At 65.2% G+C, this 57,671-nt stretch carries 46 protein-coding genes and 1 tRNA gene (1 of these 47 running past the window's edge); 17 read left to right on the top strand and 30 right to left on the bottom strand.

Going from position 1 to position 57,671, the window contains the following annotated elements; translation table 11 throughout:
* From BST28156_RS22845 to BST28156_RS22825, 5 genes are all read left to right on the top strand, one after another.
* Positions 1 to 8: transfer RNA gene (locus BST28156_RS22845), tRNA-Leu, on the top strand (it extends 79 nt beyond the left edge of the window).
* Positions 9 to 242: 234 nt separating this feature from the next.
* A complete protein-coding gene (locus BST28156_RS22840) occupies positions 243 to 1,493 on the top strand; it encodes an ROK family transcriptional regulator (protein WP_060243703.1) in 1,251 nt (416 codons plus the stop codon).
* Positions 1,480 to 3,033: a sugar ABC transporter ATP-binding protein gene (locus tag BST28156_RS22835; protein ID WP_060243701.1), complete on the top strand. Its 1,554-nt coding sequence runs from the start codon at positions 1,480 to 1,482 to the stop codon at positions 3,031 to 3,033. The genes BST28156_RS22840 and BST28156_RS22835 overlap by 14 nt, the downstream gene beginning before the upstream one ends.
* A 42-nt stretch (positions 3,034 to 3,075) precedes the next feature.
* Positions 3,076 to 4,113: an ABC transporter permease subunit gene (locus BST28156_RS22830; RefSeq protein WP_174903436.1), complete on the top strand. Its 1,038-nt coding sequence runs from the start codon at positions 3,076 to 3,078 to the stop codon at positions 4,111 to 4,113.
* 84 nt (positions 4,114 to 4,197) lie between these two features.
* Positions 4,198 to 5,142: an ABC transporter substrate-binding protein gene (locus BST28156_RS22825; RefSeq protein WP_060243696.1), complete on the top strand. Its 945-nt coding sequence runs from the start codon at positions 4,198 to 4,200 to the stop codon at positions 5,140 to 5,142.
* Between the two features lie 96 nt (positions 5,143 to 5,238).
* Here the strand turns inward: BST28156_RS22825 and BST28156_RS22820 are convergent, their stop codons facing one another.
* From BST28156_RS22820 to BST28156_RS22810, 3 genes are all read right to left on the bottom strand, one after another.
* Complete coding sequence (locus tag BST28156_RS22820) at positions 5,239 to 6,969, bottom strand: SulP family inorganic anion transporter (RefSeq protein WP_174903435.1); 1,731 nt, start codon at positions 6,967 to 6,969, stop codon at positions 5,239 to 5,241.
* 22 nt (positions 6,970 to 6,991) lie between these two features.
* Positions 6,992 to 7,618: a ParB-like protein gene (locus BST28156_RS22815; protein ID WP_060243691.1), complete on the bottom strand. Its 627-nt coding sequence runs from the start codon at positions 7,616 to 7,618 to the stop codon at positions 6,992 to 6,994.
* A gap of 115 nt (positions 7,619 to 7,733) precedes the next feature.
* Positions 7,734 to 8,276, bottom strand: a complete 543-nt coding sequence (locus BST28156_RS22810) for a GNAT family N-acetyltransferase (RefSeq protein ID WP_174903434.1) — start codon at positions 8,274 to 8,276, stop codon at positions 7,734 to 7,736.
* A 275-nt stretch (positions 8,277 to 8,551) separates the two neighbouring features.
* Between BST28156_RS22810 and BST28156_RS22805 the strand changes: the two genes are divergently transcribed.
* From BST28156_RS22805 to BST28156_RS22795, 3 genes are all read left to right on the top strand, one after another.
* Positions 8,552 to 9,772: an MFS transporter gene (locus BST28156_RS22805; RefSeq protein ID WP_174903433.1), complete on the top strand. Its 1,221-nt coding sequence runs from the start codon at positions 8,552 to 8,554 to the stop codon at positions 9,770 to 9,772.
* Between the two features lie 215 nt (positions 9,773 to 9,987).
* Complete coding sequence (locus BST28156_RS22800) at positions 9,988 to 10,806, top strand: TetR/AcrR family transcriptional regulator (RefSeq protein WP_060243687.1); 819 nt, start codon at positions 9,988 to 9,990, stop codon at positions 10,804 to 10,806.
* A 307-nt stretch (positions 10,807 to 11,113) separates the two neighbouring features.
* Entirely contained in the window at positions 11,114 to 12,868 is a 1,755-nt protein-coding gene (locus BST28156_RS22795; protein ID WP_174903432.1) for an AMP-binding protein, read from the top strand.
* Positions 12,869 to 12,969: 101 nt separating this feature from the next.
* Here BST28156_RS22795 and BST28156_RS22790 read toward each other — a convergent pair whose 3' ends face one another.
* Positions 12,970 to 13,254 carry a hypothetical protein gene (locus BST28156_RS22790; protein WP_174903431.1) on the bottom strand — a complete coding sequence of 95 codons (285 nt, stop codon included), beginning with the start codon at positions 13,252 to 13,254 and terminating at the stop codon, positions 12,970 to 12,972.
* Positions 13,255 to 13,648: 394 nt separating this feature from the next.
* Here BST28156_RS22790 and hfq point away from each other — a divergent pair, with 394 nt between their 5' ends.
* Complete coding sequence (gene hfq, locus BST28156_RS22785) at positions 13,649 to 14,233, top strand: RNA chaperone Hfq (protein WP_060243680.1); 585 nt, start codon at positions 13,649 to 13,651, stop codon at positions 14,231 to 14,233.
* Between the two features lie 80 nt (positions 14,234 to 14,313).
* Here hfq and BST28156_RS22780 read toward each other — a convergent pair whose 3' ends face one another.
* The 14 genes from BST28156_RS22780 to BST28156_RS22715 form a co-directional block, all read right to left on the bottom strand.
* Positions 14,314 to 15,021: a DUF2968 domain-containing protein gene (locus BST28156_RS22780; protein ID WP_060243678.1), complete on the bottom strand. Its 708-nt coding sequence runs from the start codon at positions 15,019 to 15,021 to the stop codon at positions 14,314 to 14,316.
* Positions 15,022 to 15,076: 55 nt separating this feature from the next.
* Entirely contained in the window at positions 15,077 to 16,468 is a 1,392-nt protein-coding gene (locus BST28156_RS22775) for a sigma 54-interacting transcriptional regulator (RefSeq protein WP_174903430.1), read from the bottom strand.
* A gap of 51 nt (positions 16,469 to 16,519) precedes the next feature.
* Entirely contained in the window at positions 16,520 to 18,607 is a 2,088-nt protein-coding gene (locus BST28156_RS22770; protein WP_174903429.1) for a pilus assembly protein TadG-related protein, read from the bottom strand.
* A gap of 11 nt (positions 18,608 to 18,618) precedes the next feature.
* Positions 18,619 to 18,948 carry a DUF3613 domain-containing protein gene (locus BST28156_RS22765; protein ID WP_174903428.1) on the bottom strand — a complete coding sequence of 110 codons (330 nt, stop codon included), beginning with the start codon at positions 18,946 to 18,948 and terminating at the stop codon, positions 18,619 to 18,621.
* A gap of 20 nt (positions 18,949 to 18,968) precedes the next feature.
* Positions 18,969 to 19,811: a tetratricopeptide repeat protein gene (locus BST28156_RS22760; protein WP_174903427.1), complete on the bottom strand. Its 843-nt coding sequence runs from the start codon at positions 19,809 to 19,811 to the stop codon at positions 18,969 to 18,971.
* An 18-nt stretch (positions 19,812 to 19,829) separates the two neighbouring features.
* On the bottom strand, positions 19,830 to 20,825 hold the full coding sequence (locus tag BST28156_RS22755) for a type II secretion system F family protein (RefSeq protein WP_174903426.1): 996 nt from the start codon (positions 20,823 to 20,825) through the stop codon (positions 19,830 to 19,832).
* A gap of 4 nt (positions 20,826 to 20,829) precedes the next feature.
* Positions 20,830 to 21,825 (bottom strand): type II secretion system F family protein, encoded by a 996-nt coding sequence (locus BST28156_RS22750; RefSeq protein ID WP_174903425.1) that lies wholly within the window; start codon positions 21,823 to 21,825, stop codon positions 20,830 to 20,832.
* Positions 21,818 to 23,170 (bottom strand): TadA family conjugal transfer-associated ATPase, encoded by a 1,353-nt coding sequence (locus tag BST28156_RS22745; protein WP_174903424.1) that lies wholly within the window; start codon positions 23,168 to 23,170, stop codon positions 21,818 to 21,820. The genes BST28156_RS22750 and BST28156_RS22745 overlap by 8 nt, the downstream gene beginning before the upstream one ends.
* Before the next feature lie 3 nt (positions 23,171 to 23,173).
* Complete coding sequence (locus BST28156_RS22740; protein ID WP_009695457.1) at positions 23,174 to 24,448, bottom strand: pilus assembly protein; 1,275 nt, start codon at positions 24,446 to 24,448, stop codon at positions 23,174 to 23,176.
* 60 nt (positions 24,449 to 24,508) lie between these two features.
* Positions 24,509 to 25,840 carry a type II and III secretion system protein family protein gene (locus BST28156_RS22735; RefSeq protein ID WP_174903423.1) on the bottom strand — a complete coding sequence of 444 codons (1,332 nt, stop codon included), beginning with the start codon at positions 25,838 to 25,840 and terminating at the stop codon, positions 24,509 to 24,511.
* 64 nt (positions 25,841 to 25,904) lie between these two features.
* On the bottom strand, positions 25,905 to 26,840 hold the full coding sequence (gene cpaB, locus BST28156_RS22730; RefSeq protein ID WP_174903422.1) for a Flp pilus assembly protein CpaB: 936 nt from the start codon (positions 26,838 to 26,840) through the stop codon (positions 25,905 to 25,907).
* An 81-nt stretch (positions 26,841 to 26,921) separates the two neighbouring features.
* Positions 26,922 to 27,449 (bottom strand): TadE/TadG family type IV pilus assembly protein, encoded by a 528-nt coding sequence (locus tag BST28156_RS22725; RefSeq protein ID WP_174903421.1) that lies wholly within the window; start codon positions 27,447 to 27,449, stop codon positions 26,922 to 26,924.
* Positions 27,449 to 27,946, bottom strand: a complete 498-nt coding sequence (locus BST28156_RS22720; RefSeq protein WP_174903420.1) for an A24 family peptidase — start codon at positions 27,944 to 27,946, stop codon at positions 27,449 to 27,451. The genes BST28156_RS22725 and BST28156_RS22720 overlap by 1 nt, the downstream gene beginning before the upstream one ends.
* 75 nt (positions 27,947 to 28,021) lie before the next feature.
* A complete protein-coding gene (locus BST28156_RS22715) occupies positions 28,022 to 28,213 on the bottom strand; it encodes a Flp family type IVb pilin (protein ID WP_174903419.1) in 192 nt (63 codons plus the stop codon).
* A gap of 681 nt (positions 28,214 to 28,894) precedes the next feature.
* On the opposite strand from BST28156_RS22715, the gene BST28156_RS22710 reads away from it, so the two are divergent.
* The 4 genes from BST28156_RS22710 (at position 28,895) to BST28156_RS22695 (ending at position 34,104) form a co-directional block, all read left to right on the top strand.
* Positions 28,895 to 30,256: a collagen-like triple helix repeat-containing protein gene (locus tag BST28156_RS22710; RefSeq protein ID WP_174903418.1), complete on the top strand. Its 1,362-nt coding sequence runs from the start codon at positions 28,895 to 28,897 to the stop codon at positions 30,254 to 30,256.
* Between the two features lie 40 nt (positions 30,257 to 30,296).
* A complete protein-coding gene (locus BST28156_RS22705) occupies positions 30,297 to 31,646 on the top strand; it encodes a collagen-like triple helix repeat-containing protein (RefSeq protein ID WP_174903417.1) in 1,350 nt (449 codons plus the stop codon).
* 143 nt (positions 31,647 to 31,789) lie between these two features.
* Complete coding sequence (locus BST28156_RS22700) at positions 31,790 to 33,475, top strand: ShlB/FhaC/HecB family hemolysin secretion/activation protein (RefSeq protein ID WP_174903416.1); 1,686 nt, start codon at positions 31,790 to 31,792, stop codon at positions 33,473 to 33,475.
* Positions 33,476 to 33,642: 167 nt separating this feature from the next.
* Positions 33,643 to 34,104 carry a DUF2147 domain-containing protein gene (locus BST28156_RS22695; protein WP_009689664.1) on the top strand — a complete coding sequence of 154 codons (462 nt, stop codon included), beginning with the start codon at positions 33,643 to 33,645 and terminating at the stop codon, positions 34,102 to 34,104.
* 102 nt (positions 34,105 to 34,206) lie between these two features.
* On the opposite strand, the gene BST28156_RS22690 is transcribed toward BST28156_RS22695, so the two are convergent.
* From BST28156_RS22690 to typA, 6 genes are all read right to left on the bottom strand, one after another.
* Positions 34,207 to 34,626, bottom strand: coding sequence for a transposase (locus tag BST28156_RS22690; RefSeq protein ID WP_174903415.1), 420 nt, complete (start codon positions 34,624 to 34,626; stop codon positions 34,207 to 34,209).
* 143 nt (positions 34,627 to 34,769) lie between these two features.
* Positions 34,770 to 35,867, bottom strand: coding sequence for a cell division protein ZapE (zapE, locus tag BST28156_RS22685; RefSeq protein WP_059479266.1), 1,098 nt, complete (start codon positions 35,865 to 35,867; stop codon positions 34,770 to 34,772).
* Between the two features lie 97 nt (positions 35,868 to 35,964).
* The gene (gene lpdA, locus BST28156_RS22680; protein WP_060243646.1) at positions 35,965 to 37,395 is read right to left on the bottom strand and encodes a dihydrolipoyl dehydrogenase; all 1,431 of its coding nucleotides are present in this window, start codon (positions 37,393 to 37,395) and stop codon (positions 35,965 to 35,967) included.
* 83 nt (positions 37,396 to 37,478) lie between these two features.
* Positions 37,479 to 38,756: a 2-oxoglutarate dehydrogenase complex dihydrolipoyllysine-residue succinyltransferase gene (odhB, locus tag BST28156_RS22675; RefSeq protein WP_059479264.1), complete on the bottom strand. Its 1,278-nt coding sequence runs from the start codon at positions 38,754 to 38,756 to the stop codon at positions 37,479 to 37,481.
* A gap of 135 nt (positions 38,757 to 38,891) precedes the next feature.
* Positions 38,892 to 41,756, bottom strand: a complete 2,865-nt coding sequence (locus tag BST28156_RS22670) for a 2-oxoglutarate dehydrogenase E1 component (RefSeq protein ID WP_060243642.1) — start codon at positions 41,754 to 41,756, stop codon at positions 38,892 to 38,894.
* A 316-nt stretch (positions 41,757 to 42,072) separates the two neighbouring features.
* Positions 42,073 to 43,899 carry a translational GTPase TypA gene (gene typA, locus BST28156_RS22665; RefSeq protein WP_174903414.1) on the bottom strand — a complete coding sequence of 609 codons (1,827 nt, stop codon included), beginning with the start codon at positions 43,897 to 43,899 and terminating at the stop codon, positions 42,073 to 42,075.
* A 349-nt stretch (positions 43,900 to 44,248) separates the two neighbouring features.
* Here typA and BST28156_RS22660 point away from each other — a divergent pair, with 349 nt between their 5' ends.
* The 4 genes from BST28156_RS22660 to BST28156_RS22645 all read left to right on the top strand — a co-directional run bounded on the left by BST28156_RS22660 (position 44,249) and on the right by BST28156_RS22645 (position 49,185).
* Positions 44,249 to 44,743, top strand: a complete 495-nt coding sequence (locus BST28156_RS22660; protein ID WP_060243638.1) for a MarR family winged helix-turn-helix transcriptional regulator — start codon at positions 44,249 to 44,251, stop codon at positions 44,741 to 44,743.
* 87 nt (positions 44,744 to 44,830) lie between these two features.
* The gene (locus tag BST28156_RS22655) at positions 44,831 to 46,327 is read left to right on the top strand and encodes an efflux transporter outer membrane subunit (protein ID WP_060243636.1); all 1,497 of its coding nucleotides are present in this window, start codon (positions 44,831 to 44,833) and stop codon (positions 46,325 to 46,327) included.
* A gap of 52 nt (positions 46,328 to 46,379) precedes the next feature.
* The gene (locus BST28156_RS22650; RefSeq protein ID WP_174903413.1) at positions 46,380 to 47,597 is read left to right on the top strand and encodes an EmrA/EmrK family multidrug efflux transporter periplasmic adaptor subunit; all 1,218 of its coding nucleotides are present in this window, start codon (positions 46,380 to 46,382) and stop codon (positions 47,595 to 47,597) included.
* A 28-nt stretch (positions 47,598 to 47,625) separates the two neighbouring features.
* A complete protein-coding gene (locus tag BST28156_RS22645) occupies positions 47,626 to 49,185 on the top strand; it encodes a DHA2 family efflux MFS transporter permease subunit (protein ID WP_040127249.1) in 1,560 nt (519 codons plus the stop codon).
* A 92-nt stretch (positions 49,186 to 49,277) separates the two neighbouring features.
* Here BST28156_RS22645 and truB read toward each other — a convergent pair whose 3' ends face one another.
* The 6 genes from truB to rluB all read right to left on the bottom strand — a co-directional run.
* Positions 49,278 to 50,207, bottom strand: a complete 930-nt coding sequence (gene truB, locus BST28156_RS22640; RefSeq protein ID WP_009694674.1) for a tRNA pseudouridine(55) synthase TruB — start codon at positions 50,205 to 50,207, stop codon at positions 49,278 to 49,280.
* A gap of 13 nt (positions 50,208 to 50,220) precedes the next feature.
* Positions 50,221 to 50,619 (bottom strand): 30S ribosome-binding factor RbfA, encoded by a 399-nt coding sequence (gene rbfA / locus BST28156_RS22635; RefSeq protein ID WP_040128845.1) that lies wholly within the window; start codon positions 50,617 to 50,619, stop codon positions 50,221 to 50,223.
* Positions 50,620 to 50,737: 118 nt separating this feature from the next.
* Positions 50,738 to 53,659, bottom strand: coding sequence for a translation initiation factor IF-2 (gene infB, locus BST28156_RS22630; protein WP_040127247.1), 2,922 nt, complete (start codon positions 53,657 to 53,659; stop codon positions 50,738 to 50,740).
* A gap of 91 nt (positions 53,660 to 53,750) precedes the next feature.
* Entirely contained in the window at positions 53,751 to 55,226 is a 1,476-nt protein-coding gene (gene nusA / locus BST28156_RS22625; RefSeq protein WP_009689830.1) for a transcription termination factor NusA, read from the bottom strand.
* A complete protein-coding gene (rimP, locus tag BST28156_RS22620) occupies positions 55,226 to 55,684 on the bottom strand; it encodes a ribosome maturation factor RimP (RefSeq protein WP_009689829.1) in 459 nt (152 codons plus the stop codon). The genes nusA and rimP overlap by 1 nt, the downstream gene beginning before the upstream one ends.
* A 451-nt stretch (positions 55,685 to 56,135) precedes the next feature.
* Positions 56,136 to 57,671, bottom strand: a 1,536-nt coding sequence (gene rluB, locus BST28156_RS22615) for a 23S rRNA pseudouridine(2605) synthase RluB (RefSeq protein ID WP_174903412.1), incomplete at its 5' end; no start/stop codon positions are given.

Here is a 57,671-nt window from a genome sequence, read left to right as displayed (position 1 = left end):
GGGCACCATCTGTTTTATAAAAAGGTCGGCTTTATGCCGGCCTTTTTTCATTTCCGCCCCGCAAAACCGCTTCATCCACCTGCCCGGCAAACTCCCCACTCCTTTCCGCAGCTCCCCGCCGTTCCGCTCGCCCTCACCGACCGGGATTTCCCTAGGCTGACATGTCCGTGCTCACGCGGTTAAATAAATCAACGTGATTTATTTAATTCGTCGCCGGACGACGAAGCATGGAAGGAGACGCCATGAGAAGCCCGCACATCGGCCAGGGAAGCAATTCGGCCAACGTGCGCCGTTACAACGAGCGCCTGCTGCTGAAGACGCTGCGCCGCGCGGGCAGCGCGTCGAAAGCCGACCTCGCCCGCCTCGCGAACCTGACGGGCACGGCGGTCGGCAGCATCATCGCGTCGCTCGCCGACGCGAAGCTGATCGAGTTCACCGGCCGCCGCACCGAAGGCCAGCGCGGCCAGCCGGCGTCGCTGATCCGGCTCGATCCGCGCGGCGCGTTCGGCATCGGCGTCCATCTCGACCGGATGCGCATCGAGACGGCACTCGTCAACTTCGCGGGCGACGTGCTCGGCCGCCGCTCGCACGACACGCTGCTGCCGCCGCCCGCCGAAGCCCTCGACATCGTGCGTCGCGACATCGACGCGATGCAGGCGCTGCTGCCCGAGCACGAGCGGACGCGCCTGGCCGGCATCGGCGTCGCGCAGCCGTACAACCTCGGTGCATGGATGCGCGAACTCGGCCTCGCGCCCGACACCTTCCGCGCATGGGAAGACGTTGATTTCGCGAGCGATCTCGGGCGCACGTCGTCGTTGCCGGTGTTCGGCGAGAACGACGGCAACGCGGCCGCGATCGCCGAGCTGTTCTACGGCTACGGCCGGCAGTGCGACGACTTCGTCTACCTGTTCATCGGCCCCGCGATCGGCGGCGGCATCGCAATCGACGGCGACTGCCTGCGCGGCGTGACCGGCAACGCGGGCGACATCGCCGTGATCCCGGTGCCGCCGAGCCGACTGGCGTCCGCGCCGCCGCCGCGCGGACCGTGGGACATCCTGCTTGCCCGCGCATCGCTGCATGCGCTCGTGCGCCATCTGCGCCATCGCGGCGAAACCGTCGACAACCGCGCCGACCTCGAAGCCTGCATCGCGCGCGAGCTGCCGGCCGTCGACGAATGGATCGACGACTGCGTCGACGCGCTCGCGCCGGCACTGCGCGCAGTGCTGTGCGTCGTCGATGCGCCGGTGGTCGTGCTCGACGCCGACACCGATGCCGGGCTGCTCGATGCGGTGACGAGCCGCTTGCGCGCCGCGCTGGCGGCCACGGCGCCCGAAGCACGCGGCACGCCGACGCTGGTGCGCGGCACGTTCGGCGCCGACGCCGGTGCGATCGGCGCCGCGACGCTGCCGATGTACTTCAACTTCTCTCCGCGCGCCGGCATTCTCCGCGGCGCCGGCACGGAATCACAGGAGGTCAGTCATGTCGCGATCTGAGTCGTCCCGGCCGCTGCTCGAAATGCGCCGGATCAGCAAGACGTTCCCGGCCGTGCGCGCGCTCGACAACGTCAGCCTGACCGTCTATCCGGGCGAGATTCACTCGCTGATGGGCGAGAACGGCGCAGGCAAGTCGACGCTGATGAAAATCCTGTCGGGCGCGTACCGCGCCGACGCCGGCGGCGAAATCCTGATCGACGGCGCGCGCATCGACGTCGACGGCCCGCTCGCCGCGCGCGATGCGGGCGTCGCGGTGATCTACCAGGAGCTGTGCCTCGCGCCGAACCTGACGGTCGCCGAGAACATCTACGTCGGCCGCGAACTGCGGCGCGGCAACCGGCGCTGGGGCACGATCGACCGCGCGGCGATGGCGCGCGGCTGCCAGGACGTGCTCGCGCGCCTCGGCGCATCGTTCGGCCCGGACACGCTAGTCGGCACGCTGTCGATCGCCGAACAGCAGCTCGTCGAGATCGCGCGCGCCGTGCATACGCGCGCCCGCATCCTCGTGATGGACGAGCCGACCACGCCGCTGTCGTCGCGCGAGACCGAACACCTGTTTCGCCTGATCCGGCAGTTGCGCGAGGAAGGCCTCGCGATCATCTACATCAGCCACCGGATGGCGGAGATCTACGAACTGTCCGACCGCGTGTCGGTGCTGCGCGACGGCACCTACGTCGGCACGCTCGAACGCGACGCGCTGTCGGCCGAGCGTCTGGTCGGCATGATGGTCGGGCGCGACATCTCCGGCTTCTACAAGAAGGCGCATGCGCCGTACGACCCGGGCCACCTGCTGCTGTCGGTGCGCGACGTCGCCGACGGCGGCCGCGTGCGCGGCTGCAGCCTCGACCTGCATGCGGGCGAAGTGCTCGGCGTCGCCGGGCTGGTCGGCGCGGGCCGCACCGAACTCGCACGGCTGATCTTCGGCGCGGAGCCGCGCACGCGCGGCGACATCAAGCTCGGCGAGCGCACCTTCGGCGCGCATTCGCCGCGCGACGCGATCGACGCCGGCCTCGTCTACCTGACCGAGGACCGCAAGCGCCAGGGCCTGTTCCTCGACATGAGCGTGCGCGACAACATCAACATCTCGGTCTGCAACCGCGATGCGCGGCTCGGTGCGCTCGATCTCGCGCGCGGCGCGCAACGCGCGCGCGATGCGATCGCGTCGCTGTCGATTCGCGTGCCGAACGCGAACGTCAACGTCGGCGCGCTGTCCGGCGGCAACCAGCAGAAGGTGCTGCTGTCGCGCCTGCTCGAAACCAGGCCGCGCGTGCTGATCCTCGACGAGCCGACGCGCGGCGTGGACATCGGCGCCAAGTCGGAGATCTACCGGATCATCAACGAACTGGCCCGCGCGGGCGTCGGCGTGATCGTGATCTCGAGCGAGCTGCCGGAAATCATCGGCGTGGCCGATCGCGTGGTCGTGATGCGCGAAGGCGAAATCGCCGGCGAACTCGGCGGCCATACCGGCACGCCGATCACGCAGGAAGCGATCATTGCGCTCGCGACCGGCTCGCAGGCCGAACTCGCCGACGCGCACTGAGCCCGGCCCTTTTCATTTCATTCTTACATTCAGGTTACCGAAATGATCAATCCGACCAAGCAGCGGAACCTCGCTTCCGCGACCGCCCATCCGGCGGCCGATCGTGCGCCGCAGGCGCGCATCGCCGATCATCGTGCGCGCATGCAGTCGCTGATGCGCACCGCCGGCATGCTGCCGGTCCTTCTGGTCCTGTGCATCGGCTTCGGTTTTCTGACCGACGGCTTCTTCACGCTGCAGAACCTGTCGATCGTCACGCAGCAGGCATCGATCAACATCGTGCTCGCAGCCGGGATGACGTTCGTGATCCTGACGGGCGGCATCGACCTGTCGGTCGGCTCGGTGCTCGCCGCCGCGGCCGTCGCATCGCTGCTCGCGTCGACCATTCCCGGCTGGGGTTGGCTCGGCGTCCCCGCCGCGCTCGCAGTCGGCCTCGTGTTCGGCGCGATCAACGGCGGGCTGATCTCGCTGCTGCGCCTGCCGCCGTTCATCGTGACGCTCGGCGCGATGACCGCCGTGCGCGGCGTCGCGCGGCTGCTCGGCAACGACACGACCGTGTTCAATCCGCAGCTGCCGTTCGCGTTCATCGGCAACGGCACGATCTTCGGCGTGCCGTGGCTCGTCGTGATCGCGTGCGCGGTGATCGCGATCTCGTGGTTCATCCTGCGCCGCACGGTGCTCGGCATGCGCATCTATTCGGTCGGCGGCAATCCGGAAGCCGCGCGGCTGTCGGGCATCAACGTGCGCGCGATCCAGCTGTTCGTCTATGCGGCGTCGGGCCTGCTCGCCGGGCTCGGCGCGGTGATGTCGGCCGCGCGCCTCTACGCGGCCAACGGGCTGCAGCTCGGCCAGTCGTACGAGCTCGACGCGATCGCCGCGGTGATCCTCGGCGGCACGAGCTTCGTCGGCGGCGTCGGCTCGATCGTCGGCACGCTGATCGGCGCGCTGATCATCGCGGTGCTGACCAACGGCCTCGTGCTGCTCGGCGTGTCCGACATCTGGCAGTACATCATCAAGGGCCTCGTGATCATCGGCGCCGTCGCGCTCGACCGCTACCGCCAGCGCGACTCGGCCCGCACCTGACGCCCCGCTCGCCGCTTTCCCCTCTGCGCGCAGGCAGGTCGGCCTGCGCGCATTCGCCAACAGACCTCACGGAGACACAACGACATGTTCAAGCACAAAGCCGCCCTGACCGCCCTCGCGTGCGCGTTCGCCTTCGGCGCATCGGTTGCGCATGCTGCCGACAAGCCGCTGAAGCTGATCGGCGTCACGGTCGGCTCGCTCGGCAACCCGTATTTCGTCACGATCGTGAAGGGCGCCGAGGCGCGCGCGAAACAGATCAACCCGAACGCCAAGGTCACCGCCGTCTCGGCCGACTACGACCTGAACAAGCAGTTCACGCAGATCGACAACTTCATCTCCGCCCACGTCGACATGATCCTGCTGAACGCGACCGATCCGAAGGCGATCGAGCCGGCGGTGAAGAAGGCGCAGGCGGCCGGCATCACGGTCGTCGCGGTGGATGTCGCCGCGGCCGGCGCGAACGCGACCGTGCAGACCAACAACGTGAAGGCCGGCGAGCTTGCGTGCGACTACCTCGCGAAGAAAATCAACGGCAAGGGCAACGTGATCATCGAGAACGGCCCGCAGGTGTCGGCCGTGATCGATCGCGTGAACGGCTGCAAGTCGGTGCTCGCGAAGAACCCGAACATCAAGCTGCTGTCGAGCGACCAGGACGGCAAGGGCTCGCGCGAAGGCGGGATGAACGCGATGCAGGGCTACCTGACGCGCTTTCCGAAACTCGACGGCGTGTTCACGATCAACGACCCGCAAGCCGTCGGCAGCGACCTCGCCGCGAAGCAGCTGAACCGCCCGGGCATCGTGATCACGTCGGTCGACGGTGCGCCCGACATCGAAGTCGCGCTGAAGACGAACACGCTCGTGCAGGCGTCGGCGAGCCAGGACCCGTGGGCGATGGCGCAGCAGGCCGTCAACGTCGGCTACGGCATCATGAACGGCCAGAAGCCGGCCAACCCGATGATCCTGATCGAGCCGACGCTGGTCACGCGCGACAACGTGAAGAGCTACAAGGGCTGGAGTTCGCCGCGCTGATCGCACCGCCCGCGAACGGATGCGGACCATGCCGGGCGGCGCCGCCGCGCATCGCACGGCCCACGGCCGGCGTTGCCCGGCCTGCTGCGGGCGGCGTTACCCTGCAATGACGCCCGCCCTGCCGTCCACCTCGCCGCCCGCCTGCAGCTTCTGCAGGCTTTCGTCGACGCTCAGCTCCGACATCGCGTCGTCGCGCAACGTGCCGTCGGCCGCGCGGCGCAGTGCATGCAGCGCGTGCAGCTTGAGCCGCACGATCGCGAGCCGCTGGCCGTGCGCCGCGCATTCGGCGGCGAACGTGCGCAACGATTCGATCGTCGTGCCGTCGACATCCGGCGTTTCCTCTAGGCTCAGCATCACCGTATGCGTGTCCGGCGCGGCCTTCATCAGCGCACGCACGCGATTGAGCATGCGGTCGGCGTTCGCGAAGAACAGCTGGGCCTCGGGCCGCACGATCAGCACGCCCGCTACCGGCTTCGCGTCCTCGTGGCTCGCGACGTCGACGAAATCGTGACTGTCGCGCAACCGTCCCAGCACGCTGACGTTCGGTTCGGACAGCTTGCGCAGCGTCAGCAGCAGGCTCACGCCGATCGCCGCGAGCAGCCCGTGCAGCACGCCGAGCACGAGCACCGCGAGCAGCGCGGCGATCACCACGAGCCGATCGCGATGCCACGCCCAGTACGGCCGGAACACCGACGGATGCAGCGAGTGACTGACCGCGAAGATCACGATCGCCGCGAGCACGGGCTCCGGCGTGCGCGCGAGCTGCGGCAGCAGCAGCCACACGATCAGCGCGACCACGCCGGCCGCCCACAGGCCCGCAAAGCGCGACTGCGCGCCGGCCGCCTCGTTCGCCGAGGTCGCCGAATAGCCGGCGCCGACCGGCATCCCGTGCAGCAGTCCCGACACGAGGTTCGCGCAGCCGAGCGCGACCAGGTCGCGATTCGGCGACACGCTGTCGCCGTGCTTCAGCGCGAAGTTGCGAATCGAGCCGTACGACTCCGCATACAGGATCAGCATCAGCGCGAATGCAAGCTCGACCGTCTGCATCCATGCATTGCGGTCGAGCTGCGGCAAGCCGAACGACAGGTGCTGGAAATCGATGTGCCCGACCACGGCGATCCCGTAGTGCTGCCAGTCGACTGCATAGCCGGCCAGGATCGACAGCACGATCACGACGAGCGTCGCCGGCACGCGCGAACTGCGGCCGAGCACGAACAGCAGCGCGAGCGCGGCCGCACCCAGCGCGCCGCTCGCGAGGTTCGCATGCGGCGCGCCCGCGATCAGGTCGAGTGCGACATGCGGTGCATCGCTGTGCTGCACCGATACCGCGAGAATCTTCGGCAGCTGCTTGATGACGATCGTCACCGCCAGCCCGAACGTGAAGCCGCGCAGCACCGGCCGCGCGACGAAATCCGACATGCCGCCGAGCCGCGCGGCACCCGCGAGGATGAACAGCACGCCCGTCATCGCGACCAGCGCGGCCGCCAGCGCGAGGTGCGCGGCCAGCGCCATTCCCGACTCGGCCAGCACGGTCGCCGCGAGCACGGCCGCCGACGACGAGGTCGACGACACGATCGCGAAACGGCTGCTGCCGGTGAGCGCGTAGACGACGAGTCCCGACAGCAGTGCGATGAGGCCCGCCTGCGGCGGCAGGTTCGCGAGCCCCGCATAGGCGACGGCTTCCGGAATCAGCAAGCCGGCAATCGACAGGCCGGCCAGCGCATCGAGACCGATGCGCTGCGCGCGCGGCGGCGGCGCCGCATCGGGCGCGGCGAAATGGTCTGCATGCTGCGGGGCGGCGTCGGGCGGGATCGGAGCGGTCGTCATGGCGGTCGACGTATGGCGTCGCTCAGGGCTTGACGGCAATCACGCCCGACCAGCCGGGCAGATAGCGCGCATCCTGCTCGTGCGCGTGACGCAGCGCGATGTCGAGCGCCTTCGCGAAGTTCTTGCGAATCTGGTCGAGCGACACATGCTGGCGCAGGAAGTCGGCCCACAGGAATTCGCTGAACGGCGTCGCGTCCTTTGCATAGCCGCCTGCGGTGCGCAGCTCGCCCGCGAGGCTGCGGTACGGGTCGTCCTCGAGCCCCGTCAGCGCCTTCGGCAAATGCGCATAGTCGCGACGCGAACCGTCGGGGCCGAACGGATGCACCCACTGGTTGTGTTCCATCATGCGCCAGAAGATCGTGTCGTCGAGCCACGACAGATCCTTCAGCAGCATCGCGTTGACGCGCGTCTCCCCCTCCTCGATCAGCGCGAGACCGAGATGGTGGTGATCGGTGATGTAGTGCAGCCCGCCCGGCCCGAGCACGGCCGGAAACCAGTGCGATTCGATCGCGGCCTTGCGCGCGCGCTTGCCGAGCGCCTTCCAGTGCTTGCGCTTCGCTTTCACTTCACGATAGCCGACCGTCATCTGCGTCGGACGCAGCGTGTCGAGCGTGACGGGAATGAGATGAACATCGTTGCCCAAAGCCATGGTCGTACCCCATGTCGATAAATTCCGGCAACGATACTCCTGATCGCCCGCGCCGTTAATACGTCGCTGCGATCATGCGCACGCGTTTGACGATCCCTGACAGCCGCGTGCTGCGCTATGCGCGCAAATCGTCGCGTTCGAGACGATGCCGCACGTACGGGATGCCATCGCGTACCACGCCGACGCGATGCATCCCGAGCTTGCGCGCGACGCCCAGCGATCCCGTATTCGCCGCGGCGATATCGGCAATCACGCGCGGCAGCCGCACGGTGTCGAAGGCATGGCGCACGACGGCCGCCGCGGCCTCGCTCGCGATGCCGCGCCCCCACGCCGCGCGCACGAGCCGCCAGCCGATCTCGACGTCGTGCGCGCCGTCCGCATAGTCGGGGATCAGCAGGACCCAGCCGGCGAACGCAGCGGGCGCGGCCTTCTCGAAGATCGACCAGTAGCCGAGGCCCGGCGGATAGTCGCGCGTGATCCGGTGCGTGACGAAGCGGCGATGCTCGACGGGGTCGTGCCACGGGCCCGCGATGTGCCGCGTGACTTCGGGATCTCGGTCCATCTCGATGCACGCATCGAGATCGGCCAGCACGCGCGGGCGCAACCATAGCCTGGGCGTTTCGAGCATCGGCAGCGTGGCGGCGAAAGATTCGGTCATCGGGACTCCTGATTCGGCGGCAACGCGCATCGAATTAATTACAAATCAAATACAACCATCCATCGCAAATCATACAGACGGCTGTCAGTTTTGTTGCGCGCACGCATTTCCTTTTCCGAAACAAGCCATTTCGTAGGGATTATTCCCGATTCGCGGCTATCGCGCCCCACATCCCGATGCGCGCCGCCTACACTCGATCAGTACCCCCGCGCCGCGCCCCAGGCCGCACCCGCATGCCTGCCGTGCGCACGCAAGCCAACGAGGAGACCTCGGCCATGAGCTGGACCCGCGAACAACGCAACGTCACGATTGCCGCCTACCTGGGGTGGACACTCGATGCGTTCGACTTTTTCCTGATGGTGTTCGTCCTCAAGGACATCGCCGCCGAATTCGCATCGACCATTCCAGCCGTCGCGTTCGCGCTCACGCTGACGCTGGCGATGCGTCCGCTCGGCGCGCTGATCTTCGGCCGGCTCGCCGACCGCTTCGGCCGCCGTCCGACGCTGATGGTCAACATCGCCTGCTATTCGGTGCTCGAACTGGCATCGGGCTTCGCGCCGAGCCTGACCGCGCTGCTCGTGCTGCGCGCGCTGTTCGGCATCGCGATGGGCGGCGAATGGGGCGTCGGCTCCGCGCTGACGATGGAAACCGTGCCGACCCACGCGCGCGGCATCGTGTCGGGACTGCTGCAGGCCGGCTACCCGAGCGGCTATCTGCTCGCGTCGATCGTGTTCGGCCTGTTCTACCAGTACATCGGCTGGCGCGGCATGTTCATGGTCGGCGTGCTGCCCGCGCTGCTCGTGCTGTACGTGCGTGCGCACGTGCCGGAATCGCCGGCGTGGAAGCACATGGAAAAGCGCGAGCGCCCGAGCCTCGCGGCGACGTTGCAGCAGAACTGGAAGCTCACGATCTACGCGATCGTGCTGATGACCGCGTTCAACTTCTTCTCGCACGGTACGCAGGATCTCTATCCGACCTTCCTGCGCGAACAGCATCACTTCGATCCGCACACCGTGTCGTGGATCACGATCGTGCTGAACATCGGTGCGATCGTCGGCGGCCTGTCGTTCGGTGCGATCTCGGAACGGATCGGCCGCCGCCGCGCGATCTTCATCGCGGCGCTGATCGCGCTGCCCGTGCTGCCGCTGTGGGCGTTCTCGAGCGGCGCGCTCGCACTCGCGGCCGGCGCGTTCCTGATGCAGATCTCGGTGCAGGGCGCGTGGGGCGTGATTCCCGTCCACCTGAACGAGATCTCGCCCGACGAGATCCGCGCGACCTTCCCCGGCGTCGTCTACCAGCTCGGCAACCTGCTCGCGTCGGGCAACGCGACGATGCAGGCCTCGCTCGCGGTTTCGCACGGCAACGACTATGCGTTCGCACTCGCGCTCGTGGCCGGCGTCGTCGCCATCGCGATCGCCGTGCTGATCCTGTTCAGCCGCGAACGACGCGGCATCGACATGACGCAATCGGTCAATACGCGTAGCACCGTCGGCTGAGCCGCGGCATTGCCGCGTCGCATCATCGCGCGCGCCCCGTCCTGCCGGGGCCGTGCACCGGCGTTTCCGCATCCGCACATCGATCTAGAGGAATCCGACCAGATTCACCGCTTGCCCGCCCCGCCCGCGTTTTTTTATCTTAATAAAAACGACTGTTTGAATCAGATAATCAAATCACCTGTTCGCGGCCGGGCGACCGGCATGGGAGGCGGAACATGGCAGTAAGTCAGGAGGGACGGCCATCTGCGGGACGGTCGTCCGCGGGGCGGCCGTCGGGCAGCCGGCAGACCGGCGGCACGAAGGCGCGCATTCTCGATGCGGCGGAGGACCTGTTCATCGAGCACGGCTTCGAAGCGATGTCGATGCGGCAGATCACGTCGCGCGCGGCGGTCAACCTCGCCGCGGTCAACTATCACTTCGGCAGCAAGGAAGCGCTGATCCACGCGATGCTGTCGCGCCGGCTCGACCAGCTCAACCAGGAACGCCTCGGCATCCTCGATCGCTTCGACGCGCAGCTCGGCACGCACATCACCTGCGAACACGTGCTCGGCGCGATGTTCATTCCCGCGCTGAAGGCGTCGCGCGATCCCGAGCGCGGCGGCCCCGGATTCCTGCGGCTGATCGGCCGCGCGTATACCGATCCGTCGCCGTTCGTGCGCAACTTCCTGACCGCGCACTACGCGAGCGTCGCCGGACGCTTCTTCGATTCGTTCCAGCGTGCGCTGCCGCATCTGCCGCGCAATGAACTCGGCTGGCGGCTGCACTTCGCGATCGGCGCGCTGTCCGGCGCGCTCGCCGGTGCGGAAACCGAGAGCCTGATCGACGAGTTCTCGCAGGGCCGCACGATGAACGACGTGCAGATGATCGCGCGCCTGTCGTCGCTGATCGTCGCCGCGCTGAAGGCGCCGATGCCCGACAGCGCGCAGCTCGAGATCTTCGCGGCGGTCCTCGACGACGCGGGCGCGAGCGCCGCGTTCGGCCTGCCGTCGAGCGCGGCAGCAGCCGATGCGGCGACGCTGCATTCGTCGAATTGATCGCGCGGGACACGATGCACGCCTTCCGTTGACCGACGACCTCGTTTGCGCGCGAACGGGCAGCGACGCGCGTTGCGTCGTTCCGCTGCGTGGTTCGAGTCCGGATGCGGACGCGGCGCGCGCCGGTGTTCACCGAACGGCTTGATTGAAAGACCGCGATCCGGTGCAAGCGTCGAAGCGCTGCCCCGGATCGATCGTACAAGCATGGACCGGAGCAGGCGCGCAAGCGCCGACGCCGGCCGACCGCATAGCATGGGACCGGCGCGGACGCCGAAGCGTCAACGCCGGTCGATACTGGAGACACATCATGCCCGCTCCTGCAGCGACCGCCACCACGCTGGTACCGCCGAACACCGACGGCATCTGGTACGCGTCATACCCGCCCGGCGTGCCGCACGAAATCGACATCACGCAATATGCGTCGCTCGTGCAGTTCTTCGACGAATGCACTACACGCTTCGCCGATCGCGTCGCGTACGTCAGCGCGGGTGCGTCGATGACCTATCGCACGCTCGCGCGCAAGGTCGATGCGTTCGCGTCGTATCTGCAGTCGATCGGCGTGAAGCCCGGCGACCGCGTCGCGATCATGCTGCCCAATACGTTCCAGTATCCGGTCGCGCTGTTCGGCACGCTGAAGACCGGCGCGATCGTCGTCAACGTCAATCCGCTGTATACCGTGCGCGAGCTCGCGCACCAGCTGAAGGACAGCGGCGCGCAGACGATCGTCGTGTTCGAGAACTTCGCGCGCACGCTGCAGGATGCGCTGCCCGAAACGCAGGTGAAGAACATCGTCGTCACCGCGCTCGGCGACCTGCTCGCCGACGGCTTCAATGCGAAAGGACGACTGATCAATTTCGTGCTCAAGCACGTGAAGAAACTCGTGCCGGCCTACCACCTGCCGCAGGCCGTGCAGCTGCGCTCCGCGCTCGCGCTCGGCGCGCGCAACCAGCCGCAGCCCGCGACGCTGACGCGCGACGACCTCGCGTTCCTGCAATACACGGGCGGCACGACGGGCGTCGCGAAAGGCGCGATGCTCACGCACGGCAACCTGATCGCGAACCTGCTGCAGGCGAAGGCGTGGATCGCCGACCAGCTCACCGGCGACATCGAGACCGTGCTGACGCCGCTGCCGCTCTATCACATCTATTCGCTGACCGTGAACGCGTTCATCTTCATGGGACTCGGCGGGCGCAACATTCTGATCGCGAATCCGCGCGACATGACGATGGTGATGAAAATCCTCCGCCATGAGACCTTCACGGGCATCACCGGCATCAACACGCTGTACAACGCGTTCCTCGACAACGAGGAGTTCCGCAAGCGCGACTTCTCGAAACTCAAGCTCGCGATGGCGGGCGGCATGGCGATGCAGCGCGCCGTCGCGGAGCGCTTCCAGCAGGTGACGGGACGGCCGGTCGTCGAAGGCTACGGGCTGACCGAATGCTCGCCGATCGTCACGATGAACCCCGTGGACCTCAACGCGATGGCCGCGTTCAGCGGCTCGATCGGGCTGCCGGCGCCGTCGACGCTGGTGCGCTTTCGCCGCGAGGACGGCACCTGGGCCGGCATCGGCGAGCCGGGCGAGCTGTGCGTGCACGGGCCGCAGGTGATGCGCGGCTACTGGCAGCGTCCCGACGAAACCGCGAAGGTGATCGACGCCGACGGCTGGCTCGGCACCGGCGACATCGGCGTGATGGACGAGCGCGGCTTCGTGCGCCTGATCGACCGCAAGAAGGACATGATCCTCGTGTCGGGCTTCAACGTGTATCCGAACGAAATCGAGGAAGTGCTCGTGATGCACCCGGGCATCAGCGAAGCGGCGGCGATCGGGATCCCGGACGACGTGCAGGGCGAACGGATCAAGGTGTTTGTCGTGCGGCGCGACCCGGCGCTCACGGTCGACGACGTGCTCGCGCACTGCCGCAAGAACCTGACCGGCTACAAGATGCCGAAATTCGTCGAATTCCGCGACGCGTTGCCGCAGACGAACGTCGGCAAGATCCTGCGCCGCGCGCTGCGCGACGAGGAGCTGGCGAAAATCAAGGCCGCGAAGCAAGGGTGATGGGCGCGTCGCCCGCCATGCGCGGATAAGTCAGTCGAATCCTGGGGCGGCGGCGGCCGGATCGCGATCGCAATATCGCGCCCGCGCCGCCTGCCGCGGATTCAATCGTCATCGTCGTCGTGATGCCGATGCCAATGCTTGTAGTAATGCCGGCGCCACTTCCGATAACGATCGTCGTCGTCATCGCCGTAGTAGCCGTATCCATAGCCCGGATATGCGACCACCGCCGGCTGCGGCGGCGCCACATAGACCGGCGCAGGTTCGACATAGACCGGCGCCACCGGAACGCCGATGCCGACCGACAGATCGACGTGCCCCGCCATTGCACTACCGGAAGCCAGCAACGCCACACCCCCGACCCATCCTACCATGCGCCTCTGATTCATCTCCGCATCCCTGTTCCGCCGGCTTGCCCGGCGTCTGCGGCGAATGTAAGCGGGATGGTCCCGGCCAGGTGCTACCGCGCTGCGAGAGACGTAACGCAACGTAACGAAACACGCCCTGCGGCCCTTTCCTGCACGCAGTCCGGGCAGAAAATCCCGTCGAAGAAACGACGACCGGCAGCGAACATTCGTTCGGCGTTATGAGCGGCAGCAGACGCTAGCCATTCGGCCAGATCGCGAAAATGTACGGGAGCGTCTATAGTGGGTTACGGTTCGACACAATCGCGACTGGGCGCTTCCGGAACGAACAGGGTAAAATCCCGCCAAACACCTTGTGGACGAACACGCCACACACACGCACAACATATTCTCTGACGCAGGCTCCTGCCGCACCTCAATGGCCAATCCCGCAGAATCCCATCCGCAAAACGACTTCATCAATTCCGCGCGCAAGGAACGTAAGCGCGTTGAAATCTATCTCGTCAACGGCATTCGCCTGACGGGTTGCATCGAGTCGTTCGACCAGTATCTGGTGATGCTGCGCACCCCCGTGGGTCTGCAAGGCATCTACAAGCGTGCGATTTCCACGATCCAGCTCGACACCGGCGGCTCGCGCCCCGGTGGTGGCGGCCCGCGCGGCCCGCGCACCGGCGGGCGTCCCGGCGGCCGTGAAGGCGGCGGCCACAGCCCGTACGGCTCGCACGGCGGCCCCCGCGAATCGCGCGGCGACGGCGGCTATGGTTCCCGTGAACCGCGCGAGGGCTATGGCTCACGCGAACCCCGCGAGGGCTATGGTTCCCGCGAACCGCGCGAGGGCTACGGCTCGCGTGAGCCCCGCGAAGGCTACAGCACGCCGCGCGAATACGGTGCGCCGCGCGACGCCGGCGGCGATGCATCGGGCAGCGCACCGTCCGATGCGCGCAGCGGCAACGGGCCGGTAATCGTCACGCGCCGCCGGCGAATCGTGCCGGACGGCCAGTAAAACAAAAAGGGCAAGCCAACCGGCTTGCCCTTTTTGTTTGGATGGCCGGCGCGGCATGTCGCCGCACCGCCGCTTCCCGCTCAGCGGGCCGTCGTCGGCAGCCCTGCGTCGGCTTCACGCTGCAGCGAACGCACCTGCTGCTGCAACGTACGCAGTTGCGCCTGAAGCTCGGCCTGCTGCGCCTGCAGCGCAGCCGTCTCGTTGCGGACGTTCTTCTGGCGATCCGCGACCGCCGCCTGCTGCTCGCGCGCGATCGAGATATCGGCCTGCAGGCGCCGCGCCCGCTCCTGCGTAACCTCGATCTGCCGGTCCATCTGCGCCTTCTGCGATTCCAGCTTCGCCGCGCGCAGTTCGTTGACGGCCAGACGCTCCGCCTGACGCGAGAAATCGCGATAGATCAGCTCCGCGCGCGATTCGTCGTACGTCTTGACCACGCGCCAGAACGCCTTCTGCTGAAACAACGCGACGAAGTACGAACCGTCCTTCACGTTGAACAGCAGGCTCGCGCCATAGCTGCCGTTGTAGCTTGTGCGCATTTCGGTCAGCGTATGCGACTGGATCTGGCGCTGCAGCTCGTCGACCGTGCTCTGCCCCGTCGTCTCGCCCGCCTGCGGCTGCACCGACGACTGAACCTGCGGATCGATCGCCGGAATCGCCGCTACCGGCGCCGACGCCTGCTGCACCGCCGGCGAAGTGCTGCTTGCCAATCCCTGCGCGTACGCGCCCTGCATGCCTCCCACCATGGCGAGCAACACGCATGCCCGCCCCAACCCCGTCATATGGCTCATGAAGTTCTATTCCCCGCCCGAGTCGTTGTAATTCAGCGCGATTTTATCTCATTAATTACTCGCTTTCGCGGGTCTCGGGTTCCTCGTCGAAGATCTGATATTTGCGCATTTTTTCCCACAACACCTTGCGGCTGATGCCGAGCTGCTGCGCCGTATCCTGGCGCCGCCAGCCATTCGCATCGAGCGCGGCAATCACGCGATTGCGTTCGTTCATGTCCCACTTGCTGCGGTCGACGAAAACCTCCGCCGCGCTCTCCACCGGCACCGGCTGCGCCGAACTGCGCGCGTGCGCGATCAGCCGCTGCAGTCGCGCGGCGTCCCAGCCGCCCGTCTGCCGCACCGTCACGCCGACGCGTTCGGCAAGATTGCGCAACTCGCGCACGTTGCCGGGGAAATAGCTGTCCGCCACCGCGTCCGCGAGCCAGTACGGCAGGTCGGGCAATTGCGCGAGCCGCTCCTCGCCGACCACTTCGGCGACGAACGACTTGAACAGCGCGATCTTGTCCACGGCGCCGCGCTCTTCCAGCGACGGGATGCTCAGTTCGATCACCGCGAGCCGGTAATAGAGATCCGCGCGGAACAGCCCGTCTTTCACGAGTTGCGGGAGCTTCTTGTTGCTCGCCGCGACGAGCCGGAAATCGACCTTGACGGGCGACGTCGCACCGACGCGCAGCACGGCGCCGTCTTCGAGCACGCGCAGCAGCTTGACCTGCTGATAGAGCGGCAGATCGCCGACTTCGTCGAGGAACAACGTGCCGCCCGCGGCCTGTTCGAAATAGCCTTTATGCGCAACAACCGCACCGGTGAACGATCCTTTGGCATGCCCGAAGAACAGCGATTCGAACAGGCCGTCGGGAATCGCGCCGCAGTTGACCGGCACGAATTCGCCGTGCCGGTAGCGCGAGTGTTTTTCGTGCAGCAGCTGCGCGATGCGTTCCTTGCCGACGCCGGTTTCGCCGTGCAGCAGCACGTTGGTGTCGCAGTCGGCGAAGGTGTCGACTTCGTGCAGCAGCGCCTGCATCGACTCCGAGTGTGCGACGAGGACGGTCGGCTGCAGCGTTTCGGCCGCGTGCGCGCGCAGTTGCGTGACGAGCTTGCCGACCATCCCGCGCAGTTCGGCGCAGGTGAAGTCGAGCGGCAGGATGTGCGAATACTCGGGCGGATACTGCGACGCGTCGTGATCGCGCGCCGCGCCGACCCAGACGACCGGCATGCCGATGTTGGCCTGCCAGTCGCGCAGGAACGCCGCGCCGCTTTCGATCATCGTCACGCTGATGATCGCCAGCGACGGTCGCAACGCGGCGCGCTCGGCCGAGATTTCCGCGTTGTCGGCACGGATCACTTCGACGTCGAAGCTCGCCATGCACCGGGCGACGCGGTCTACGATGTCCGCCTTGCCTTCCCAGACGTAGAGGTCGAGTTCTTCGATTGCGTGGGTGGGTCTCATTCTTCGGGTACGGCTACGGTTGATGACGAGTTGCGTGGCAATGTTGTTTATTCAATGAACAAGCATTGGGTCCCCGCATTTGATTGCGAGCGGCGAGTTCGCGACATAGGCATTGCCCAAACCTAGCCCCAGAACACCTGTCACGGAGGACAGAATTGAATCGACAGGTTGCAGAAGGAGCGGCAGGATCGTGTTCCCGAGCGCGGTCAAGAGCGGGCCCGTCAAGGTGGTCAGCAACTGGCTCAATATTGAGTTCACGTTCAATCCCAATACATTCAGCAAATCAAGCAATGCTCCCGTTACCCCACCGCTTACCTTCAGTGAAAGCGTCAGTCCGCTATTGGCAATTCCCTGCACGGCGGGAGCCAAAAACTGAGTCGTCTCGACCTGGGCCTGTTGATAGGGTGCCGAATCCGCGGATGTAAACGTAAGCGGCGTGACGCTTTGATTAGCGACCGGGACCGACAGTTGCCCGGATTTCAAGCCGACCGTAATCGTAATCTGCGGAACAAGCAATGACACGAGTTGTGATAACAAACCGGACAGCAAACCACCGCTGCCTAACTGGTTACCGAGCACCGTCGTCAAATTCGTCATGCCGGTGAGACTCGGCTGGTTGCTCAGCAAATTGAGCAGGCTCTGCAGATTAACGGTCATCAGCGGGATTGTTTCGCTGCCGTCAGGTACATAACCGGTAGGTGCATTGAGATTGATCTGTGCAGGCGTGCTAGAGGAGCCACCCAGATAGGCTGCAAGCACCCCGGTCTGAACGTTCACTACTGCAGTTTTCTTGCCCGGAGTGCTACATGCGACGGATTGCAAACCCGCCGTTGCCGGTGCCACATAGACGGTAACCGGCAATTGAACAGTCACCAATGAAGTGGAGCCGCCCGAAGCACAACTGTTGTTGCCATAGACGAGTGAGCCGTCCGGACACGTCGTCAACAACGATAGAGAGGTATTGAGAAATATGGTGCCTTGCGAAGCCGTTGCGTGGGTCGTGCAATCCGTCGTCCCGCAGTTCGAGGGACCGGGCGGTCCGCTTGCCGTAGATGGCTGATTCCCTGCAAGCGACACCGAGCCTTGAACGGTGGCGTTCAGCAACGGCGCGAGCGCCGTTGGCGTCTGAACCGTTATGGAGTTAATGTTGACCGGTGTAGTGCTGTTTGCAACTTGTAGCGCCGTCGTCAACAAACCGAGCGCGTTAACGCTGGCATTAACCGCACTAGTTCCACTAGAGACGGCGGTTTGGATAAGATTCCCAAGCGAAACTGAAGGACCACCGCAGTTCTGCGAATTCGGACAAATCTTCGCTACGATTGCGCTCAGAACGGTCAGATTCGCGGCTGCCACGTTCTGTTGTGTCGCCGCTTGCAATTCCGCGCTAAGCAGTTGACCAAGAGTTACCGAACCCGACAGCACGGACGTATTGGAACCGACCGGCAAATTTGCAAGAATACCCGCCATATTCAGGTTCACCTGCGCTAATCCCTGATAGTCAACTACAGATAGTGACAACGGATTGGGGGATCCTGTCAGTGTCGTAAGCAATTGATTGACCAATCCGCCCTGCAGCGTGGCAAGCGATGTGAAAAGCGTAAAACTGTCGGAAGGATTACTCTTGGCAATGGCTGACGCACCGATCGTTCCACTACGGAAAATACCGCTTACCGGCTCGGACACGGTAACGCATACGGCATTCGCGGAAGCGTTGTTTACATCACCGGCGGGCAAGCCATCGCACAGTCCGTTGGTATCGACCGCGTCTCCGCTAATCCGCGTGAACGATGCACCGCTGCCGGCGGCTTGAGGCGGAACCCAGACACCACAGGACACGGAAACGGTGGCGTTCGTCGGTACGGAATTCGCTGAAGGAGTTGCGACTTGCTGGACTGCCGCCTTCGCCGCCTGACAAGTCGCATCCGCGACCTGCGAAACCGCGGACAGCGCAGCCAAATCAGCCGCCGCTTGCATTTGGCGGCGTTCAGCATAAAAACGGCTGATATCGATCACGCTCAGCACGATGACCGCGATCGCCAACCAAATCGCAGCGGTTATTGCAAACGAGCCACGCTGACGGCGCCGTCCCGGCCAGACAGCGCCGCGCCGGCAAGCCATGGAAGATTGATCTGCGCGCATCGTCATCTCACCTACTGCGCACCCTGCCCGCCACCAGACGTGCTGTTAGCAGAACCAATCTGTGAACCCATCGACTCCGGAATCTTGTTCTTGAATGAGTCCAGGTAACGTTGATAGACGAGTGTTGCAACGTCCCCCAGCATCGGTTGGGTCGGCGCCGCCGCGCGGTTGTCGCGCTGCATCGACAGCCATTCTTTTGTCGAGCGACCGATATCCGATGTAATCGGCGGCGCAGCCTGTTGCCCATATGCGGCGGCGGCGCCCATTGCCGTGCATACCATCGCACCCAGCACCACGATTCGACCTGCACGCATGTTTCGATGATGTTTGTTGTTGTTCATGTCGCTTCCCGCCTGTCTATTCATTGTGCAAACCGTTGCAGCAACGGCACGGTCTGATCGTAGCCAAAATTGTTCGCCATTGGCGTAATCGCAGAATTCACGCCATGTCGCGATACCACCGGCGGCGCCGCAACCGCACGTTGCTGCGCACGCACCGCGGTTGCAACCTTCATGGCATCGCTGCTGATGTCCTTTCGGATATCTGCCTGCAAATGCTGCTGATTCATCAATCGCTGCGCATCTTGCGAACGCCCCGCCGCGAGCAGGTATAGCGCAAGGTTGCTGACGATCTTCGGATTGCGTTGATCCAGCTCGGCCGCCTTCATCAGCGGTACGCGCGCGCCGACGATGTCGCCATTGCGCAACCTCGCATAGGCGAGATCGGACAACAACGACGCATCGGTTGGCGCAAGCTCTGACGCTTGGGCCAGCGCCTGAGCGGCGCGGCCGAAATCGCCGGCCGCGCCAGCAATCAACCCAAGCCCGCGATACCCACGCGAGGCGAGCGGTGTCTTCAGCAATTGCGTATACGCGGCCGCACTGGCAACTGGCTGTTCGGTCATCCGCAGTGCGTCCGCACGTAGCAGAACCGTATCCGGCGACACGCCGTATGCCTTGTCATACGCGTCGATATGTGCAAGCGACGCATAGTAAAGTCCCTGCGCCTGCATCCGCTGGATCAAGCTCAGATACATCGCCGGCGTATCCGGCACCGACTGCTTCTGATCGGCCGCTTGAATCAGGGCCGCCCGCTCTGCCTGAGCGCTAACACCATACCCGCCGTCCTTGGTCGCGCATGCGCCGAGCAGGAGCACTGCCATCGTCATACTCGCGCGCCCTACCATTCCGCTGATCAGCTTCATCGCCTTTCCTTCCAACCGTCAATGATGCGTCGCGAGCGCACGTGTCACTGCCAGGAATCCTGGTCCGGCTGTCACAATCAGCAACGCAGGCAACAACGTCAGCACCATCACCCCCGTCATCTTCACCGTCAGCCGGCCGATCCGCTCGCGAAGCATCGAACGACGCGTCTCGCGCAACCGGTCGCCGAACTGCTTGAGGGGCTCCTGCACCGCACCGCCATGCTTGTCGACCTGGACCATCAACCGCACGATCGCACGCAAATCCTCGTTATCGAAACCGCCCGATAACCGCTGCATCGACTGCTCGCGCGTACGGCCCGCCACGAACTGACGCTGCGCGATCCCGACTTCTGTCGACAGCACCGGCATCATTCCGCGAAAATCGTTCGTCACGACCTGCAAGCTTTGGTCGAGCGACAGTCCGACACCCTGCAACAAGCGCAGCATGTCGACGAACAGCGGTAATTCATCGTCGACGCTCTGCCGTCGAGAGGAAGCACGGCGTTGCACATACAGCTTCGGCAGCATGAAGCCAAGCCCGAATGCGACAAACATTCCGATCAACCAATAACCGCCTTTCATCCGGCCACTGGCGACTATTGCAAACAGCAGCGGCAGCACGATTCCACATGCGATCCGCGCGCTCAGAAACAATCCGCGCGAACGCGCATCAACATAGCCACATTGTTCGAGCAGACGACGATCCTCGTCCGCTACGACATGTTTGCCGAACCCGGTATCGAGCCATCGCATCCCCGTCGCGGAAAGCCGTTCGAGCAGACGCTCAACACGCTGCCGACTACCGCTTGCCTCGGGCTTCGCAGCCGCTTCTCCATCCGACACCGGCCGGGCCTTGGCCGCCTCAAGCGCGGCCATGCGCCGATCGAGCGCGTCAACCAGCGCACGCTCGGCACGCGATGCAGCACTCGCGCGCAGCAACGCAGCTATCCCGAACAACAGCACGCCGAGTGCACCAAGTGCCAAAGCGATCGATCCAATATGAGTTGCAGTCATCGCATCACCTGAGTCGAGCCATTCGATACAGCCACACGCTACCTGCCAACTGCATCAGGAACGCAAACATAAGCAGCAATCGTCCAAACGAATCGTTCCACATTCCTTGCAGATATGTCGGATTTGTCATGACGACAAAGCTGCCGATCGCGACCGGCAGCATCACGAGTACGAACGCCGACAGCCGGGTCTCCGCCGACATCGCGGTCAACTCACGCTCCGCCTGCTCGAGGTCCCGCATGAAAATGGCCATACGTTCCAGCATCACGTCCGCACGACCGCCATATTTGACTGACAGCCGCAGCACCGACCCGAGGAGTTCGAACTCTTCGGTCCGGTAAATTTTCGCGATATGAAGCATCGCCCGATCGATCTCGACACCAGTGCGCAGCATCCGGGATACATGATCGAGGCAGCCTCGCAGCGGCTCTTCTGTCGTTAGTAGCGCAGCCTGGAATGCGGCCGGCACGCTGTTACCGAGCGTCACCAGTCGCACGATTCCGTCGAGAAACGACGGGATCTGTCGAACGATTTTCAGCCGCCGCCGCTGGATTCGCGACGCGAGCCAGACGCCGAATATCGCACTCCCGCACGCAAGCGCCGCAAAACACGCCAGCACGCCGCCACGACTGCCTGCGATTGCCGCAATTGCAACGAGTACGACAAGCGCGGCAATCGATTTTCCGCGCGCGCCTTCAATGCCCGCACGGCTAACGAGGTTGCCAAGGTATTCGGCAGTCACGGCATACCAATGCACCCAGAATGCACCCGACATCACACTCCGAGAACCATCGCCGGACAGTTGCACTGTACGTGCGCCACCGGGGGCGGCCGGGCGCGGGGCCGACACCGGCGCGCGTACACCGGGTTCAACCCGGCTGTCGATAAATCGCTTTGCATCGGCTCGCACGCGCCGCGTCTCTGCGTGTCGCCACAACATGAGTGCCGAGGCCACGCACAACATCGCGACCACGAGCGCCCAGATCATCGGGCTATACATTGAAGCCTCCGCCTCGACCGAAGCTTCCGCCGAAGCCACCACCGCCAAATCCGGTATTCGCCAGCGCCTGACGGAAACGCACGAGCTTCGGCGAATGCGGATGGATCCCGAGCGACTCCCAGTGATCGATCTCCTCGCCTTCCGGCGTCACGCGCGCTTCGTAGCGATAGAGTTCCTGCGTCGCGATGATGTTGTCGGACAGGCCGGTCACTTCGGTAATCGACAGAATGCGACGCCGCCCATTCGACAATCGCCCGATCTGCACGATGAAGTCGATCGCATTCGCGATCTGCCGACGCAGGCTCGACTCGGTGCCTTGAAAACCCGCAAAGCCTGCGAGCATCTCGAGGCGATACAGACATTCACGCGGCGAGCTTGCGTGCACGGTGCCCATCGATCCGTCATGCCCCGTGTTCATCGCCTGAAGCATCTCGAGCACCTCACCGCCACGCACTTCGCCGACGATGATCCGGTCCGGCCGCATCCGCAGCGTGTTGCGCAACAGGTCTCGGATCGTCACGACGCCCGTTCCGTCGAAGCCACCCGGGCGGCTCTCCAGACGCACGACGTGCGGGTGGTTCAGCGACAGTTCGGCCGTGTCCTCGATCGTCACGACACGCTCGACCTCGGGAATATGGAATGCGAGCGCGTTGAGCAGCGAAGTCTTGCCGGAACTCGTGCCGCCCGACACGAGCACGTTGCAGCGTGCCTCGACAGCCGCCTCCAGCAACGCGCCGATTTCTTCGTTGTACGTGCCGTTGCCGAGCAGGTCGGACGGCTTCAACGGATCCTTGCGGAATTTCCGGATCGAAACGATCGGACCGGCTAGCGACAGGGGTTCGATCACGACGTTCACGCGGCCACCGTCGGGCAACCGAGCGTCGACCATCGGATTCGACTCGTCGAGACGACGGCCGATCGGCGCGAGGATCCGGCGCACGATCCGCAGCAGATGCGCGTTGTCGGTGAACCGGATCGGCAGCTTGGACAGAATGCCGTGACGCGACACGTACACGTCGTTGTAGCCGTTGATCAGGATATCCTCGACCGCCGGGTCCGCCAGCAAATCCTCGATCGGCCCGAAACCGGCAAGCTCCTTCGTCAGCGCCTCGGCAATCGCGCGCACCTCGTTCTCGTTGAGCGGGATGCGGCGCAGGCGCACGAAGCTGTCGACCTCCAGATCGACGAACTGGTTGATCGCCTGGCGGGACCAACGGCCAAACTCGGCGCCGAGTTCCTCGATGCGCGTCAGCAGATGCTCGTGCGCGGCATTCTTGATGTCGTGGAATTGCTGCGTCTGGGAGAACGGCGCTGCGCCGTCGGCGAATTGAATGTCGTGTGCCATCGCTTACGACCGCTTGGACGAAGGTTGAATGAAACGTTTCAGTGCGGACAAACCCGGGGCGACGCGCGACGTGCCCGCCATGCCCGACACACCGGGCAACCGCGTGGCGAGCGACTCGAGCGCCCGCACATACGGATCGCGTTCCGCCACATCGATGATCAGCCGCCCCTGATTCGCGGCCTGGCCGATCGCAACGCGACGCGCCGGCAGCGTACCGACCAGCGACAGCCCGAGACGCTCGGCGATTTGCCCGGGCATCAGGTTGAGATCGGCGTCGTACTGGTTGACGACGAGCTTTACACGATCGGTGTCGATGCCGGCATCGCGCAGCCCGGTAACCAGGTCGGCCGCGGATACGATCGACGCGACACCCTGATCGCAGACGAGCCACGCTTCGTCGGCAGAAGCGGCAATCTGCGTCACGAACTCGCGGTTCGAAAACCCGCCGAGGTCGACGACCTGCTGGTCGAAGAATGCGCGAAACCGGTTCAGCAGACCGATACACGATGCATACGACACCTCGCGCAAGCCGCCGAGATCGGGTGGCAGCGTCGTCAACGCGACGCCGCTCTGGTGTCGGGTCAGTGCGGTATTCACGAACGTGCGATCGATGCGGCGCAGATTTTGAACTGCGTCGACGAAATGGAATTCGCAGCGCGTATTCAGGAACAGCGTGGCATCGCCGGCAGGCAGCCCCAGATCGACGAGCGCGGTCTGGCGCCCCGCCGGCACGCTGCCGCCGTCGGCAGCAGCCGCGCCCGGGCCGAGCGCGCGCTTCTGCAGCCAGACGGCGAGATTCGCCGCGAGTGTACTCACGCCCATCCCGGCGCGCGCCCCCAGCAACGCAACGACCTTGCCGTGTCGGCTGGCCGGCTCGCCGACGTTCGCGAGCAAGCCCCGTGTCGTCCGTAGCGCTTCTTCGGCCGGCGCCGACACATCGATGAAATCGCGCACGCCGGCGCGCAGCGCGGCAAGCGTGCTCTCCGGCTGTGCGAGCGAGCCGAGCGCAACGATCGGCAGCCCCGGATGGGCGGCACGCACCATGGCGGCGGCCACGCTCGCCGCTTCGCTGCCTTCCGAGAAATCGATGAACACCAGCGCCGGATTGATGCCCGTGATGCGCTGGGCGAGCACGCCCGGTTCGAGCGAGGCAGCCTCGACCGCACCGGCCGACACGAGCGTATCGGCGAGCCAGCGGACGTGCGCCTCCTTCGACGACGCGCAAACGAAATAGTCGGTCACGGCGGGTTCACACAATGATTGGGTTCGTGCATTCATGTCGAACACCCCCGATTACGCAAGGCGTAGCGGTGCGCCGCCATGCGCAATGCTTCGCATTCATTTCGAAAATCCCGGCGCGGCGTCGGGCGACGCCACACCACCCAGATACGATCGCCAGACCGGCCCGTCACGCTGCTCCGACAGTTCGCCGGGTGTTGCCGGCAATGCCGCGCCCTTCGCGATCGGCGCCACGAGATGCGGCGTCACGATGATCAGCAATTCCTTGTCGTTCTGCTGGTAGTTCAAATTCTTGAAAAACGTGCCGATGATCGGCAGGTCGCCGAGCAGCGGTACCTTGCTGACGTTCGACATCGTCTGACGGTCGATCAGACCACCGATCACGAAGCTTTCGCCGTCGCCGAGTTCGACCGTCGTATCGGCACGGCGGGTCGTGATCCCGGGTACCGCGACACCGCTGATCGTCACGCTGTTCACGAAGTCGAGCTGGCTCGACTCCGGCGCGACCTTCAGCGCAATTCGCTGCGGACTCAATACAGTCGGGGTCAGCGAAAGTCCGACACCGTATTGCTTCCACTGAATCGCAGTCGAACCGAGCCCTTGCGGCGACGGCACCGGAATCTCGCCGCCTGCGAGGAAACTCGCGCTTTGACCCGACAGCGCGACGAGCGTCGGCTCGGCAAGCACGCGTGCGAGATTGTTCGCTTCGAGCAGCGACAGATCGCCGAAGATGCCGTGTCCTGCGGCGTTCACGACAAGGTTGAACGCGGATGCAACAGGCGAGCCGAGCGTCGGGATGTATCCCGCCGTACCTGGACCAGATCCACCGCCATACGACTGCACGCCGCCCGGCGAGAACGAACCGAACGAGAATCCGTTGCTCTGCTTAAAGAAATTGAAACCGACCTGCTTGAGCACCGAGCGGCTGAATTCGACCACGCGCACATCCACCTGTACGACATTCTTGCCAGCGAGTGTCGAGCGGTCGATCACCGTGCCTTTCCCGGCCATGTTCTTTCCCACTGCGACTGCACGTTCGTGTGCATCGAGCGATGCAGACGTTCCCCGCAGCACCGCCGTTCCGCCATATGCGTTCACATGCGGCGTGGAATCGTCGAGGACCGCGTGGGCTGCCGCGTCGACAACCTCGACGCTCCAGACCGTCGGCTCATCTCGGCCGCGCTCCCAAAGCATCACATTCGTTGCGCCCGGTGCTTTCGCGGTCAGCAACACGGAGCCGGAGCGACTGCCTTTCATGATCAATACGTCAGCGATCGCCGGATCGCCAACGGCGACACGCTGCAGCGTATGGCCCGCCGAAATCTGCCGCTGTGCGCCGACTGCGAGTTCGATCGTGCCACTCGCGCTCGCAAGCGATGCGAATGTCATGGTGCAGATAGCAATTGCGAATGCAATCAGTGTGTTTTTCATTGTTTGGTAAGCCGCCGCACGGCCTTTACTTGTCGTCGCTGATATCGATGGCCATCGATTTCGTTCAGTACGCAACCGTTTCCGACCGGCCGCCACGGATCACTTCGATGCTGCTGCCGCTACCACTTCCCCCGCCCGTCCGCACTGCCGGCGGCAGACGGGACGGCAACGGCGGCACGTTCACGTTGGCCACGGCGCTTTTCGGCGTGCCGGACAGTTGCTGCAGCGACACACCGGCCGCGGCAAGCGCCGACGGCGACAGTTTGTTATCCGTGCGCACGGCGACTGTCTGCATCGCAAGCTCGTCATCGCGCGGATTGCGCAACGCCAGCGTCAGGCGGCCGCTCGACTCGCCGAGCGTCAACGCATCGACCTGTGCGGTCGGCACTGCGAGCACAGCGATACGCACGCCGCTCGGCTGACCGTTACTGCCGTTCGTGTTGTTGCCGCTGTCGCGATCCGGCGTCGCATCGCCGAACGAGAGCACACGCACCCTCGACATCAAGAGTCGCGCTTGCGTCTGCGAGACCTCACCGTCGAGCATCGAGTTACCTTCGCGCTTCAGGTTCAGAAACACGTCCACGAAGTTGCCTGGGCGCAGCCGGTTGCCGACAGCGTTGGTTTCGTCGACGCGAACGGCAATTGCACGTTCGCCCGGTTGGACATCCTCGGCGAGCCCCGAGACCAGCGCGTCCGAGACGACTGGTGCCGATGCGGGAATATCTCTCGCGGGAACCCGGCCAATCAGTGCGGCCGGATCTGTAAATGCGCCAGCCGGTGCCGGTGCGATCGGTTGGATCTTCAATGCGTCGGCAGCGATCGGTTGACCGACTGGCAGCGTGCGCGTGGCGATCACGACGGGCACCGGGTTTACGGCAACGGCCTGCGGTGCCGGCGCGGAATGTGGCGTGTTACGTCCGAGCATCCACGCATAGAGTCCGAGCAGAATAGCGATCGCAATCAGCAACCCCGCGACGATTTTTGTCAGATTGTTGGCCATGTTGATATTGGAATGCCGGAATCAGGTTCTGGAGCGTGGATACGACCCAAAGACTGCTTTCATATAAAGAGTTCGCCCCCGTCAAAGCATGTTCGGCGAAATCTGCACTGTCGCACTGCTTTGCAACTTAGGCGCCGGGACGATAAATAGCCATGGGATCAACGGTTTGTCTGCGTACGAGTATGTCATCGTCACGACCACGTTGAACGGGGATGCGGACGACGACGTGAACGCTGTGCTGCAGGAATCCGGCGACGACGGCGTAAACGACGAGTCACAATTTACGGCCGATGTCGATCCGCCGGCCACCTGCGTCGCAACTGTTGCGAAATTCCCCCAGGGCGTGTTGCCACCGTTGACCGCCGTGCATGCAGTCGCAGCCGCCGCTTTCAACCGGTCACACGGCGACGACGTGTAATTCAATGCGGCGCGCGCACCTTCGGATGCGGCAAATGTCAGGTTCTGTTTGATGAGGAAAATCATCCCGAACGTGACAATCGCATAAAAAACCAAGAAGAACAGCGGAAACACGAATACGAACTCGATCGCCGCTACCCCCCGCTGCCGTCGCCGTTTGCACGATTGGCGGGCTTTCTGCCATCGAGCCATTACACTCCCCTCGCAAACATAAGATGCAGAAGCCATACTGCAGCAGGCAGTACGAGAAACGCTCCATATGGCGTAGCCCGGCGACCGCCGAGCGTCATCGCGGGCGTGCCACGCCTGCAAAGCGCAACAATCGATGTCCGCGACAGGAGCATCAGCCAAAGTGCGTGCAACCCCGCGGCGAGGCTCGCAACCACCCAGAACCATAACAACACTTGCGCACCACACCATGCGCCGAGCACAGCAAACACCTTGACGTCGGCTGCGCCCATTACGCGCAACACGAAGAAGGGGGAAAAGCAAATCAAGCCGACGGACATACCGATCAGCGCTTGAGTTATGGATGTCCCGAACGGATTTCCATGCAAAGCTTCGCTCACGAATGCGCCTATCAAGCCCATTACGACAAGCGAATTCCGAATACGTCGAAATCGAATATCACTAATTCCGACGAAGGAAGTCCATACCAGGAAAATTCCGGCGAAGAATAGATACGCCACGGACGCAGCCTGCCATCAGCCATCAGGCGGGCTGCAAGCGAACATCCACCACCCTGCTTGCCGCCCACACTGAGATTATTTATTTGTATTAGTGCAACTGGCGCCGCACACCTGCGTGGCGACTTGATTGAACAAGCCGTTTAAACCACCGCTAAGGTTATTCAACCCCGCAATGAGGGCAATCGCTACCAACCCCGCAATCAACCCATACTCGATCGCGGTTACCCCGTCTTCTTCCTTCAGGAAGCGCTTGATAATTGCTTTCATTTTGTTTCCTCGTGCCTTTATGTATGTACTCTGGCCTTTTATACGTTCTACTTCCCCGTACAACTGGCCGCTTGCCCCACGTCGTTCGCCATGACTGCTATAACGACGACCGGGTGCACTTCTTTATAGGTCGCCCCGAAGGGCACTTCACGGTACTTGATGCAAGTTAACATTCGCGATAGGAGTCCTCCTCGAACGTTGTGTACTGACCTGTACATTTGCTTACTCCTGCCCCGAATCTTATATCCGATCCTCGATATTTTCCAACCCCTTTTTTACGGTCCGGATCGAAAAATTTTTCCAGGTGCGCAACGTATTTGTACGGCGTTTCGGTACGACTTACACATAGGACTTACGATAGGTTAGATGTGCACACCTATTCCACCAGTAAAACAATGCACCCCGCGACAGACCTCCTGGCAGCCCTCTCGTAGCCGCCCACGTTACGTTGCAAGCGTAACGCCAATGATGTGACGTTACGTTACGAAACGCCCGGAATCATTCTCATCCAGGGCGATTTGAAAAGATTCAACAATCTTTCAATTTCCCTAACTCCCTTTTCCCTCAAGGAATTACCTCGTTTAAAACGTCGTCCGTGCCGCCGGTCAAGGAAATGGCACGACAGTTGCAGAGTAGTCCGCGCATCACTCAACACAACACAGCTTTTAATGCGAGGACGAAATGGACATTCTGGTTATCCCTCATGGCACGCTCCGGACGACTTTGATCGCGGCCACCGTGGCAGCCATGCTTTCCCTCTCCGCGTGCGGCGGTTCCGGTTCGGTCAGCAAGGGCCTCGGCGGCGGCTCGAGCTCGGGTGGCGGCGACATCTCCACGACGGGCGGCGGCACGTCCGGCGGCACGTCGGGTTCGACGTCCGGCAGCACCAGCGGCTCGACCAGCGGCAGCACGAGCGGTTCGACGAGCGGTAGCACCAGCGGCTCGACGAGCGGGAACACGAGCGGAACGACCAGCGGCACGAGCGGCACCTCCGGTGTGTCGTCGAACGCAGTGGGAACAGTCCTCGCAAGCAGCAGCAATATCGTCACCGGCGCCGGCTCGACCGTGTCCGGTCTCGGCTCCGTCATCGCCAACCAGTCGCTGCCCGGCGTCAGCCCCGCCACGACGCAAGCGGCAGGCGGCGTCGTACAAAGCGTCGGCGGCGCGGTTACCGCGCTCGGCAACGGGCTCGGCAACGGCCTCGGCCAGCTCGGCGCCACCAAGGATCCGGTCGGCGTGACCGTCGCCAGCACGGGCGGCGTAGTCAATCAACTCGGCGGCGCGGTCACGCAGACCGGCGCGCTGGTATCGAGCCTCGGCAGCGGCCCGCTGTCGCCGCTCGCGCCTGTCACGGGCGCCGTCGGCGGCCTCGTGTCGACGGTCGGCAACGCCGTGTCGAACGGTGGCAACACGCTCAGCAATGTCCTGTCGACGGGCCCGATCCAGCAGGTCACGCAGACGGTCAGCTCGGCCATCACGCCGATCACGACGATGGTCGGCCAGACGACGCAGACGGTCGGCACCGTCACCGGCCTCGGCGCGCCGGTCAACACGCTGCTCGGTACGGTCGGCAATGGCCTGAACCAGGCCGGCGCGCTGCTCGCGTCGACCGGCGGCAACCCCGTCACGACCGGTCTCGGCAGCACCGTCTCGGCAACGGGCAATACCGTGAAGGCGGTCGGCGGCCTGCTCACGGGCGGCACCGGCGGCGTCACCAACCCGCTCGCGCCGATTACCGGCCTGCTCGGCTCGATCGGTGGCGCGACGGGCGGCACCGGCGGCGGCCCGCTGGCGCCCGTCACCGGCCTGCTCGGCACCGTCACCGGCGCACTCGGCGGTGCAACGGGCGGCACCAGCAGCCCGCTCGCGCCTGTCACGAACGTCGTCTCGACGGTCACTGGCACGGTCGGCAGCGCGACGGCCGGCGCACCGACGCTCACCGGCGGCACGGGCGCGGTCACGAACTCAGGCTCGTCGTCGAATCTGCTCTCGCCCGTCACGTCGCTGATCGGCGGCCTGCTCGGCGGCACGCACGGCAAGTAACCCGACATCCATTCATCGATAAAGACTGCGAGGAGCCATCATGTCCCAGCAACGTTCCCTCACGACGGCCGCCCTGCATCAGTGGCGCGTCCCGCTCACCGCGTTCGCCGCGGCCTGCCTGCTGGCTGCCTGCGGCGGCAACGGCGTGAGTTCGCCGCCGACCAGCAGCACCGGCGGCAACCCGAGCACGAACGGTACGCCGACCACGAGCGGCACCAGCGGCACGTCGACCGGCACCAAGGGTGTCGTCAGCACGGTCGGCCAGACCGCCACCGACCTCGGCAGCACGGTCGGCAACATCAGCCTGCCCGGTCTCGGCGACGGCGTGACCAAGGGTGTCGGCAGCACGCTGTCGAGCACCGGCACGATCGTCGGCGCCGCCGCCGATGCCGTGAGCAACGGCCTCGGACAGATCGGCTCCACGAAAGACCCGGTCGGCACGACGGTCGCCGGTCTCGGCAACGTCGTCGGCGCGACGAGCAACACGGTGTCGGGCCTCAGCTCGACGGTCAAGGCGCTCGGCACGGGTCCGCTCGCGCCGCTCGCACCGGTCACGACGCCGGTCGGCACCGTGCTCGACACGGTCGCCAACGGGCTCAGCGCCGCAGGCACGACGGTCGGCTCGACGCTGTCGTCGGGCGCCGTGCAGCAGGTCACGCAGCCGCTCAGCTCGGCGATCACGCCGCTGGTGATCACCGCCGGCCAGGTCACGCAGCAGGTCGGCACGACGACCGGCCTCGGCCAGCCCGTCTCGGGCCTGCTCGGCCAGATCGGCGGCGCGATCAGCTCGGCCGGCAAGCAGGTCGGCAGCACGTCGAATCAACCGCTCGTCGGCGATGTCGGCCAGCTCGTCAGCGCGGTCGGCAACACCGTGACCAACGCGGGCGGCCTCGTCAACCCGAACGGCCCGAACGGCGCAGCGCCGATCCCCGGGCTGATCACCAGCCTCGTCGGTGGCTCGTCGGCGACGGTCCAGAACGGCACGTCGTCGGGCTCCAGCTCGACCAATCCGCTCGGCGGCCTGCTGTCCGGCCTCGGCTCGACACCGCTCGGCTCGCTCACGGGTGCGCTCGGCGGCGCAGCAGGCAGCTCGGGCAGCGGCCCGCTCGCCCCGGTCACCGGCCTCGTGTCGACCGTCACCGGCGCGCTCGGCGGCGCAACGGGTGGCACAGCAGGCGGTGCAAATCCGCTCGCGCCCGTCACCGGTTTGCTGAATACTGTCACCGGAGCGGTCGGCAGCGCAGCGGGTTCCGGGGGTACGTCGAGCCCGCTCGCGCCGGTCACGTCGCTGGTCGGCAGCGTATCGGGCTCGGCATCGTCCGGCAGCTCGACGGGCCTGCTGGCGCCGGTCACGGGGTTGCTGGGCACGCTGGGTAGCGTTGGCAAGTAAGGAGGACGGTCGCGGGTTCGCAGCCGGAGCGAACGACGCGGCCGTACCAACAAAACCGGCAATGCGGCACACGGCGCGCGACACCTGCGGGTGTCGCGCGTCGGCATGAGAAGACGAGAAAGCAAGGCCTACGAGGAAAAACAATGAAATCCAGACTCGACAGATGGATGCTGCTGCTCGCCGTCGCGGCAGCAGGCACCGCCCATGCGCAAACGCGCGTCGCGGGCAATCCGCTCGATTCCCTCCCCCAGATCAACGCTCCGAAAACCGGCCCGAACGTGACCGTGCAGGTCGCACCGCAGGCGCCGCAGTTGCAGGAGCTGCTGTCGCGTCACCTGACGCCGACGACGTTTCAGGTCGAAGGCGTGAAGTCGGTGCCGTTCGACGAGATCTCGCGTCGCTTCACACCGCTCGTCGGCAAGGACATCACGATCGGCGAGCTGATCGAGACGGCCAACGGCGTGACGAAGCTGTACCAGGATCGCGGCTACGCGCTGTCGTTCGCGTTCATTCCCGCGCAGACCTTCGAGAACGGCGTCGTGCGCGTCACGGTCGTCGAAGGCTATGTGTCGGACGTGAAGGTCACCGGCAAGCCCGGCGCGATGGAATCGAAGATTCGCGCGATCGCCGCGCACATCACGGCCGATCGTCCGCTGCGTCGCGCGACGTTCGAACGCTACGTCAATACGTTCGGCCTGCTGCCCGGCGTCAGCGTGAAAGCCAACGTGCCGCCGCCGCAGACGACCGACGGCGCGACGACCCTCGAGCTCGCCGTCGACCGCAAGCCGTTCAATATCAGTACCGGTATCGATTTCAATCACCCGGGCGTCCAGGGCCTCATCACCGCGACCGAAAACGGCCTCACGTCGTTCGGCGAGCAACTGAGCATCTCCGCGCTCGCGCCGCCGGGACGCGACAAGCAGACCTACGTCGCGTTCAGCGGCTCGGTGCCCGTCGGCAGCAGCGGCCTCGTCACGCGCGTCGACGCCAGCACGTACCGCGGCAAGCCGACCGACAACCCCGGGCTGCCGTCGTACATCCAGCGTACCGTCAAGAACGAGAAGCTCGGTCTTTCGGCCTCCTATCCGCTGTTGCTGAACAACCAGCGCAGCCTGCTCGGCACGGTGTCCGGCTATGCGTCGCACAACGAGGACAACTACCAGAACCAGATCACCGGCGCCACGCTCGACAACCGGTCGCAGGTGCGCGTGCTGCAACTGCAGCTCGACTACACGAGCGTCCAGCCGAAACAGGTGCGCAAGCTGAGCGTCAACGTCGCCAAGGCGTTCGATATCCTCGGCGCATCGAAATCGCAGGTCGGCATGAGCAACGGCGTCGCGACGACGTATGCCGACCCGGTCTCGCTGACCTTCGTGCGCACCGGCGCGACCTTCACGCAGACCAACGAATGGCCGTTCCGGATCGGCACGTCGATCTCGCTCACCGGGCAATACAGCCCCGACTCGCTGCCGACCTCGGAACAGATCTCGTTCGGCTCGACGCGCTATGCGCTCGGCTACCAACCGGGCGAGACCTCGGGCGATTCGGGATGGGGGATGTCGCTGGAGGTCAATCGCGCATTCTCGCCGGGCTGGACTTACCTGAAATCGGTTACGCCGTATATCGCCTACGACATGGCGCGCGTGTACCTGCATGCCGGCACGCCGCTGCCGAACCGACTGTCGTCGGTCGGCCTCGGGGTGCGGCTCACGGACAGCCGTTACTACAGCCTCGACCTGTCCGTCGCGAAGCCGGTCGGCGATGCGCCCGTCGAAAGCGCGTCGCGCAGCCCGCGCGTGAACGCCGCCTTCTCGTATCAGTTGAACTGATCGTCTCCGGACAGCCCGCCTGACAGCGGGCTGTTTCGATTAGAGTCCCCTCTATCAAACGTCGGGCGCCATTTCACGTATTCTGGCGAAGCTCGCAACAAGCCACCGCCCCATGCAGACGGTCGTGCGGGCAATCGAACACGACACGAGAAACAAGGAGGATGACAATGATGCAACTGATCCGCCCGCTGCGCGCAATGGCCGTAGCCGGCACCCTGCTCGCCTGTGCCGCGCCCACCTTCGCGCAAGCCGACAGCCCGGTCGGCATGTGGCAGACCATCGACGACAACACCCATCAACCGAAGGCGCTCGTGCAGATCAGCGACGACGGCGACGGCTCGTTGTCCGGCAAGGTGGTCAAGGGCCTCGGCCCGAACGACACGCCCGACCGCCGCTGCACTGCCTGCACGGACGAGCGCAAGGACCAGCTCATCAAGGGCATGACGATCATCAAGGCGATGAAGAAGGACGGCGACCACTGGGACGGCGGCAACATCCTCGATCCCGAGAACGGCAAGGTCTACAAGTGCAAGATGACGCTGGAAGACGGCGGCCAGAAGCTGGTCGTGCGCGGCTACATCGGCGTCTCGCTGCTGGGCCGCTCGCAGACCTGGGTTCGCCAGCAGTAAAGCCGGGTTCATCGCCCCGCGGCGTGCAATAAAAAATCGGCCTGCGACACCGTCGTCAGGCCGATTTTCTTTTCGCGGGCAGTGGAACGGAAACGACCCGCATCAGGCCGCGTGCTTCAGCGCGTTCGTGCGATAAGTGCCCGAAGCGCCCGACGTGCGATAGCCGGGCGCCGCCGGGCAGCGCGCGTCTGCCGCTTTCGACGGCGCGTGCTTGCGCATTCGCGCAGATACCGCGGTGCACAGACTCACGCCGGCATCGCCATACAGCTCGTGCATCACGCGCATTAACGCGCCCGTGTCGTGCCATGCCTTGAAACGGCGATGGCAGGTCTGGTACGAAGGGTAGCGACGCGGCATCGCCGACCACGTCGCGCCGCTGTAGATCACCCACAGCACGCCATTCAGCACGGCGCGCGTATTGGCCAGCGGCCGGCCGCGCAACTCGGTGCGCGGCTGCATCTCCGGCAGGAGCGGCGCAACGCTGCGCCACTCGTGGTCGGTCAATTCGCGATACGGTGTCATGGACCTCTCCAGCCTTAATAACCATGACAAACGATATCGACTCGCCCCCGCGATGAATATAAGACAAATCTGAAAATTCGCCGAAATCGCGCTAATTTGACCGGATTTGATCTTTCAATGCGGCGATCCGGCGCGATCGGCACTCAGGTCAGCGACGTATCGACAATCCGCCGCGGCGTTTCGAGATATTCCTTCGACTGCATCTCGACGATCCGCGACACCGTGCGTGCGAATTCGTTGGCCATCGGGCCTTCGACGTACAACTGCTCGGCCGGCACCGCCGCGGACATCAGCAGCTTGACCTTGTGGTCGTACAGCACGTCGATCAGCCAGGTGAAGCGGCGCGCCTCGGACGCCATCCGCGGCGACATCTGCGGCACCTCGGACAGCACGATCGCATGGAAGCGGCTCGCCAGTTCGAGATAGTCGTTCTGCGAGCGCGGGCCGCCGCACAGCGTCGCGAAGTCGAACCAGACCACGCCGTCGGCCTTGCGCAGCGCCTTCAGTTCGCGCTTCTCGATATGCAGGATCGGGCTCTCGTCGGGCACCGCGGCGAGCTTCGCGAATGCATGGCGCAGTTCGCGATCGGCTTCCGCGCCGAGCGGCGTGTGATACATCTGCACCTGCGCGAGCGTGCGCTGCCGGTAATCGACACCGGCGTCGACGTTCAGTACATCGAGCTTTTCCTTGATCAGCGCGATCGCCGGCAGCATGCGGTCGCGATGCAGGCCGTCCGGGTACAAATCGTCGGGATCGTAGTTGGACGTCATCACGAACTGCACGCCGTTCGTAAACAGGCGGTCGAGCAGCCGGTACAGGATCATCGCGTCGGCGATGTCCGACACGTGGAACTCGTCGAAGCAGATCAGCCGGTAGCGCTTCGCGATGCGTCGCGCGAGTTCGTCGAGCGGATCGGCCTGCCCTTTCAGTTCCTCCAGCTCCCGGTGCACCTCGCGCATGAATTCGTGGAAATGCAGGCGCGTCTTGCGCTGCACGGGCACGACCGCGTAGAAGCTGTCCATCAGGAAGCTCTTGCCACGCCCGACGCCGCCCCACATGTAGACGCCGCGCGGCAGGTCCGGATGATTGATGAGCTTCTTGAACGCGTTCGAGCGGCGCGCCTTGTACGCGACCCACTCGTCGAAGCATTGCTGCAGACGATCGACGGCTGCGCGCTGCGCGGGATCGGACTGATAGCCGCGCGTGGTCAGTTCGCGCGTGTAGTATTCGGTGACGTTCATCGGCAAACCATAAAAAACGAAGGCGAGCGGGAAACCCCGCCCGCCCTCGTCATGAGACGGCTGCGCCGGCCGCCGGCCGGCCGGCGCTATCGCGCGCTCAGCTGTTCAGCGAGCGCTTGTCGACGGCGAGCGCCGCTTCGCGCATCACTTCCGACATCGACGGGTGCGGATGGCAGATGCGGGCGATGTCTTCCGACGCCGCCTTGAATTCCATCGCCACCACGGCTTCCGCGATCAGGTCCGACGCGTTCGCGCCGATCACGTGCACGCCGAGCAGCTCGTCGGTCTTCGCGTCCGCGATCATCTTCACGAAACCGTCCGGTGCGTTCATGCCGAGCGCGCGGCCGTTGATCGAGAACGGGAACTTGCCCGACTTGATCTCGCGGCCTTCCGCCTTCAGCTGCTGCTCCGTCTTGCCGACCCACGCGATTTCCGGGTACGTGTAGATCACCCACGGAATGCAGTTGTAGTCGATGTGCGGCTTCTGGCCGTCGATCACTTCCGCGACCAGCACGCCTTCGTCTTCCGCCTTGTGCGCGAGCATCGGGCCGCGCACCACGTCGCCGATCGCGTAGACGTTCGGCACCGCCGTGCGGCAGTGGTCGTCGACGTCGATGAAGCCGCGCTCGTTCGCCTTCAGGCCGATCGCCTCGAGGCCGAGGTTGTCGGTGTTCGGCACGCGGCCGACCGACACGATCAGGCGGTCGGCGTCGAGCGTCTGCGCGTTGCCGTCCTTGTCGGTGTAGGCGATCGACACGCCGTCGGCGGTCGTCTTCACTTCGCCGATCTTCACGCCGAGATGGATGTCGAGACCCTGCTTCTTGAACAGCTTCGCCGCTTCCTTCGCGAGCGCTTCGTCCGCCGCGCCGAGGAATGCCGGCAGCGCTTCGAGCACCGTCACGTCGGCGCCGAGGCGGCGCCACACCGAACCGAGCTCGAGACCGATCACGCCCGCGCCGATCACGGCAAGCTTCTTCGGCACCGAGTCGAACGTCAGCGCACCTTCGTTGTCCGACACGATCTTGTTGTCGACCGGGATGCCCGGCAGATGACGCGCCTTCGAGCCCGTCGCGATGATCACGTTCTTCGCGGTGACGACTTCGGTCTCGCCTTCGCCGCTCACTTCGATCTGTACGCCGGCGTCGGTCTTGCCGGTGAACTTGCCGTGGCCCTTCAGCCAGGTGATCTTGTTCTTCTTGAACAGGAACTCGATCCCGCTCGTCATCTTCTCGACGATCGCATCCTTGCGGCCGAGCATCTTCGCGACGTCGATCTTCACGCCGTCGACGGTGATGCCGTGGTCGGCGAGGTGGTGCGACGCGTTCTCGAATTCTTCCGACGAGGCCAGCAGCGCCTTCGACGGGATGCAGCCGACGTTCAGGCAGGTGCCGCCGAGCTTCAGCGCGCCGGCCGGGTTCTTCCACTTCTCGATACAGGCAACGGTCTTGCCCAGTTGCGCGGCGCGGATCGCGGCGATGTAGCCGCCGGGGCCGGCGCCGATCACGACGACGTCAAATTCCTTGGACATGGCAATCCTTTCTTCTTGTGCGTCCGCACGGGCGCGCGGTGGCGCGCGCCCGTGCGGAGCGGGTCAATGCGGTGAGACTCGGCTTACAGGTCGAGCAGCAGGCGGGCCGGATCTTCCAGCGCATCCTTCATCGCGACGAGCGACAGCACGGCTTCGCGACCGTCGATGATGCGGTGGTCGTACGACAACGCGAGGTAGTTGATCGGACGGATCACGATCTGGCCGTTCTCGACCACCGCGCGGTCCTTCGTCGCGTGCACGCCGAGGATCGCCGACTGCGGCGGGTTGATGATCGGGGTCGACAGCATCGAGCCGAACACGCCGCCGTTCGAGATCGAGAACGTACCGCCCGTCATTTCCTCGATCGACAGCTTGCCGTCCTTCGCCTTCTGACCGAATTCGGCGATCTTCTTCTCGATCTCGGCAAGGCTCAGCTGGTCCGCATTGCGCAGGATCGGCACGACCAGGCCGCGCGGCGAGCCGACGGCGATACCGATGTCGAAGTAGCCGTGGTAGACGATGTCGTTACCGTCGATCGACGCGTTCACGAGCGGGAACTTCTTCAGCGCGTGCACGGCCGCCTTCACGAAGAACGACATGAAGCCGAGCTTCACGCCATGTTCCTTCTCGAACTTGTCCTTGTACTTCGCGCGCAGGTCCATGACCGGCTGCATGTTGACTTCGTTGAACGTCGTCAGGATCGCGTTGGTCTGCTGCGACTCGAGCAGACGCTCGGCGATACGTGCACGCAGGCGCGACATCGGCACGCGCTGTTCCGGACGGTCGTTGAGCCAGGTCGTCGCCGACGCCGGGACCTTCACTTCCGGCAGCGACGGCTTCGCAGCGGCCTTCGCCGGTGCGGCGGCCGGAGCGGCCTTCGGCGCGCTGCCGGCGGCGAGCGCGTCGCCCTTGGTCACGCGGCCGTCGCGGCCCGAGCCGGCGACGTCGCCTGCGGACAGGCCCTTCTCGGCCAGCAGCTTCGCTGCGGCCGGCGAGGCGGTGCCCGACGACGCGGTGGCCGCGACGGCCGGCTGGGCGGCCGGTGCCGGCGCTGCCGCGGGTGCGGCAGCCGGCTTGACTTCGGCTGCGCCTGCCGCTGCTTCGGCCGCGCCTGCCTTCGCTTCGGTGTCGATCGTCGCGATCACCTGATCGGCGACCACCGTGTCACCGTCGTTCTGCAGCACTTGCGCGAGCACGCCCGCGGCCGGCGCCGGCACTTCGAGCACGACCTTATCGGTCTCGAGTTCGATCAGGATTTCGTCCTGCGCGACTGCTTCGCCCGGCTTCTTCTTCCACTGCAGCATGGTGGCTTCCGAAACCGACTCCGAAAGCTGGGGGACTTTGACTTCTACGATAGCCATGTGATTTTCCTGGATGCTTAATCTGGGTAATGACGAGATTCGTGCGTTTCCTTCGGCCGATGCGGCGCGCGACGCGCCCGGCGGGCCGAAGGAAACGGGAAAGCGCGATGCGCGCTCCCGTTTCGCTTCCGTCGATTATTTCGCGATCGATGCGCTCTTCAGGCGGCCGAAAGCACCTTCGATCAGGGCCTTCTGCTGCTCGTAGTGCTTCGCGTAGTAGCCGACCGCCGGCGAGGCCGAAGCCGGACGACCGCTGTATGCCAGCTTCTGTCCTTCCTTCATGCCTTCCTTCAGGTGGTGCTCGACGTAGAACCAGGGGCCCTGGTTCTGCGGCTCGTCCTGCACCCAGACCACTTCCGTCGCGTTCTCGTACTTCTTCATTTCAGCTTCGAACTGCTTGTGCGCGAACGGATACAGCTGTTCGATACGGATGATCGCGACGTCGTTCGCCTTCGCTTCGCGGCGATGCGCGACGAGGTCGTAGTACACGCGGCCCGAGCAGACCAGCACGCGCTTGACCTTCTTCGCGTCGATGCCGCCGTCGGTTTCGCCCAGCACCGGCTGGAACGAACCCTTCGCGAGTTCCGACAGGTCCGACACCGCTTCCTTGTGACGCAGCAGCGACTTCGGCGTCGCGACGATCAGCGGCTTGCGGAACAGGCGGATCATCTGGCGACGCAGCAGGTGGAAGATCTGCGCCGGCGTCGTCGGCTGGACGACCTGCATGTTGTGGTCCGCGCACAGTTGCAGGAAGCGCTCGATGCGGGTCGACGAGTGCTCCGGACCCTGGCCTTCGTAGCCGTGCGGCAGCAGCATCGTCAGGCCCGACACGCGGCCCCACTTCACTTCGCCCGACGAGATGAACTGGTCGATCACGACCTGCGCGCCGTTGACGAAGTCGCCGAACTGCGCTTCCCACAGCACGAGCGTGTTCGGCTCGGCGGTCGAGTAGCCGTATTCGAAGCCCAGCACCGCTTCTTCCGACAGCACCGAGTCGATCACCGTGAACTTCGCCTGGCCTTCCGCGATGTTCTGCAGCGGCACGTACGTGCCGTCATTCCAGCGCTCGCGGTTCTGGTCGTGCAGCACCGCGTGACGGTGCGTGAACGTGCCGCGGCCCGAGTCCTGGCCCGTCAGGCGCACCGAGTAGCCCGATGCGACGAGCGACGCGAATGCCAGGTGTTCGCCCATGCCCCAGTCGAGCGGCTGGTCGCCGCGCGCCATGTTGCGGCGGTCGTTGATCACGCGCTCGACGAGCGGGTGGACCTTGAAGTTTTCCGGGATCGTCGTGATGCGTTCGCCGAGGCGCTTCAGTTCGGCGAGCGGCACGGCCGTATCGGCTGCGTCCGTCCACTTGCGGTTCAGGAACGGCACCCAGTCGACCGCGTACTTGCTCTTGTAGTTCGACAGGACCGGATCGACCGTGTGATGGCCGTCGTCCATCGCCTTGCGGTACGCCTTCACGTAGCCGTCGGCGTCTTCCGCGGTGATCACGCCCTGCTGCACGAGCTTCTCGGCGTACAGCGCACGGGTGCCCGGGTGCTGCGCGATCTTCTTGTACATCAGCGGCTGCGTGACCGCCGGCGTGTCCTGCTCGTTGTGACCCAGCTTGCGGAAGCAGACGATGTCGATCACGACATCCTTGTGGAACTGCATCCGGTAGTCGATCGCGATCTGCGTCGCGAGGACCACGGCTTCCGGATCGTCGCCGTTCACGTGCAGCACCGGCGCCTCGATCATCTTGACGACGTCGGTACAGTACAGCGTCGAGCGCGCGTCGCGCGGGTCGGACGTCGTGAAGCCGATCTGGTTGTTGATGACGATGTGCAGCGTACCGTGCGTGCCGTAACCGCGCGTCTGCGCGAGGTTCAGCGTTTCCATCACGACGCCCTGGCCCGCGAAGGCCGCGTCGCCGTGGATCTGCACCGGCAGCACCTGCAGGCCGTCTTCGTCGCCGCGACGGTCCATCCGCGCCTTCGCCGAACCTTCGACCACCGGGTTGACGATTTCGAGGTGCGATGGGTTGAACGCGAGCGACAGGTGGACCGGGCCGCCTTCGGTCGACACGTCCGACGAGAAGCCCTTGTGGTACTTCACGTCGCCGGCCGGCAGGTCGTCGACGTGCTTGCCTTCGAATTCGGCGAACAGGTCCGCCGGCATCTTGCCGAGCGTGTTCACGAGCACGTTCAGGCGGCCGCGGTGGGCCATGCCGATGACGATTTCCTGCACGCCCTTCTTGCCCGCGTGCTGGACGACTTCGTCCATCGCCGCGATGAAGCTTTCGCCGCCTTCGAGCGAGAAGCGCTTCTGGCCGACGTACTTGGTGTGCAGATAGCGCTCGAGGCCTTCCGCAGCCGTCAGGCGATTCAGGATGTGCTTCTTCTCGTCAGCCGAGAACGACGGCGTCGCGCGGGTCGACTCGAGGCGCTCCTGCCACCAGCGCTTCTGTTCCGGATCGCTGATGTACATGTACTCGGCGCCGATCGTGCCGCAATACGTGTCGCGCAGACCCTTGACGATGTCGCGCAGCGAAGCCTGGTCGAAGCCGAAATACAGGTTGCTCGCGCTGAACGTCTGGTCGAGGTCGGCCTCGGAGAAGTCGTAGAACGCAGGTTCGAGCTCGGGGATGGCGGGACGCTCGCGGCGCTTCAGCGGATCGAGATTGGCCCATTGCGAGCCGAGGAAGCGGTAGGCGCTGATGAGGGACTGGACGTGGACCTGCTTGCGCGCAGTAGCCAGATTGGTGCCGCTTTCGCGCGGGATGAAGGCATTGGCCTTGGCGCGCTGGGCGAACGATTCGACGATCGGGTGATGCGCCACGTCGTTGGCGTTCGAACCGTCCGTTGCAGGAACGTTCTGCAACGCGTCGAAATACTCTCGCCAGTTCTCGGGCACTGACGCCGGATTATCGAGATATGCATCGTACAGTTCTTCTACGTACGAAGCATTGCCGCCGAACAAATAGGAGTTCAGCTGAAACTGCTTCATGACATCTGACATTTTACGCTCACCTTTCTTCGAGCTTCTCGAGAAATAGCGGGTTGCTCAACCTTCCGCGACACGGCCTGACCGTTTAGCGGATTGCGAATCAAGTCTTGCTTGGAAGGACCTAAAACTTGCGTGCGCGCAGCATATCACAGAACCGATACCGAAGTTCACGGTGAAATACGGCTGAAAGCACCGCGCGACGGGGTTTTGCCGGATTGCCGCGCGTAACGGAAACATTGTTTTGCACGCCTCGCGCACGCTTGCTGCAGGCGCAAAAAAAGCCGCCCGCAGGCGGCTTTTTCCGTGCTGCGTCGACCGGGCGGAATGCTCAGTCGACTGCGCCTTCGCGGCTTGCGCGGCGACGCTCGTGCTCCTTCAGGAAGCGCTTGCGCAGGCGGATCGACTGCGGCGTCACCTCGACCAGTTCGTCGTCGTCGATGAACTCGACCGCGTATTCGAGCGACATCTGGACCGGCGGCACCAGACGCACCGCTTCGTCGGTGCCCGACGCGCGCACGTTGGTCAGCTGCTTGCCCTTGATCGGGTTCACGACGAGGTCGTTGTCGCGGCTGTGGATGCCGATGATCATGCCCTCGTAAAGCGCATCGCCCGGCTTCACGAACATGCGGCCGCGATCCTGCAGCTTCCACAGCGCGTAGGCCACCGCTGCGCCGTCGTCCTGCGAGATCAGCACGCCGTTGCGGCGCTCGCCGACCGAGCCGTCCTTGACCGGCGCGTACGAATCGAAAATGTGGCTCATCAGGCCCGTGCCGCGCGTGAGCGTCAGGAATTCGCTCTGGAAGCCGATCAGGCCGCGCGCCGAGATCTTGTATTCCAGACGCGTGCGGCCGCGGCCGTCCGACGCCATGTCGAGCATTTCGCCCTTGCGGCGGCCGAGTTCCTCCATCACGCCGCCCTGGTGCTCGTCCTCGACGTCGACCGTCAGCAGTTCGTACGGCTCGTGCTTCACGCCGTCGATTTCCTGCATCACCACGCGCGGACGCGACACGGCCAGCTCGTAGCCTTCGCGGCGCATGTTCTCGACGAGGATCGTCAGGTGCAGTTCGCCGCGACCGGACACTTCGAACACCGTTTCGTCGCCGGTATCGCGCACGCGCAGCGCGACGTTGTGGTTCAGTTCCTTCATCAGACGGTCGCGGATCTGGCGGCTCGTCACGAACTTGCCTTCACGGCCGGCGAGCGGCGACGAGTTGACGAGGAAGTTCATCGTCAGCGTCGGCTCGTCGACGGTGATCATCGGCAGCGCCTCGGGCGTGTCCGCCGCGCAGATCGTCGCGCCGATGCCGACATCCTCGATACCGTTGATCAGCACGATGTCGCCCGCTTCGGCCGAGTCGACCTGCACGCGTTCCAGACCCTTGAACGACAGCACCTGGTTGATCTTGCGGTTCAGCACGTCGCCTTCCGGGCCGAAGCGCATCACGACCGGCTGGCCCGGCTTGATGCGGCCGCGCGTGATGCGGCCGACGCCGATCCGGCCGACGTAGGTCGAATAGTCGAGCGACGTGATCTGGAGCTGCAGCGGCGCGTCCGGATCGGCCGGGCGAACCGGCACGTGCTTGAGGATCGCCTCGAACAGCGGGCGCATGTCGCCTTCGCGCGTCGCCGGATCGAGCGACGCATAGCCGTTCAGGCCCGACGCGTAGACGATCGGGAAGTCGAGCTGCTCTTCGGTCGCGCCGAGCTTGTCGAACAGGTCGAAGGTCTGGTTGATGACCCAGTCGATCCGCGCGCCCGGACGGTCGATCTTGTTGATGACGACGATCGGCTTCAGGCCGAGCGCGAGCGCCTTCTTCGTGACGAAGCGCGTCTGCGGCATCGGGCCTTCGACGGCGTCGACCAGCAGCAGCACCGAGTCGACCATCGACAGCACGCGCTCCACTTCGCCGCCGAAGTCGGCGTGCCCCGGCGTGTCGACGATGTTGATGTGCGTGCCTTCGTATTCGACCGCGCAGTTCTTCGCGAGAATCGTGATCCCGCGCTCTTTTTCGATGTCGTTCGAGTCCATCACCCGCTCGGCAATCTGCTGGTTCTCGCGGAAGGTACCGGACTGGCGGAGCAGTTGGTCGACGAGCGTGGTCTTGCCGTGGTCGACGTGGGCGATGATGGCGATATTGCGAAGGGCGCGGGTCATAGAAACCTGGAAATCGATTGAACGCGCAAACGCGCCCGCCCGTTTTCACGCGCGTGCGCCGTTGCAGCTTGGAAGCCTGAAATTATAGCACGGGCGAATGTCGAGAGCCGGCCGTTCCGTTGCAACGCAACAATACACGCGCCGTTCCCGGCCTGTCCCCGGTCGATCCGCCCTCCCCGTGTACCGCTCGATCCACGCCCGATTCCATCGCCATTCGGCAAAAGACCCTTGCAACGACAAGGGGATTTCGGGCTGCACAGCGCGCCGTCATCCGTTCGATTAACATTTGCCGCGGCAAGCAATTGTGCCTATACTGCTGCCTAGTCAACTATTGCAGCTTCAGCGTTTTATGCCGGATCCTTCTTCTTCCCAGTCGCCCGCTTCGGTGCTGTCCTCATATCAAATGAACGACAGCGTCGGCTACCTGATGTCGCGCGTGAAGTCGTTGATGACCAACCTCGTCACGCAGCGCACGCAGGAAGAGCTCGGCATCACGGGCACGCAGGCGAGCATGCTGTTCATGATCGCGGTCGGCAAGTGCTCGACGGCCGCCGAGCTCGCCCGCGAATACGGGATCGACGCGAGCGCCGTTACGCGCCTGCTCGATCGCGTCGAGAAACGCGGGCTGCTGTCGCGCGTGCGCAGCATCGAGGACCGCCGCGTCGTGCGCCTCGAGCTGACCGACGAAGGCCGCGCGCTGGCCGAGCGGCTGCCGCCGATCTTCCGCAGCGTGCTCGACCAGCTGCTGGACGGATTTACGCCGGAAGAAGTCGGATTTCTGAAAAGCATGCTGCGCCGTATTCTCAGCAACTATTGCGAGGTGGCCGGCGGTAGCGTCACGTAATGATTGCCATAACAATTACTTTTGACAGATTAATGTAAGGAAATCCTTGCAGTGTCCATCATTCATTCCGAGTCAGGGATCAGCGCGATGAAATCCTCTCCGTTGTCCGCGCGCGCCGGGTCGTGCCGCGCCGCCGTCGCCGCCGCGGTCGCCGCGCTGGCGCTGGCGGGCTGCGCCAACTACATCGGCATCAAGAGCGACAAGCAGATCGCCCCCGCGTCGCAATTCGAAACCGCCCAGAGCCTGCCCGCCCAGGGCGGCCAATGGCCGTCGCTCGACTGGGCGAGCCAGTTCGGCGATCCGCAGCTGCCGAAGCTGATCGACGAAGCGCTCGAGGGCAACCCGTCGATCGCGCAGGCGCAGGCGCGCCTCGCGAAGGCCTCGTCGTATATCGAGTCGTCGCGCGCGAACCTGCTGCCGAAGGCCGAAGCCAGCTACTCCTGGACCCGCGAGCTGTATTCGTCGAACGCGCTGTTCCCGCCGCCGTACGGCGGCCAGTGGTACAGCGAGAACAACGTGCTCGCGAGCGCGTCGTGGGAACTCGACCTGTGGGGCAAGAACCGCGAGCGCCTGCACACCGCCGTGTCGCAGGAAAAGGCCGCCGAAGCCGACATGCAGCAGGCGCGCATCACGCTCGCGTCGTCGGTCGCGCGCACCTACAACTCGCTCGCGCAGCTCTACGCGCTGCGCGACATCGCGCAACGCGAGATCGCCAACCGCCAGACGGTCGGCAAGATCACCGACGGGCGCGTATCGGCCGGCCTCGACACCAACGTCGAGCGCCAGACCGCGCGCGGCAATATCGCGACGACCCAAGCGTCGCTGTCCGACCTCGACGGCCAGATCACGACGGTGCGCTACCAGCTCGCCGCGCTGCTCGGCAAGGGTCCGGATCGCGGGCTGCAGATCGCCGCGCCGGTGCTGAGCCCGGGCGGCGACGTCGCGCTGCCCGGCAATATTCCGGCCGACCTCGTGTCGCGCCGCCCGGACATCGTCGCCGCGCGCTGGCAGGTCGAGGCCGCGATGCACGACGTGAAGGAAGCGAAGGCCGAATTCTTCCCCGACGTGAACCTCGCGGCCGGCTTCGGCTTCGATGCGTTCGGCTGGGGCAAATTCCTGAACTTCGCGAGCCGCCAGGCGCAGTTCGGCCCGGCGATCCATCTGCCGATCTTCGACGCCGGCGCCTTGCGCGCGCAGCTCAAGGGCCGTTACGCCGACTTCGACCTGTCGGTCGCGAACTACAACCAGACGCTGATCAGCGCGCTGAACGACGTCGCGACGCAGGTCGCGTCGATCCGCGCGATCGATCGCCAGATGGACGACGCGCAGCGTGCGCTCGACGCATCGACGCGCGCGTACGATCTTGCCGTGATCCGCTACAAGGCCGGCCTGTCGCCGCAGCTGCAAGTGCTGACCGCGGACAGCAACCGCCTCGCCTCCGAGCAGACGGTGACCAACCTGAAGATGCGCCGGCGCGACATGCAGCTCGCGCTGATCAAGGCGCTCGGCGGCGGATTCGACGCGACCGGCACGCCGCTCGCCGCGCCCGACGCCGCGAAGCCCACCAAACAGGCCGCCAACTGAACCGGCGCCACCACTACGCAGACACTCGAAATAACGGACGGAGAAAATCGCCATGAGCGACCCTCAACAAAACGCCGCCAGCGCCCAGCCGCAGAATAACGGCAAGCGCAAACGGATGATGACGCTGCTCGTCGTGGTCATCCTGATCGCGGCCATTGCGTATGGCCTGTACTACTTCCTCGTCGCGCGCTTCCACGAGGAAACCGACGATGCCTACGTGAACGGCAACGTCGTGCAGATCACGCCGCAGGTCACCGGCACCGTGATCGCGGTGAAGGCCGACGACACGCAGACGGTCAAGGCCGGCGACCCGCTCGTCGTGCTCGACCCGGCCGATTCGCAGGTCGCGCTGCAGCAGGCCGAAGCGAATCTCGCGCAGACGGTGCGCCAGGTGCGCGGCCTGTTCGTCAACGACGACCAGTACCGCGCGCAGGTCGCGCTGCGCCAGTCGGACCTGTCGAAGGCCGAGGACGATCTGCGCCGCCGCATGGCCGTCGCGCAGACGGGCGCGGTGTCGCAGGAAGAAATCTCGCACGCCCGCGATGCGGTGCGCGCCGCGCAGGCATCGGTGGACGCCGCGCAGCAGCAGCTCGCGTCGAACCGCGCGCTGACCGCGAACACGACCATCGCATCGCACCCGAACGTGCTCGCCGCCGCCGCGAAGGTGCGTGACGCCTATCTCGCGAACGCACGCAACACGCTGCCGGCGCCGGTCACCGGCTACGTCGCGAAGCGCTCGGTGCAGGTCGGCCAGCGCGTGTCGCCGGGCACGCCGCTGATGTCGGTCGTGCCGCTGAACGCGGTGTGGGTCGACGCGAACTTCAAGGAAGTCCAGCTCAAGCACATGCGCATCGGCCAACCGGTCGAGCTGACGGCCGACATCTACGGCTCGTCGGTCGTCTATCACGGCAAGGTCGTCGGCTTCTCGGCCGGCACGGGCTCCGCGTTCTCGCTGCTGCCCGCGCAGAACGCGACGGGCAACTGGATCAAGGTCGTGCAGCGCCTGCCGGTGCGTATCGAGCTCGATCCGAAGGACCTCGACAAGCATCCGCTGCGCATTGGCCTGTCGATGCAGGTCGACGTGAACATCAAGGACGAACGCGGCGACCAGCTCGTCAACGTGCCGAACACCGTCTACGAGACCAACGTGTTCGCGAAGTACGGCGACGAAGCCGACGCCGAGATCTCCCGCATCATCGCCGAGAACGCGGGCGGCAACGCGCCGGCGCCGGCCGCCGCGAAGCAGAGCAGCGTCGCGAAGATGATGTAACCGTTCCGACACCGGAAAGACAAACGACATGGCACAGGCTCCTGTCTCTCACCCGCCCTTGCAGGGCGGGCAACTCGTGATCGGGACGATCGCGGTGTCGCTCGCCGTGTTCATGAACGTGCTCGACACGTCGATCGCGAACGTCGCGATCCCGACCATCTCGGGCGACCTCGGCGTGTCGTCGGACCAGGGCACGTGGGTCATCACGTCGTTCGCGGTCGCGAACGCGATCTCCGTGCCGCTGACAGGCTGGCTGACCGACCGCATCGGACAGGTCCGCCTGTTCCTCGCGTCGATCATCCTGTTCGTGATCTCGTCGTGGATGTGCGGGCTGTCGCCGAACCTGCCGTTCCTGCTCGCGTCGCGCGTGATCCAGGGCGCGGTCGCCGGGCCGATGATCCCGCTGTCGCAATCGCTGCTGCTGTCGAGCTATCCGCGCGCGAAAGCGCCGATGGCGCTCGCGCTGTGGTCGATGACGACGCTGATCGCGCCGGTCGCGGGCCCGATCCTCGGCGGCTGGATCTCGGACAACTACTCGTGGCCGTGGATCTTCTACGTGAACATCCCGGTCGGCATCGCCGCCGCGCTCGCGACATGGTCGATCTACCGCCAGCGCGAATCGACGGTGCGCCGCGCGCCGATCGACGGCGTCGGCCTCGCGCTGCTCGTGCTGTGGGTCGGCTCGCTGCAGATCATGCTCGACAAGGGCAAGGATCTGGACTGGTTCGCGTCGACGACGATCGTCGCGCTCGCGCTGATCGCGATCATCTCGTTCGCGTTCTTCGTGATCTGGGAGCTGACCGCCGAGCACCCGGTCGTCGACCTGTCGCTGTTCCGCCGGCGCAACTTCACCGGCGGCACGATCGCGCTGGCGGTCGGCTATGGCCTCTACTTCGGCAATCTCGTGCTGCTGCCGCTGTGGCTGCAGACGCAGATCGGCTACACGGCGACCGACGCCGGCCTCGTGATGGCGCCGGTCGGGCTGTTCGCGATCCTGCTGTCGCCGCTGACCGGCAAGTTCCTGCCGCGCACCGATCCGCGCTACATCGCGACCGCCGCGTTCCTGACGTTCGCGCTGTGCTTCTGGATGCGTTCGCGCTACACGACCGGGGTCGACGAATGGTCGCTGACGCTGCCGACGCTCGTGCAGGGCATCGCGATGGCCGGCTTCTTCATTCCGCTCGTATCGATCACGCTGTCCGGCCTGCCCGGCCACCGCATCCCGGCGGCGTCGGGCCTGTCGAACTTCGTGCGGATCATGTGCGGCGGCATCGGCACGTCGATCTTCCAGACCGCGTGGGACCACCGCAACAACTTCCATCACGCGCAACTGGTCGAGCAGACGAACCCGTACAACCCGACGTTCAACCAGGCCGTCACGCAGATGGGCAACCTCGGGCTCACGCGCGACCAGGCGCACGGCCTGATCAACAACATGGCCACGCAGCAGGCCGCGCAGCTCGGCGTGAATGATCTCTTCTACATCTCGGCGGCGATCTTCGTGCTGCTGATCGCGCTGATCTGGATCACGAAGCCCGAACGCGCGGGCGGCGGCGATGCGGGGGCGGCGGCATCGGCCGCACACTGAGCGTCGCGCGCGAGCGCATCGAGCAAAAAGCAAAAAGCCCGGCTTCGACCGGGCTTTTTTTCGTTTCAACGGCACGCTGTCGCGCGCCCGCATTACTCCGCCGTGACGACGAGCCGCTCCGGCGCGAGCACGCCGTTGGCCTTGCGCGCGACGCCGAGCAGCCGCGTCGCGTCGTAGACGCGCACGCGCGCGCCGTCGGCCGCATCGACCGGATCGAGCGCGGACAGCGGCAGACGCTGGCCGTGCAGGAACCGCTTCGCGCACACGTCGTCGAGACGAACCAGCGGGAAGGTCGACAGCAGCGCGTCGACCGGCTGGAGCCACGCGTCGCGCGCCGCCGCATCGGCGTCGGACAATGCGTCGAGCGTGACCGCATGCTCGAGCGTCAGCGCGCCGACGCCCGTACGACGCAGCATCGTCAGATGCGCGCCGCAGCCGAGCGCCTCGCCGAGATCCTCCGCCAGCGTGCGCACGTACGTGCCCTTGCTGCAGGTCACGCGAAACGTGACATCGGGCAGCGCGCACGCGAGCAGGTCGAGCGCATGGATCGTCACGTGGCGGCCTTCGCGCTCGACCGTCTGGCCGGCGCGCGCATATTCGTACAGCGGCTTGCCGTCGCGCTTGAGCGCCGAATACATCGGCGGCACCTGCACGATCTCGCCGGTAAAGCGCGCGAGCTCCGCTTCCACGGCCGCGCGGTCGCATTCGACCGGCCGCGTGTCGAGCACCTCGCCTTCGGCATCGCCGGTCGCGGTGCGCACGCCGAGCCGCATCGTCGCTTCATAGGTCTTGTCGGCTTCGAGCAGATCCTGCGAGAACTTCGTCGCCTCGCCAAAGCACAGCGGCAGCAGGCCCGATGCGAGCGGGTCGAGCGTACCGGTGTGACCGGCCTTCTTCGCGAGATACAGGCGCTTCGCGCGAATCAGCGCGTCGTTGCTCGACAGGCCGACCGGCTTGTCGAGCAGGAGCACGCCGTCCAGCGCGCGGCGCGGCACGCGCGGACGTTGGGATGCAGTCGTCATGGGCCGGATGCGCTCAGTCGTCCTTCGCCGGCGCGTCGGCCTCGTCGTCGTCCTTCGCGCGCGTCGCGTTGGCTTCCTTGATCAGGCGCGACATCTCGACGGCCTTCTCGATCGTCTGGTCGTAATGGAAATGCAGCGTCGGCACCGTGTGGATGTGCAGGCGCTTGAACAGCAGGTTGTGCAGGTGGCCCGATGCGTGGTTCAGCGCGTCCTGCGTCGCGGTCGGATCGCCGGTGAGCGCGGTGAAATACACCTTCGCATGCGCGTAATCCGGCGTGAGCTCCACGCTCTGGATGGTCACGATGCCGATGCGCGGATCCTTGACCTCGCGCATGATGAGCTCGGACAGATCGCGCTGAATCTGATCGGCGATCTGCACGTTGCGATTGGGAGAAGTACGTTTCCTGGACATGATCGATCCCTGACCGTTTATCAGGATAAGGCGGCGGCGCGCCGGCATGGCGCGCCCCCATGAAAAAATGGGCGGGACAGGCCCAAGCCCGCCCCGCCCATGAGCCGATGCGCGATGCTTACAGCGTACGCGCGACTTCGGTCACTTCGAAGACTTCGAACTGGTCGCCTTCGATGATGTCGTTGAAGTTCTTCACCGACATGCCGCACTCGAAGCCTTGCTTGACTTCCTTCACGTCGTCCTTGAAGCGCTTCAGCGATTCGAGTTCGCCCGTGAAGATCACGACGTTGTTGCGCAGCACGCGCACCGACGACGAGCGCTTGACGATGCCGTCCGTGACCATACAGCCGGCCACCGTGCCGACCTTCGGCACCTTGAACACCTGGCGCACCTCGACCATGCCGGTCACGACTTCGCGCTTCTCCGGCGCCAGCATGCCCGACATGGCCGCCTTCACCTCATCCACTGCGTCGTAGATGATGTTGTAGTAGCGGATATCGATGCCGTTCGCTTCGGCCAGCTTGCGCGCCTGCGCATCCGCACGCGTGTTGAAGCCGATGATGACGGCCTTCGACGCGGTCGCGAGGTTGACGTCGCTTTCGCTGATGCCGCCCACCGCGCTGTGCACGATCTGCACGCGGACTTCGTCGGTCGACAGCTTGAGCAGCGACTGCACCAGCGCTTCCTGCGAACCCTGCACGTCGGCCTTGATGATGAGCGGCAGGTTCTGCACTTCGCCTTCGCCCATCTGCTCGAGCATGCTTTCCAGCTTCGCGGCCTGCTGCTTCGCCAGCTTCACGTCGCGGAACTTGCCCTGACGGAACAATGCGATTTCACGCGCCTTGCGTTCGTCCGGCAGCACGATCACTTCCTCGCCCGCGCCCGGCACTTCCGACAGACCCTGGATTTCGACCGGGATCGACGGGCCGGCTTCCTTGGTCGGCTTGCCGTTTTCGTCGAGCATCGCCCGCACGCGGCCGTAGGCCGTGCCGGCCAGCACGATGTCGCCGCGGCTCAGCGTACCGGACTGCACCAGCATCGTCGCGACCGGGCCCTTGCCCTTGTCGAGCTTCGCTTCGATCACGATGCCCTTCGCCGGCGCCTCGACCGGTGCCTTCAGTTCCAGCACTTCGGCCTGCAGCAGCACGTTCTCGAGCAGATCGTCGATCCCTGCGCCCGTCTTCGCCGACACCGGCACGAACGGCGAATCGCCGCCGTATTCTTCCGGCACGACGCCTTCCGCGACCAATTCCTGCTTCACGCGATCGGGGTTCGCTTCCGGCTTGTCGATCTTGTTGATCGCGACGACGATCGGCACCCCGCCCGCCTTCGCGTGCGAGATCGCTTCCTTCGTCTGCGGCATCACGCCGTCATCGGCCGCCACCACCAGAATCACGATGTCGGTCGCCTTCGCGCCGCGTGCACGCATTGCCGTGAACGCCTCGTGACCCGGCGTATCGAGGAACGTGACGACGCCGCGCGGCGTTTCGACGTGATACGCGCCGATGTGCTGCGTAATGCCGCCCGCTTCGCCGGCCGCGACCTTCGCGCGACGGATGTAGTCGAGCAGCGAGGTCTTGCCGTGGTCGACGTGACCCATCACCGTGACGACCGGCGGACGCGGCAGCTGCTCCGCATCGGTGCTCGCTTCGCCTTCGACCAGCAGCGCTTCCGGATCGTCCAGCTTCGCGGCGACCGCACGGTGGCCCAGTTCCTCGACGACGATCATCGCCGTTTCCTGGTCCAGCACCTGGTTGATCGTGACCATCTGGCCCATCTTCATCATCACCTTGATGACTTCAGAGGCCTTGACCGACATCTTGTGCGCGAGATCGGCAACCGAAATGGTTTCCGGCACGTGCACTTCGCGCACGATCGGTTCGGTCGGCGCCTGGAACGACGAGCCGCTGTCCTGGTGACGGCCGCGCCCCTTCGGGCCGCCGCGCCAGCCGCGGTCGACGCCGCCGCTCGAATCGCCGCGCGTCTTGATGCCGCGGCGCTTCGACGCGTCGTCCTGCCAGCCGCCCTTGCCGCCGCCCGGCTTCTTGTTGCGGTCGCCCGCGCCTGCCGGCGCCTGCGTCGTCGCCGGCGCTGCGGCGCCGGCCGGCTTCTTCGCCGCCGGACGCGCCTGTGCACCTTCCGGCTTTGCCGGCTTGTGCAGCGTGCCCTTCGCCTCGGCCGGCTTGGCCGGCTCCGCCGGCTTCGGCGGCTCGACTGCCTTGACCACGGCCTTGCGCGGCGTGTTCATCATTTCGCGGATCGCACGCGCTTCGGCTTCCGCCGCCTCGCGACGCTTGCGAATCTCTTCCTGCTCGGCGCGCGCCTTGTCCGCCGCCTCGCGGGCTGCGTCCTCGGCCTTCTTCGCCGCTTCGCGCTGGGCCGCCCGTTCGGCGGCCGCGCGTGCTTCGTCCTGCGCGGATTCGGCCGGCGCCGCGGCTGCCTGCTCGGCCGCTGCGGCCTGCTTGGCTGCTGCCTGCTGCGCGGCTGCCGCTTCGGCCGCCGCACGCTTCGCCGCCGCTTCTTCCTCGGCGCGACGACGCTCGGCCTCGGCCGCTTCCTCGCGGGCGCGGCGTTCGGCTTCCTCGCGCTCGAGGCGTTCCTGACGCTCGCGCAGTTCCTGAGCCTGCTTCTCGAGCAGCTCGGCCTCGCGGCGCGCCTCTTCCTCGCGACGCTTCAGTTCCGCATCGTCGTCCGCTTCGGCGACCTGCGCCTGACCCTGTTCCGCACCATCGCTCACGTCGTCACGCTTGACGAACGTGCGCTTCTTGCGAACCTCGACCTGAATGGTGCGAGCCTTGCCCGTCGCGTCGGACTGCTTGATCTCCGACGTGTGCTTGCGGGTCAGCGTGATCTTGCGCTTGTCGCCATCGGTCGCGCCGTGCGACTTGCGCAAATGATCGAGCAGACGCGCCTTGTCCGCCTCGGACAGCGCATCGTCTTCACTCGCTTTCTGGACGCCCGCTGCCTGCAGCTGTTCGAGCAGCACACCAGCAGGCATTTTCAGTTCCGCGGCAAATTGGGCTACGTTGTTACTCGCCATTCATTCCTCTTAGTGCAAGGACCGATTCCTTGCGGTTAGCATCGGGTCAGGCCATACGGCCGCCATCAAATCAGTGCGCCATGGTCATTTCTCACTGGAACCAATGTTCACGTGCTTTCATGATCAACGCCTTAGCGGCATCCTCTTCCATCCCGGTCATGTCGACCAGTTCGTCCACGGCCAGCTCGGCGAGATCGTCGCGCGTGGCCACGCCGTGTTCGGCAAGTTTCGCGAGCAGCTCCGGCGTCACGCCGTCGAGGCTCTTCAGATCCAGCGCTGCGTTCTCGACCTTTTCCTCGTTCGCGATCGCCATCGTCAGCAGCGCGTCGCGGGCGCGATTGCGCAGCTCGTGCACGGTGTCCTCGTCGAACGCCTCGATCTCGAGCATTTCGTTCAGCGGCACGTAAGCGATCTCTTCGAGGCTCGTGAAGCCTTCGTCGATCAGGATGTCGGCAACTTCTTCGTCGACGTCGAGACGCGCCATGAACAGCGCACGCAGCCGGTCGCGCTCCTCGCCCTGCTTCAGGGCGGACTCGTCCGGGGTCATGATGTTGATCTGCCAGCCGGTCAGTTCGCTGGCAAGACGAACGTTCTGGCCGCTACGGCCGATCGCGACGGCGAGTTCGTTCTCGTCGACCACGACGTCCATCGAGTGCTTTTCTTCATCGACGACGATCGACTGGACTGCTGCCGGCGCGAGCGCGCCGATCACGAACTGGGCGGGATCCTCGGACCATAGCACGATGTCGATGTTTTCGCCACCGAGCTCGTTGCGCACGGCCTGCACGCGCGAGCCGCGAATGCCGACGCAGGTGCCGATCGGATCGATCCGCTTGTCGTACGCGATCACGCCGATCTTCGCGCGCACGCCCGGGTCGCGCGCCGCCGCCTTGATCTCGAGCAGGCCCTGCTCGATCTCCGGCACTTCCATCTCGAACAGCTTCATCAGGAACTCGGGCGCCGTGCGCGAGAGTTCGATCTGCGGGCCGCGCGCGGTGCGGTCGACCTTCGCGATGTATGCGCGCACGCGGTCGCCCACGCGCAGGTTTTCCTTCGGGATCAGCTGGTCGCGGCGCAGCAGCGCTTCGACACGGCCCGATTCGACGATGAAGTTGCCCTTGTCGAGGCGCTTCACCGTGCCCGTCATGATCTTTTCGCCGCGCTCGAGGTAGTCGTTCAGGATCTGCTCGCGCTCGGCGTCGCGCACCTTCTGCAGGATCACCTGCTTCGCGGCCTGCGCGCCGATGCGACCGAACTCGATCGACGGAACAGGTTCCTCGATGAATTCGCCGACTTCGACGTCGGGCTTCTGCTCGCGCGCCTCGAACAGCAGGATCTCGCGATCCGGCTCCTGCAAGCCCGCCTCGTCGGGCACGACGAGCCAGCGACGGAAGGTTTCGTGCTCGCCGCTTTCGCGATCGATATGGACGCGGATTTCGGCGCCTTCGTCGAACAGCTTCTTGGAAGCGGACGCGAGCGCAGCCTCGAGGGCGCCCAGCACCACATCCTTGTCGACGTTTTTCTCGCGCGCCAGCGCATCCACCAGCATCAAAACTTCGCGACTCATTATTTGCGGCTCCTAAAGTCAACGTGCGGAATCAGGCGGGCTTTGTCGATATCGGCCAGCGTGAAATCCAGCATGGCCGCCTCGCCCTTCTTCCTCTCAAATTCCAAACCGATCGTTTCGCCATTCGGCGCGTGCAGGATGCCCCGGTACGTCTTGCGCCCGTCCAGCGGCTTTTTCAAGGTCACGGAAACTTCGCTGCCGGCGAAACGCTCGAAGTCGGCCAGCTTCTTCAACGGGCGGTCGAGCCCCGGAGACGAGACTTCGAGCCGTTCGTAATCGATGTTTTCGACCGTCAAGACGTGCTGGAGCTGACGCGTGACCTTTTCGCAATCTTCGAGCGAGATACCGGCAGGCTGGTCGATATAGACGCAAAGCATGCCGCGCCCGGTGCGCTCGAGATCCACCAGCTCGTATCCGAGCCCGGTGACCGTGGTTTCTATCAGTTCCGTCAGTTGCACTGTGTCCTCTCAGGTGTTCGCGCCCGCCGCTCGCGATTCACCCGCGGGCGCGCGCCTTAGCCGGCGCAGGAAGCGCTACCCGAGATGCCCAACCGTTTCAGCAAAAAAAAATGGGCGCAACGCCCATCTTCCCTTACTGCCTGGTCGCACCTGAGCCGCACATAAATCCGTACGCCCAGCGACTTTGTGATTATAGCGTTTTTCGCCGTAAACGCCAAGCGCCAGCCTGCACGGCCGTCGCTCGTGTAACGTCATATGGTCGAAACGCCAAGCCGCCCGCTTGCGGAAACGGCAATCTACACAATACTGCGTGGCGTCGGTCATGCCGACATTTGTCGGCATGACTGCGCTTCAATATAGCTTCGATTCGCTTATTCGCAAGGCGTCGCGCCGACGCAGCCCGATTCGGGCCGATTCCGCCGGCGCGGCGGGCTTGCGGCCGCGCGAACGCTCAGCGGCCGCGCGAGCGGCTGCGCTGCGGCCGCTGGCCGCCGCGTGCGCCGCCGTTGCCGCCTTCCGCACGATTGCCGTTCGGATTGCGATTGCCGTTGGCGTTACCGCCCTTGCCGCCACCCTTGCCGCCGGCGCGCTGCTTGTTGCCGCCGTACGACGCGCGATTGCCGTCGACGTCGCGACCGCCCGGACGACCGCCGTGGCCGCCCGGCGCAACCGGCAGGTTGCCGTAGCCGCTCAGGCCCGGGAAACCGCCCGGCGCACCACGCCGGCCGCCGCGACGCGGCTGGTCGAGCTGGCCATGCGTGGTCAGCACGGGTTCGCGGCTGATGAAGCCCATCGAGGTCTGCATCGGATCGGGCTGGCGGCGTTCGGTTTCGCCACCGCGCCGGCCCTTTTCCTCGGACGGCGCCTTCAGGCCGACGGTCGCCATCAGCTTGCGCACCTGCGCCTCGTCGAGCTCTTCCCAGCGGCCGCGCTTCAGGCCGCGCGGCAGCGGAATCGGACCGTGACGCGTGCGGATCAGGCGGCTCACCATCAGGCCGACCGCCTCGAACATCCGGCGCACTTCGCGGTTGCGGCCTTCGGCCAGCGCGACGTGATACCAGTGGTTCGTGCCTTCGCCGCCGCCGTCGCGGATGCGCAGGAAGTTCGCGGGGCCGTCGTCGAGTTCGATCCCATGCAGCAGCTTCTGTCGCGACGCTTCGGTCAGCTCGCCGACGACGCGCACCGCGTATTCGCGCTCGACGCTGTAGCGCGGATGCATGAAGCGGTTCGCGAGGTCGCCCGACGTCGTCAGCATCAGCAGACCTTCGGTGTTGAAGTCGAGGCGGCCGACCGCGAGCCATTTCGCCGTCTTCATCGGCGGCAGGCGATCGAACACCGACGGCCGCCCTTCCGGGTCCGCATGGCTGACGATTTCGCCCGTCGGCTTGTGATACAGCAGCACGCGCGGCGGCTTGTTCGGCAGCTTGCGCTTGACCGGCTTGCCGTTGATCCGCACCTGGTCGGTCGGCATGATGCGCTGGCCGATGTGCGCCGGCTCGCCGTTCACCGACACGCGGCCGGCGATGATCAGTTCTTCCATTTCGCGGCGCGAGCCCATGCCCGCTTCCGCCAGCACCTTGTGCAGCTTCGGCGCGTCGTCGTCCGGCGACAGCACGCGCTTGTTCGCCGGCTGGCCGCGACCGCGACGCAGCATCGGCGCGCGCACGCCGCTGCCGGCTGCCGCGTTGTCCGCGTCGAATGCCGGCGACGTCACGTACGCGAACAGATCGTCCTGCGCCGCGTCGCCAGCCTCGGCCTTCGCTGCGCCACCGCGCTTGCCCTGGCCGCCCTTGCTGCCGGCCGCGCCCTCGCGCTTGCCGCCGGCCGCCTTGCCGCGTCCGCCCTTGGCGGCGCCTTCCCGGGCCGCCCCTTCCTTGCGCGGCGCACGCGGCGCGGGTTGCGCCTGCGCGGCGTCGGCCGGCGGCGCATCCGCGCTTTCGCCGTCCTGCGGCGCGCCTTCGGCGCCCTTCGACTTGGCCGCCGCGCG

Origin of the sequence: Burkholderia pseudomultivorans (assembly GCF_902499075.1) — a bacterium.
Taxonomy (GTDB): Bacteria; Pseudomonadota; Gammaproteobacteria; order Burkholderiales; family Burkholderiaceae; genus Burkholderia; species Burkholderia pseudomultivorans.
The sequence above is the reverse complement of the archived record's forward strand: the minus strand, read 5'-3'. Positions and strand labels throughout refer to the sequence as shown.

What these genes read in the sequence shown, in the direction of transcription:
- BST28156_RS22645 (WP_040127249.1), top strand. Translation starts at nt 47,626, where the DNA reads ATGGCACAGGCTCCTGTCTCTCACCCGCCCTTGCAGGGCGGGCAACTC.
- BST28156_RS22820 (WP_174903435.1), bottom strand. Translation starts at nt 6,969, where the DNA reads ATGACGACCGCTCCGATCCCGCCCGACGCCGCCCCGCAGCATGCAGAC.
- zapE (WP_059479266.1), bottom strand. Translation starts at nt 35,867, where the DNA reads ATGAACGTCACCGAATACTACACGCGCGAACTGACCACGCGCGGCTAT.
- odhB (WP_059479264.1), bottom strand. Translation starts at nt 38,756, where the DNA reads ATGGCTATCGTAGAAGTCAAAGTCCCCCAGCTTTCGGAGTCGGTTTCG.
- hfq (WP_060243680.1), top strand. Translation starts at nt 13,649, where the DNA reads ATGGCCAATCCCGCAGAATCCCATCCGCAAAACGACTTCATCAATTCC.
- BST28156_RS22765 (WP_174903428.1), bottom strand. Translation starts at nt 18,948, where the DNA reads ATGAACAACAACAAACATCATCGAAACATGCGTGCAGGTCGAATCGTG.
- BST28156_RS22650 (WP_174903413.1), top strand. Translation starts at nt 46,380, where the DNA reads ATGAGCGACCCTCAACAAAACGCCGCCAGCGCCCAGCCGCAGAATAAC.
- nusA (WP_009689830.1), bottom strand. Translation starts at nt 55,226, where the DNA reads ATGAGTCGCGAAGTTTTGATGCTGGTGGATGCGCTGGCGCGCGAGAAA.
- BST28156_RS22825 (WP_060243696.1), top strand. Translation starts at nt 4,198, where the DNA reads ATGTTCAAGCACAAAGCCGCCCTGACCGCCCTCGCGTGCGCGTTCGCC.
- BST28156_RS22670 (WP_060243642.1), bottom strand. Translation starts at nt 41,756, where the DNA reads ATGTCAGATGTCATGAAGCAGTTTCAGCTGAACTCCTATTTGTTCGGC.
- BST28156_RS22800 (WP_060243687.1), top strand. Translation starts at nt 9,988, where the DNA reads ATGGCAGTAAGTCAGGAGGGACGGCCATCTGCGGGACGGTCGTCCGCG.
- BST28156_RS22805 (WP_174903433.1), top strand. Translation starts at nt 8,552, where the DNA reads ATGAGCTGGACCCGCGAACAACGCAACGTCACGATTGCCGCCTACCTG.
- BST28156_RS22655 (WP_060243636.1), top strand. Translation starts at nt 44,831, where the DNA reads ATGAAATCCTCTCCGTTGTCCGCGCGCGCCGGGTCGTGCCGCGCCGCC.
- cpaB (WP_174903422.1), bottom strand. Translation starts at nt 26,840, where the DNA reads ATGGCCAACAATCTGACAAAAATCGTCGCGGGGTTGCTGATTGCGATC.
- BST28156_RS22725 (WP_174903421.1), bottom strand. Translation starts at nt 27,449, where the DNA reads ATGGCTCGATGGCAGAAAGCCCGCCAATCGTGCAAACGGCGACGGCAG.
- BST28156_RS22695 (WP_009689664.1), top strand. Translation starts at nt 33,643, where the DNA reads ATGATGCAACTGATCCGCCCGCTGCGCGCAATGGCCGTAGCCGGCACC.
- BST28156_RS22840 (WP_060243703.1), top strand. Translation starts at nt 243, where the DNA reads ATGAGAAGCCCGCACATCGGCCAGGGAAGCAATTCGGCCAACGTGCGC.
- BST28156_RS22810 (WP_174903434.1), bottom strand. Translation starts at nt 8,276, where the DNA reads ATGACCGAATCTTTCGCCGCCACGCTGCCGATGCTCGAAACGCCCAGG.
- BST28156_RS22710 (WP_174903418.1), top strand. Translation starts at nt 28,895, where the DNA reads ATGGACATTCTGGTTATCCCTCATGGCACGCTCCGGACGACTTTGATC.
- BST28156_RS22740 (WP_009695457.1), bottom strand. Translation starts at nt 24,448, where the DNA reads ATGAATGCACGAACCCAATCATTGTGTGAACCCGCCGTGACCGACTAT.
- BST28156_RS22660 (WP_060243638.1), top strand. Translation starts at nt 44,249, where the DNA reads ATGCCGGATCCTTCTTCTTCCCAGTCGCCCGCTTCGGTGCTGTCCTCA.
- BST28156_RS22835 (WP_060243701.1), top strand. Translation starts at nt 1,480, where the DNA reads ATGTCGCGATCTGAGTCGTCCCGGCCGCTGCTCGAAATGCGCCGGATC.
- BST28156_RS22775 (WP_174903430.1), bottom strand. Translation starts at nt 16,468, where the DNA reads ATGAGACCCACCCACGCAATCGAAGAACTCGACCTCTACGTCTGGGAA.
- rbfA (WP_040128845.1), bottom strand. Translation starts at nt 50,619, where the DNA reads ATGTCCAGGAAACGTACTTCTCCCAATCGCAACGTGCAGATCGCCGAT.
- BST28156_RS22745 (WP_174903424.1), bottom strand. Translation starts at nt 23,170, where the DNA reads ATGGCACACGACATTCAATTCGCCGACGGCGCAGCGCCGTTCTCCCAG.
- BST28156_RS22780 (WP_060243678.1), bottom strand. Translation starts at nt 15,021, where the DNA reads ATGAGCCATATGACGGGGTTGGGGCGGGCATGCGTGTTGCTCGCCATG.
- BST28156_RS22715 (WP_174903419.1), bottom strand. Translation starts at nt 28,213, where the DNA reads ATGAAAGCAATTATCAAGCGCTTCCTGAAGGAAGAAGACGGGGTAACC.
- truB (WP_009694674.1), bottom strand. Translation starts at nt 50,207, where the DNA reads ATGACGACTGCATCCCAACGTCCGCGCGTGCCGCGCCGCGCGCTGGAC.
- infB (WP_040127247.1), bottom strand. Translation starts at nt 53,659, where the DNA reads ATGGCGAGTAACAACGTAGCCCAATTTGCCGCGGAACTGAAAATGCCT.
- lpdA (WP_060243646.1), bottom strand. Translation starts at nt 37,395, where the DNA reads ATGTCCAAGGAATTTGACGTCGTCGTGATCGGCGCCGGCCCCGGCGGC.
- BST28156_RS22750 (WP_174903425.1), bottom strand. Translation starts at nt 21,825, where the DNA reads ATGTATAGCCCGATGATCTGGGCGCTCGTGGTCGCGATGTTGTGCGTG.
- BST28156_RS22760 (WP_174903427.1), bottom strand. Translation starts at nt 19,811, where the DNA reads ATGAAGCTGATCAGCGGAATGGTAGGGCGCGCGAGTATGACGATGGCA.
- BST28156_RS22755 (WP_174903426.1), bottom strand. Translation starts at nt 20,825, where the DNA reads ATGACTGCAACTCATATTGGATCGATCGCTTTGGCACTTGGTGCACTC.
- typA (WP_174903414.1), bottom strand. Translation starts at nt 43,899, where the DNA reads ATGACCCGCGCCCTTCGCAATATCGCCATCATCGCCCACGTCGACCAC.
- BST28156_RS22790 (WP_174903431.1), bottom strand. Translation starts at nt 13,254, where the DNA reads ATGAATCAGAGGCGCATGGTAGGATGGGTCGGGGGTGTGGCGTTGCTG.
- BST28156_RS22770 (WP_174903429.1), bottom strand. Translation starts at nt 18,607, where the DNA reads ATGCGCGCAGATCAATCTTCCATGGCTTGCCGGCGCGGCGCTGTCTGG.
- BST28156_RS22705 (WP_174903417.1), top strand. Translation starts at nt 30,297, where the DNA reads ATGTCCCAGCAACGTTCCCTCACGACGGCCGCCCTGCATCAGTGGCGC.
- BST28156_RS22830 (WP_174903436.1), top strand. Translation starts at nt 3,076, where the DNA reads ATGATCAATCCGACCAAGCAGCGGAACCTCGCTTCCGCGACCGCCCAT.
- BST28156_RS22815 (WP_060243691.1), bottom strand. Translation starts at nt 7,618, where the DNA reads ATGGCTTTGGGCAACGATGTTCATCTCATTCCCGTCACGCTCGACACG.
- BST28156_RS22795 (WP_174903432.1), top strand. Translation starts at nt 11,114, where the DNA reads ATGCCCGCTCCTGCAGCGACCGCCACCACGCTGGTACCGCCGAACACC.
- BST28156_RS22690 (WP_174903415.1), bottom strand. Translation starts at nt 34,626, where the DNA reads ATGACACCGTATCGCGAATTGACCGACCACGAGTGGCGCAGCGTTGCG.
- BST28156_RS22700 (WP_174903416.1), top strand. Translation starts at nt 31,790, where the DNA reads ATGAAATCCAGACTCGACAGATGGATGCTGCTGCTCGCCGTCGCGGCA.
- BST28156_RS22735 (WP_174903423.1), bottom strand. Translation starts at nt 25,840, where the DNA reads ATGAAAAACACACTGATTGCATTCGCAATTGCTATCTGCACCATGACA.